This is a genomic window from Herbaspirillum aquaticum (assembly GCF_002213425.1).
GTDB classification, from domain to species: Bacteria; Pseudomonadota; Gammaproteobacteria; order Burkholderiales; family Burkholderiaceae_D; genus Herbaspirillum; species Herbaspirillum aquaticum.
Window position 1 is genome coordinate 1 of record NZ_NJGV01000027.1, and the last position, 55,306, is coordinate 55,306.

The 55,306-nt window shown below is 62.3% G+C and carries 53 protein-coding genes; 27 read left to right on the forward strand and 26 right to left on the reverse strand.

The features are described 5' to 3' along the window. Positions 1-63 precede the first annotated feature (63 nt). The 6 genes from CEJ45_RS21665 to CEJ45_RS24860 form a co-directional block, all read right to left on the reverse strand. On the reverse strand, positions 64-840 hold the full coding sequence (locus CEJ45_RS21665) for a plasmid partitioning protein RepB C-terminal domain-containing protein (RefSeq protein ID WP_088757131.1): 777 nt from the start codon (positions 838-840) through the stop codon (positions 64-66). Further along, positions 837-1,733, reverse strand: a complete 897-nt coding sequence (locus CEJ45_RS21670) for a plasmid partitioning protein RepB C-terminal domain-containing protein (protein WP_088757200.1) — start codon at positions 1,731-1,733, stop codon at positions 837-839. Before CEJ45_RS21670 ends, CEJ45_RS21665 begins: the two co-directional genes overlap by 4 nt. A gap of 2 nt (positions 1,734-1,735) precedes the next feature. Further along, on the reverse strand, positions 1,736-3,319 hold the full coding sequence (locus CEJ45_RS21675) for a recombinase family protein (protein WP_088757132.1): 1,584 nt from the start codon (positions 3,317-3,319) through the stop codon (positions 1,736-1,738). A gap of 121 nt (positions 3,320-3,440) precedes the next feature. After that, positions 3,441-3,899, reverse strand: a complete 459-nt coding sequence (locus CEJ45_RS21680; RefSeq protein ID WP_241517403.1) for a hypothetical protein — start codon at positions 3,897-3,899, stop codon at positions 3,441-3,443. 937 nt (positions 3,900-4,836) lie between these two features. Then, positions 4,837-5,355: a hypothetical protein gene (locus CEJ45_RS21690; protein WP_088757134.1), complete on the reverse strand. Its 519-nt coding sequence runs from the start codon at positions 5,353-5,355 to the stop codon at positions 4,837-4,839. Between the two features lie 27 nt (positions 5,356-5,382). Continuing rightward, a complete protein-coding gene (locus CEJ45_RS24860) occupies positions 5,383-5,559 on the reverse strand; it encodes a hypothetical protein (protein ID WP_158214938.1) in 177 nt (58 codons plus the stop codon). Positions 5,560-5,961: 402 nt separating this feature from the next. On the opposite strand from CEJ45_RS24860, the gene CEJ45_RS21700 reads away from it, so the two are divergent. Both CEJ45_RS21700 and CEJ45_RS21705 read left to right on the forward strand, forming a co-directional pair. Next, on the forward strand, positions 5,962-6,822 hold the full coding sequence (locus CEJ45_RS21700) for a hypothetical protein (protein WP_241517404.1): 861 nt from the start codon (positions 5,962-5,964) through the stop codon (positions 6,820-6,822). Positions 6,823-6,867: 45 nt separating this feature from the next. Continuing rightward, positions 6,868-9,201, forward strand: a complete 2,334-nt coding sequence (locus tag CEJ45_RS21705; RefSeq protein WP_088757137.1) for a putative bifunctional diguanylate cyclase/phosphodiesterase — start codon at positions 6,868-6,870, stop codon at positions 9,199-9,201. 5 nt (positions 9,202-9,206) lie between these two features. Here CEJ45_RS21705 and CEJ45_RS21710 read toward each other — a convergent pair whose 3' ends face one another. After that, positions 9,207-9,497, reverse strand: coding sequence for a DUF4148 domain-containing protein (locus CEJ45_RS21710; protein WP_088757138.1), 291 nt, complete (start codon positions 9,495-9,497; stop codon positions 9,207-9,209). A 218-nt stretch (positions 9,498-9,715) separates the two neighbouring features. Between CEJ45_RS21710 and CEJ45_RS21715 the strand changes: the two genes are divergently transcribed. Together CEJ45_RS21715 and CEJ45_RS21720 are read left to right on the forward strand one after the other, a co-directional pair. Beyond that, complete coding sequence (locus CEJ45_RS21715; RefSeq protein ID WP_088757139.1) at positions 9,716-10,387, forward strand: heavy metal response regulator transcription factor; 672 nt, start codon at positions 9,716-9,718, stop codon at positions 10,385-10,387. Continuing rightward, a complete protein-coding gene (locus CEJ45_RS21720) occupies positions 10,384-11,799 on the forward strand; it encodes a heavy metal sensor histidine kinase (protein WP_088757140.1) in 1,416 nt (471 codons plus the stop codon). The genes CEJ45_RS21715 and CEJ45_RS21720 overlap by 4 nt, the downstream gene beginning before the upstream one ends. 267 nt (positions 11,800-12,066) lie before the next feature. Here the strand turns inward: CEJ45_RS21720 and CEJ45_RS21725 are convergent, their stop codons facing one another. Next, on the reverse strand, positions 12,067-12,327 hold the full coding sequence (locus CEJ45_RS21725; protein WP_088757141.1) for a helix-turn-helix domain-containing protein: 261 nt from the start codon (positions 12,325-12,327) through the stop codon (positions 12,067-12,069). Positions 12,328-12,585: 258 nt separating this feature from the next. Between CEJ45_RS21725 and CEJ45_RS21730 the strand changes: the two genes are divergently transcribed. Further along, positions 12,586-13,863 carry a DUF445 domain-containing protein gene (locus CEJ45_RS21730; RefSeq protein WP_088757142.1) on the forward strand — a complete coding sequence of 426 codons (1,278 nt, stop codon included), beginning with the start codon at positions 12,586-12,588 and terminating at the stop codon, positions 13,861-13,863. Positions 13,864-13,872: 9 nt separating this feature from the next. Here CEJ45_RS21730 and CEJ45_RS21735 read toward each other — a convergent pair whose 3' ends face one another. Next, positions 13,873-15,501 carry an acyl-CoA synthetase gene (locus tag CEJ45_RS21735; RefSeq protein WP_162292105.1) on the reverse strand — a complete coding sequence of 543 codons (1,629 nt, stop codon included), beginning with the start codon at positions 15,499-15,501 and terminating at the stop codon, positions 13,873-13,875. 337 nt (positions 15,502-15,838) lie between these two features. Between CEJ45_RS21735 and CEJ45_RS21740 the strand changes: the two genes are divergently transcribed. From CEJ45_RS21740 to CEJ45_RS21760, 6 genes are all read left to right on the forward strand, one after another. After that, the gene (locus tag CEJ45_RS21740; protein ID WP_088757144.1) at positions 15,839-16,735 is read left to right on the forward strand and encodes a type VI secretion system Vgr family protein; all 897 of its coding nucleotides are present in this window, start codon (positions 15,839-15,841) and stop codon (positions 16,733-16,735) included. 130 nt (positions 16,736-16,865) lie between these two features. Further along, positions 16,866-17,933 carry a T6SS immunity protein Tli4 family protein gene (locus tag CEJ45_RS21745; RefSeq protein ID WP_229296999.1) on the forward strand — a complete coding sequence of 356 codons (1,068 nt, stop codon included), beginning with the start codon at positions 16,866-16,868 and terminating at the stop codon, positions 17,931-17,933. Further along, positions 17,930-18,268 carry a hypothetical protein gene (locus CEJ45_RS25205; RefSeq protein WP_241517405.1) on the forward strand — a complete coding sequence of 113 codons (339 nt, stop codon included), beginning with the start codon at positions 17,930-17,932 and terminating at the stop codon, positions 18,266-18,268. Before CEJ45_RS21745 ends, CEJ45_RS25205 begins: the two co-directional genes overlap by 4 nt. Then, entirely contained in the window at positions 18,180-19,103 is a 924-nt protein-coding gene (locus tag CEJ45_RS21750) for a hypothetical protein (RefSeq protein ID WP_241517406.1), read from the forward strand. Before CEJ45_RS25205 ends, CEJ45_RS21750 begins: the two co-directional genes overlap by 89 nt. Further along, complete coding sequence (locus tag CEJ45_RS21755) at positions 19,100-20,173, forward strand: T6SS immunity protein Tli4 family protein (protein ID WP_420913317.1); 1,074 nt, start codon at positions 19,100-19,102, stop codon at positions 20,171-20,173. Before CEJ45_RS21750 ends, CEJ45_RS21755 begins: the two co-directional genes overlap by 4 nt. A gap of 59 nt (positions 20,174-20,232) precedes the next feature. After that, complete coding sequence (locus tag CEJ45_RS21760) at positions 20,233-20,499, forward strand: PAAR domain-containing protein (protein ID WP_088757147.1); 267 nt, start codon at positions 20,233-20,235, stop codon at positions 20,497-20,499. Between the two features lie 38 nt (positions 20,500-20,537). Here the strand turns inward: CEJ45_RS21760 and CEJ45_RS21765 are convergent, their stop codons facing one another. Further along, positions 20,538-22,142, reverse strand: coding sequence for a methyl-accepting chemotaxis protein (locus tag CEJ45_RS21765; protein WP_088757148.1), 1,605 nt, complete (start codon positions 22,140-22,142; stop codon positions 20,538-20,540). A 251-nt stretch (positions 22,143-22,393) separates the two neighbouring features. Between CEJ45_RS21765 and CEJ45_RS21770 the strand changes: the two genes are divergently transcribed. Next, a complete protein-coding gene (locus CEJ45_RS21770) occupies positions 22,394-22,912 on the forward strand; it encodes a GNAT family N-acetyltransferase (RefSeq protein WP_229296997.1) in 519 nt (172 codons plus the stop codon). Positions 22,913-22,948: 36 nt separating this feature from the next. Here the strand turns inward: CEJ45_RS21770 and CEJ45_RS21775 are convergent, their stop codons facing one another. The 4 genes from CEJ45_RS21775 to CEJ45_RS21790 form a co-directional block, all read right to left on the reverse strand. Next, on the reverse strand, positions 22,949-23,779 hold the full coding sequence (locus CEJ45_RS21775; RefSeq protein WP_088757203.1) for a nucleotidyltransferase domain-containing protein: 831 nt from the start codon (positions 23,777-23,779) through the stop codon (positions 22,949-22,951). 31 nt (positions 23,780-23,810) lie between these two features. Continuing rightward, complete coding sequence (locus CEJ45_RS21780; RefSeq protein ID WP_088757149.1) at positions 23,811-24,449, reverse strand: ABC transporter ATP-binding protein; 639 nt, start codon at positions 24,447-24,449, stop codon at positions 23,811-23,813. Positions 24,450-24,492: 43 nt separating this feature from the next. Beyond that, entirely contained in the window at positions 24,493-24,744 is a 252-nt protein-coding gene (locus tag CEJ45_RS21785; protein ID WP_088757150.1) for a hypothetical protein, read from the reverse strand. A gap of 255 nt (positions 24,745-24,999) precedes the next feature. Further along, complete coding sequence (locus tag CEJ45_RS21790) at positions 25,000-26,241, reverse strand: MFS transporter (protein ID WP_088757151.1); 1,242 nt, start codon at positions 26,239-26,241, stop codon at positions 25,000-25,002. Positions 26,242-26,375: 134 nt separating this feature from the next. Here CEJ45_RS21790 and CEJ45_RS21795 point away from each other — a divergent pair, with 134 nt between their 5' ends. Continuing rightward, positions 26,376-27,365 carry a LysR family transcriptional regulator gene (locus CEJ45_RS21795; RefSeq protein WP_088757152.1) on the forward strand — a complete coding sequence of 330 codons (990 nt, stop codon included), beginning with the start codon at positions 26,376-26,378 and terminating at the stop codon, positions 27,363-27,365. Between the two features lie 4 nt (positions 27,366-27,369). On the opposite strand, the gene CEJ45_RS21800 is transcribed toward CEJ45_RS21795, so the two are convergent. Next, the gene (locus tag CEJ45_RS21800; RefSeq protein ID WP_088757153.1) at positions 27,370-28,860 is read right to left on the reverse strand and encodes an acetyl-CoA hydrolase/transferase family protein; all 1,491 of its coding nucleotides are present in this window, start codon (positions 28,858-28,860) and stop codon (positions 27,370-27,372) included. 183 nt (positions 28,861-29,043) lie between these two features. Between CEJ45_RS21800 and CEJ45_RS21805 the strand changes: the two genes are divergently transcribed. The 3 genes from CEJ45_RS21805 (at position 29,044) to CEJ45_RS21815 (ending at position 33,564) form a co-directional block, all read left to right on the forward strand. Then, on the forward strand, positions 29,044-29,943 hold the full coding sequence (locus tag CEJ45_RS21805) for a LysR substrate-binding domain-containing protein (RefSeq protein WP_088757154.1): 900 nt from the start codon (positions 29,044-29,046) through the stop codon (positions 29,941-29,943). A 247-nt stretch (positions 29,944-30,190) separates the two neighbouring features. Continuing rightward, a complete protein-coding gene (locus tag CEJ45_RS21810) occupies positions 30,191-32,350 on the forward strand; it encodes an FUSC family protein (protein WP_088757155.1) in 2,160 nt (719 codons plus the stop codon). 86 nt (positions 32,351-32,436) lie between these two features. Then, entirely contained in the window at positions 32,437-33,564 is a 1,128-nt protein-coding gene (locus tag CEJ45_RS21815; RefSeq protein ID WP_088757156.1) for a mechanosensitive ion channel family protein, read from the forward strand. Between the two features lie 92 nt (positions 33,565-33,656). Here the strand turns inward: CEJ45_RS21815 and CEJ45_RS21820 are convergent, their stop codons facing one another. From CEJ45_RS21820 to CEJ45_RS21830, 3 genes are all read right to left on the reverse strand, one after another. Beyond that, the gene (locus CEJ45_RS21820) at positions 33,657-33,947 is read right to left on the reverse strand and encodes a DUF4148 domain-containing protein (protein WP_088757157.1); all 291 of its coding nucleotides are present in this window, start codon (positions 33,945-33,947) and stop codon (positions 33,657-33,659) included. A gap of 486 nt (positions 33,948-34,433) precedes the next feature. Beyond that, the gene (locus tag CEJ45_RS21825) at positions 34,434-34,724 is read right to left on the reverse strand and encodes a DUF4148 domain-containing protein (RefSeq protein WP_088757158.1); all 291 of its coding nucleotides are present in this window, start codon (positions 34,722-34,724) and stop codon (positions 34,434-34,436) included. A 559-nt stretch (positions 34,725-35,283) separates the two neighbouring features. After that, positions 35,284-35,688 (reverse strand): DUF4148 domain-containing protein, encoded by a 405-nt coding sequence (locus CEJ45_RS21830; RefSeq protein ID WP_088757159.1) that lies wholly within the window; start codon positions 35,686-35,688, stop codon positions 35,284-35,286. A 797-nt stretch (positions 35,689-36,485) separates the two neighbouring features. On the opposite strand from CEJ45_RS21830, the gene CEJ45_RS21835 reads away from it, so the two are divergent. Next, a complete protein-coding gene (locus CEJ45_RS21835; RefSeq protein ID WP_088757160.1) occupies positions 36,486-36,842 on the forward strand; it encodes a flagellar biosynthesis protein FlhF in 357 nt (118 codons plus the stop codon). A gap of 65 nt (positions 36,843-36,907) precedes the next feature. Here CEJ45_RS21835 and CEJ45_RS21840 read toward each other — a convergent pair whose 3' ends face one another. Beyond that, complete coding sequence (locus tag CEJ45_RS21840) at positions 36,908-37,855, reverse strand: LysR family transcriptional regulator (protein WP_088757161.1); 948 nt, start codon at positions 37,853-37,855, stop codon at positions 36,908-36,910. 209 nt (positions 37,856-38,064) lie between these two features. Between CEJ45_RS21840 and CEJ45_RS21845 the strand changes: the two genes are divergently transcribed. Further along, entirely contained in the window at positions 38,065-38,814 is a 750-nt protein-coding gene (locus CEJ45_RS21845; protein ID WP_088757162.1) for a glucose 1-dehydrogenase, read from the forward strand. 57 nt (positions 38,815-38,871) lie between these two features. On the opposite strand, the gene CEJ45_RS21850 is transcribed toward CEJ45_RS21845, so the two are convergent. Further along, positions 38,872-40,146: an MFS transporter gene (locus CEJ45_RS21850; protein ID WP_088757163.1), complete on the reverse strand. Its 1,275-nt coding sequence runs from the start codon at positions 40,144-40,146 to the stop codon at positions 38,872-38,874. A gap of 148 nt (positions 40,147-40,294) precedes the next feature. Between CEJ45_RS21850 and CEJ45_RS21855 the strand changes: the two genes are divergently transcribed. Next, positions 40,295-41,194: a LysR family transcriptional regulator gene (locus CEJ45_RS21855; protein WP_088757164.1), complete on the forward strand. Its 900-nt coding sequence runs from the start codon at positions 40,295-40,297 to the stop codon at positions 41,192-41,194. 14 nt (positions 41,195-41,208) lie between these two features. Here CEJ45_RS21855 and CEJ45_RS21860 read toward each other — a convergent pair whose 3' ends face one another. Next, positions 41,209-41,679 carry a hypothetical protein gene (locus tag CEJ45_RS21860; RefSeq protein WP_088757165.1) on the reverse strand — a complete coding sequence of 157 codons (471 nt, stop codon included), beginning with the start codon at positions 41,677-41,679 and terminating at the stop codon, positions 41,209-41,211. A 492-nt stretch (positions 41,680-42,171) separates the two neighbouring features. Here CEJ45_RS21860 and CEJ45_RS21865 point away from each other — a divergent pair, with 492 nt between their 5' ends. From CEJ45_RS21865 to CEJ45_RS21875, 3 genes are read left to right on the forward strand one after another with little or no spacing between them, the layout of a single operon-like run. Continuing rightward, positions 42,172-42,417: a FeoA family protein gene (locus CEJ45_RS21865; RefSeq protein ID WP_088757166.1), complete on the forward strand. Its 246-nt coding sequence runs from the start codon at positions 42,172-42,174 to the stop codon at positions 42,415-42,417. Continuing rightward, entirely contained in the window at positions 42,414-44,240 is a 1,827-nt protein-coding gene (feoB, locus tag CEJ45_RS21870) for a ferrous iron transporter B (protein WP_088757167.1), read from the forward strand. The genes CEJ45_RS21865 and feoB overlap by 4 nt, the downstream gene beginning before the upstream one ends. Next, positions 44,237-44,524: a DUF6587 family protein gene (locus CEJ45_RS21875; protein ID WP_088757168.1), complete on the forward strand. Its 288-nt coding sequence runs from the start codon at positions 44,237-44,239 to the stop codon at positions 44,522-44,524. Before feoB ends, CEJ45_RS21875 begins: the two co-directional genes overlap by 4 nt. 33 nt (positions 44,525-44,557) lie before the next feature. On the opposite strand, the gene CEJ45_RS21880 is transcribed toward CEJ45_RS21875, so the two are convergent. After that, a complete protein-coding gene (locus CEJ45_RS21880) occupies positions 44,558-45,763 on the reverse strand; it encodes a threonine ammonia-lyase (RefSeq protein ID WP_088757169.1) in 1,206 nt (401 codons plus the stop codon). 360 nt (positions 45,764-46,123) lie between these two features. Between CEJ45_RS21880 and CEJ45_RS21885 the strand changes: the two genes are divergently transcribed. Further along, positions 46,124-46,480 carry a hypothetical protein gene (locus CEJ45_RS21885; RefSeq protein WP_088757170.1) on the forward strand — a complete coding sequence of 119 codons (357 nt, stop codon included), beginning with the start codon at positions 46,124-46,126 and terminating at the stop codon, positions 46,478-46,480. Between the two features lie 316 nt (positions 46,481-46,796). Beyond that, positions 46,797-47,369 (forward strand): methylated-DNA--[protein]-cysteine S-methyltransferase, encoded by a 573-nt coding sequence (locus CEJ45_RS21890; RefSeq protein WP_088757171.1) that lies wholly within the window; start codon positions 46,797-46,799, stop codon positions 47,367-47,369. A gap of 54 nt (positions 47,370-47,423) precedes the next feature. Here the strand turns inward: CEJ45_RS21890 and CEJ45_RS21895 are convergent, their stop codons facing one another. The 3 genes from CEJ45_RS21895 to CEJ45_RS21905 are packed head-to-tail and all read right to left on the reverse strand — an operon-like array spanning position 47,424 to position 50,184. Continuing rightward, positions 47,424-48,290, reverse strand: a complete 867-nt coding sequence (locus CEJ45_RS21895) for an ABC transporter permease (RefSeq protein ID WP_088757172.1) — start codon at positions 48,288-48,290, stop codon at positions 47,424-47,426. A 15-nt stretch (positions 48,291-48,305) separates the two neighbouring features. Beyond that, positions 48,306-49,178, reverse strand: coding sequence for an ABC transporter ATP-binding protein (locus CEJ45_RS21900; RefSeq protein WP_088757173.1), 873 nt, complete (start codon positions 49,176-49,178; stop codon positions 48,306-48,308). Then, positions 49,159-50,184 (reverse strand): ABC transporter substrate-binding protein, encoded by a 1,026-nt coding sequence (locus CEJ45_RS21905; protein ID WP_088757174.1) that lies wholly within the window; start codon positions 50,182-50,184, stop codon positions 49,159-49,161. The genes CEJ45_RS21900 and CEJ45_RS21905 overlap by 20 nt, the downstream gene beginning before the upstream one ends. A gap of 460 nt (positions 50,185-50,644) precedes the next feature. Between CEJ45_RS21905 and CEJ45_RS21910 the strand changes: the two genes are divergently transcribed. Further along, on the forward strand, positions 50,645-52,546 hold the full coding sequence (locus CEJ45_RS21910) for a potassium transporter Kup (protein ID WP_088757175.1): 1,902 nt from the start codon (positions 50,645-50,647) through the stop codon (positions 52,544-52,546). Between the two features lie 82 nt (positions 52,547-52,628). Here the strand turns inward: CEJ45_RS21910 and CEJ45_RS21915 are convergent, their stop codons facing one another. Then, entirely contained in the window at positions 52,629-53,096 is a 468-nt protein-coding gene (locus CEJ45_RS21915; protein ID WP_083859554.1) for an Lrp/AsnC family transcriptional regulator, read from the reverse strand. 139 nt (positions 53,097-53,235) lie between these two features. On the opposite strand from CEJ45_RS21915, the gene CEJ45_RS21920 reads away from it, so the two are divergent. Beyond that, entirely contained in the window at positions 53,236-54,279 is a 1,044-nt protein-coding gene (locus CEJ45_RS21920; protein WP_088757176.1) for an ornithine cyclodeaminase, read from the forward strand. Continuing rightward, positions 54,276-55,184: an arginase gene (gene rocF / locus CEJ45_RS21925; protein ID WP_088757177.1), complete on the forward strand. Its 909-nt coding sequence runs from the start codon at positions 54,276-54,278 to the stop codon at positions 55,182-55,184. Before CEJ45_RS21920 ends, rocF begins: the two co-directional genes overlap by 4 nt. Positions 55,185-55,306: the final 122 nt, after the last annotated feature.

The following is a 55,306-nucleotide window of genomic DNA, read 5'->3' on the forward strand; positions in this document are numbered from 1 at the left end:
AGCTATTTCGCTTCTTCTTTGCTTCACTCATTCTCGTCATCCCTTCCAGGACGACAGCTTAAATCAGTGTCTCAAATTCGGGGTCCACTTTAGTAGGACATCTTGGCCATACGTTTGCTCGACGGTCTTGTACTGCACCTGCAAATTGCTCATCTCGCGCTCCATCTTTGCAATCTGCTCTTGCGAGACGCCTCCCATACGCTGTGGTTTCTTCCCCTCAACGAGCATAGCCGCCGGCGTGGCGACAAGCATTGCCTCTGCATATGCTATCGTGACGTTGTTAGCCGCCACCATAAGTTCGACGCATTCGACCTGCCGCGTCGGCTTCATCCGGCGCAGCACAGGTGAAATCGCTGATGAGAACTGCCGATCCGCCAGTAGTTCGACAGCCTCCGGGCATATTCCGTCCAATAGTGTTAGCTTTTTTGTGATCTGGCTGATATCCACGCTGAGAGCTTTGGCCAGGCGTTGTGCTGTGACGCCGCGCTCAATCGCACGGCGCATCATGAAATGCTCTTGGATTGTCGAAAGCCGGTTGATGCGGCTGTTATATGTATAACTCTCGTCGTCCGTTGCCAATAGGCAAAGTGCCTCTGTGCAGTTCAGTTGTCGCAAAGCGATGAGCCGGATATGTCCATCCAACAAAATGTACTGATTTGAGTCTTTGCCAGTGGGAATTACCGATAGGGGTTCAATTAAACCAATTTCTTCGATTGATGACAGGATCTGGATGAATTTTCGCAAAGATTGCGTCTCGGGCGGAATCTTACGCGACGGCAGGATCTGTTCGATTGGAAGACTCATCGGCTCTGGAATGAAGCCCAGTGTTATGTTGCTCATGCCGCATGACCTAAAGACCAGACCCGTTCGGCAAGATACTTTGGCAGCGTATCAAGCCCCTCTGCTCGTAGCAGTGTCGTAAAATGCTCGTCTCCTAGCAATTGACGAAGAGCACCGGTCACAAACAGTAAGCGCTGTTGGGAAAATTCAGCCTTCTTGACCATCATCTTCTGCCTTGCCACCTCCTTCTGATAAGTCCGGATCAAACTCGACGAAGTCACGTCGCTTCGCTTACGTCGAGGGCCAGCGGCCATCGAGCGCCCCATCGACTGTCGGCTTTCAATTATGCGTCGCGCCTGTAACAATTGTTGACCGCGCAGATCGCCGGATTCATAGGCATCTTGCAGAGCGACTTGGACAGCCTTATTGTCGTCCCCAGCATTGGCAATCATGATCGCTGCGGTGATCGGGATGCGTCCTTTTGAAACTGCAACTAGCAGTCGCTCTTCACCATCCCGCAGCAAGTTCAAAATGGCCTGGACATACTCTGCGCGGAGGCCGGTTTTGGCTGCAATGATCTTCTTGTCATATCCCTGTTTGTGTAGGCGTTCGATCCCTTGCAATACTTCCAGCGGTTGATATTGACGACGTGCGATGTTTTCAGTGAGATTCATGAGGAGAGCATCTTCATCGCTGACGGTCACGACAAGCGCCGGAATAGTCGCCTCTCCCAAAAAGCGGAAGGCCTTTACCCGTCCCTCACCACATATCAGTAAATAATGCTCGGTTCCATCTTGTTTCTTCCGTGGAGTCACAGTAATCGGCTTTTTCAATCCTATCGTTTTGATGTTTGCGACAATTTCTTCGAAAATACGGTTGTTGCGCTCCCTAGGATTGAGTATTTCGATTTGGTCGATCGGAATCATCCGCATCTCGCTCAGCCTTTGTTCCATGATCAAGCGGCCCTCCTCACGCGAATTCGTTCAGCCATGCCGTATAGATAGTCCAACGTATCGTACCTAAAGGTATCGAACTCAATCGGATTGTGCTCCCGTAAATTGACCCGGGTGTGGCTGAAATCGAGCCGCGGTAGAAGATAGTAGTCGAGCGGGCTTTGGTTGAGCCGATCGAGTCGGACCGCGACCGTGATGTCCGGTGCTAGGCTGGTATCGAAACGCACCTTCCAAGAGTACCTTCCTGCACCGTTTTTCTGGCAGCGTGCAAGCACCAAGGAGACGTTGAACTCCCCGTTCAACAGCAGCATGTCCGTAGCCGGGTCGCGTTGAACTGAACCTCCGAGCCCGGCAATTGCCTTTTCCGTCTGGGAGACTATTGTTGGATGGTAGCGCCGCAGGAAGCGGTTTGCCTCGAGATAGAGGTAATCCCGATCCGGAGAAAAACCCACCGTCTGGTACGCTTGCAGCAAGCTGCCAAATCGGTGCGAGTACACGGCAGTGGACGGCATTCCTTCGGTTTCATTTATTATCAGGCCTGACAAGAAGCCGCGATGCTCATACAGGTTGCGTAGCCGCTCGATTAATTCCGCATTGGTATAGCGCCTGGCACGCGCATGCATGATACCCCGCACCGTATAAAACATTTCGGCCGCGACGATGGGATCGAACGCGCCATCTTTTCGCACCCACATCTCAGGTGTGTTGATTACGTGCACCTTCTTGAGTTTGAAGGAGGTCCGGTTGTATAGGTTGTTGCCGATGTATTTTTCGTTTGTGAGTACCTCGTGTACTGTGGCGCGAGTCCATTGTCGCCCCAGATCGGTCTTGACCAACATGGCGTTAAGGCGTGCGGCAATGTCGGATTCGACTAAACCGTCGTCTATGAACCAGCGGTAGATTTGATTGACGATTCGTATTTCATCGTCCGTTCCGGGAGCCAAGATAACGCGGTCGGTCTGCAAGCTCTTGTGCTCGCCACGCTGGAGCTCGGCTTTTATGTTGCCGTTCTGGTCAATTAGGATACGGCGCAACCCGTAGCCGGCCGGGCCGCCCTGGCGAAATCCCAATTCGATCAGACGGCACTGGCCAGCGAACACCTTGGCCGACAGCTCACGGCTATATTCCCCTGCCATGGCTCGCTTGACGCCTTTGACGATGGTAGAGACCGGCGAACCGTCGTTTTCGAACTGCTCAGCGCAGTACACTACCTGGATACCGGCACGGCGGCAGCGGTACTCGTAGTATGCGCTTTCGTCGGCGTCCTGGAAACGGCCCCAGCGGCTAACGTCGTATACCAGGATCATCTCGAAGTCCCGCTCGTCGCTCTCGACGTCCCGCAACAGTTGCTGTAACGCTTCGCGCCCATCAATACGTAAGCCGCTTTTGCCGGCATCGGTGTAGGTCCGGATGATTTCGATATGTCGTCTGCTGGCGTATTCTCGGATCTTATCAGCTTGGTTTTCGGTGGAGTATTGCTGGTGTTCGGTCGACATTCGAACGTACTCCACGGCGCGCCTAACAGAAGGTGACAGCGAGTCGCCCTGTGATGAAGTGTCGAAGTCAGAGAATTGGTCGTGCAGCATAGACGTCAACCCCCAAGTTGTTAAATCAGGAGTTCCGAAGCAAGGATCCAAGTTCGATGTCGCCGGGGAACATGTCTTATACGATAACAGTGTCGGCCGCAGCTTCGAACAAGTCCTCTCTTTACAACGACGGATGCGGCATCGATGCGCGTGACAGCACTCTGATTTCGACGATCCAGAGGTCCATCTTTGCAATCATGGACACGGGTACAGGACTGATCTGGTAGAGGCCGGACCGCAGCTCAGGCATGTTATTTTGGCTATTTGGCACGTCCATCGTTGCAATCAACTTGCCACGTTTCTTGGCATTACGGCTACGTTGTTTTTCGCGGTTCTGTTCTACATAATCCGGATGCTCGCCCCGGTAGTTGCGCCAGTAGTCGACGTTTCGGCTGCACCACGCCTGCTGTGCACGGGCTTGATTGTCAACGTAGTCTGGATCATGCAAGAGCTTCTCTTTGTGCCACCGGCGCTTGCGGGTACGTTGGCAGGTGGGGTTGGAGCAATAGGCCTGGCGTGGCGAGTGGGGGTTCGGTTCGAACTTTTGCCCGCAGGCAGCACAGCACTTTGTGTTCATCATCGTTCTCCATGCCGATGGCAAGAACGAATAATAGTGCTATCTGTTACGCGCTAGTTTTCTGACGAGCATTACTCAATGCGATTAGATATTCCAATGGGGCAATGAAGAGATCAGGTTTTTAGTATCTTGTTCTCCATCATGGGGCAGGCCGGGCTTGCTGAAGTTTCCTTCTTCTCCCCGACTCTAAGTTCCAGTGATTTTTCAGGGCCAAATTTGAACCATTCTGGAACTCCTACCTTTAGCAGGTGAAGCGTTGCTCATACTGCGCCGGTCGAGGGTGATGGGAGAACTTTGTAGAGGGCTTCTTCTGTCCTTATCTTGGCCTGGCTGCAAAAGAAAAGTCTCACTAGATGCTTACCAAAATTTCATTTGATGCTTCCCACACCCCGCAGAGCCTTATCCGACGAGGTAGCAAATCTCACTTTATGAGTCTCGCTACATCGCTGTGTTGTAGGGAGTCACAGTAAGTGAAAAAATCGTCACTCCCGTGAAAACGAATAGTCATAGTAAATGAAAAAAGAGAGCCGATATGGCTCTCTTTTTTTTGTCATGCGATCTTGCGTCTCAAATATAACGCCTTGATGCGAGGTTGTTGATTTGCTCGCAGAATTGACCCTCTCCATCTGACCCACCTTCCACCGCCTTCCGAAGGCTGCGACGCGGTCGTACGACCCCTTATAGCCTAACTCCTTAAGGTCCAGGAACATCTGTTTAAGGGTTCGTCTTTGCTTGCGAGATTTGACTGCCTCAGCGCTCAACCAGGCGGTGAGTTGGGGCGCGAATTCGTCCAGCGAACTCGATGATTTCCTGCAGGGATAACTACCAACCTCCAGCTACGGTCCGTCGAACTTCGCTGGAATCGAATATGATCGACAACCGACTCACTGCCTGACTGGCTACAAATTACCGACGCAGGTCAGCTCTCCCTCGTGTTACGTCAGGAGTCTTTCATCACTATCGTTTCCAGATCTTTCATGATGCTTTCGGCACGAGTCCTAAATAGGGTTGGATCAGCCAATTCCGGCATGATCGTAGGATTGCTCATATAAACAATGAGCTTGTTATTGTTGACTTGCGTGGCGTCCATGACGGTATCGGGCAAGTTCCGAATCTTGTTCAGATAGCTGGGTAGGTGGTAACACATCCAGGCGGACGATTGCAGTTCCTTGGGATCGGTTTTCGCCATATAGGTCAGCAGGTAGCCGCGTGCCAGCATCAGATAGCGTTGGCGCAACTGAAGGGAAACATTTTTCAATCCCTGCAATTGCGGACGTACGGCGTCATACCATTGACGCGCGATCATGATGGATTCATTGCGATTGGCGCAGCGTGCGCTGTCGATCTGCAACGAGAAATAACCGATGATGGCGAACAGGTTGATGGCATCAATCGCACCGGGATCATTCGTCCGGCGCAGCATGAAAGAATAAAACACTGCGTAACGCGCATCCGGCATATCGGGGCCCTCTGCGCGACTCCTGAGTCAGTTCAGCACGTCAATCAGTTCCGCTGGCGTTTTGGCATCGCCCGCTGTGGAGAACACAAAGCCCTTATGCCATTTCGCTTCTTCCAGATTGAGTTTCTCCACGATGGGAGATGTCGCGGCGAAGACCGACGTGTTGAGCAGGAGCGTTACCAAAAATATCAGAATTTTATTCATTATCGTTTTTTGTGAGATGGGGAAATGTTCGCTCAACCCCCCTTGGTCGAGCCGATGCATCGAGTGAAATTGTAATGCTCAAGAAGCCTCTGCACATGACATGGAAATACCGATACACCCACTTCAGCTCAAAAAACGCGCATCCCACGACGTTCACGTCCCCTCATTACATCCCCCCAAAAATCCCACATCCTCACGCCGAAAACCCGCGCCCACCCTGCTTCCCTGCCCATTCAACAACTTCTGTGCAAGCTCGCCACAAAAACTGATATCCCCACCACAAATCCTTGCGATTCCCTCCCCGCTTGCATAACATCACCTGAACAATTCGAGCTCCCCACCGGCATGAGTAGAGACAAGTCGAGCGCCCGAAGCGTAGTCGCGGTCTTGCTCGTCCTGGCGATGAGTCTGCTCTGCGCCGCCTCCACCCGCGCCCAATCGCCCGCCGCCAATGCGCAAGTCATCGAGATCAAACTCGCCGATCTCAATGACGACAATCCCCTGATCAACTACCGCAAGGCCGTCCTCGAACTGGCCATGCGCGCCAGCGGCCGGCCCTTCTCCATCAAGGGCTGCCAAGTCGCCAATGTCGCCACCTCCGACCAGCGCTACGTGCAGCTGGTCCAGGCCGGCCAGTATTGCAACCTCATAGCGACCTCCGCCGGCAGCGGCATGACCCGTACCCTCGAAGCCATCCCCTTCCCCATCTATCTCGGTGGCGGCGGCTACCGCGTGCTGCTGGCCAACCGCGAGAGCCTGGAACGCGCCCGCACCATCCGCACCCTGGATGACCTGCGCACCTTCACCATCGGCTCCGGCATCGGCTGGGTCGATACCAGCATCATGCAGGCCAACCAGCTCAAGGTGGCGCAAAGCAACTACCTGAACCTGTTCGACATGCTCAAGGCCGGACGCTTCGACTTCTACAACCGCTCCATCTTCGAAGCCACCAGCGAACTGGAAACCTATGATCCCACGCACCAGCTGGCCATCGTCCCGGACCTGGTGCTGTACTACCCGACCGATCTCTTCTTCTACACCTCCCCGGGCCGCGACGATATCCGCGATGCCCTGCTGGACGGTCTCAAAAAAATCCATCGCAACGCTGCCCTGCTGGACCTGATCCAGAAACACGGTTCCACCCGACAGGTGCGCCAGGCCATGCGCGGCACGCGCCCGCGCGTGATCGAGCTGCAGAACGACAGGCTGACCCCCATCGAACGACAGGCCATCGAAACTTACAAAATGGATTGGTTCAAATAAGTCCACGCCATCCTCCCATCCACCTCCTGACCCGCACGGCGCGCCATGATCAAGAAAACCACCAGCCTCGGCCTCTACATCGCCTGTGCCATGCTGGTGGCCATGAGCCTGCCGGTGGTGGTGGCGCTGACCATCCTCAACGACACGCGCGAGCAGCAGATCAGCAAGGAAATGACCGCCCTGGTCGATGAAAAAAGCCAGACCCTCGCGCACAGCCTGGTGCTGCCGGTGTGGAGCCTCGACCAGAACGACATGTTGGCCCTGCTGCAGGCAAGCATGCTCGATACCCAGGTGGTCTCGGTGGAAGTGCGGGACCCCGAGGAGAGAGTCCTGGCGCGCAAGGAGGAGCCCCTGCGCCGCGCCGGCAGCCTGCTCACCCGCACGTTGCCGCTGACCATGCAGCAGCCGGACCGCAAGCTCACGCTGGGCAGCGTCCAGGTGGTGGTATCCGATGCCCAGCTGCAACGCAAGCTCGCCGCAGACAAGCGCTTCCAGACACGCGTGCTGCTGGCGCAGGCGGTGGTGGCGCTGCTCATCATCGGCCTCTTGGTCTATCGCCGTATCCTCGCGCCCATCAGCAAGCTGACCGTCGCTGCCGGCCGCATTGAACGCGGACAATTCGATACCCGCATCGCCCTCACGCAGAAAGATGAGATCGGTCTCCTGGCCCATCGCATGGATGCCATGCAGACCAGCCTCAAGACCCTCTTCGACGAACAGGCGGCGATCCTGGGCAATATCCCGGCGGGCGTGCTGTTCGTGCGCGACGGACGCATCGCCTTCGCCAACGATGCCGCGCAGTCCATGCTCGCGATCAATGGCGCTGGGCTCACCACGCTGGCCAGCGCGCAGATCTTCGAGGACGCGCAGCAGCAAAGCCTCTACGTCAACCAGACCCTGCTGCGCCCGCATGGCGCGACCGGCGAGATCGTGCTGCTCAAGCGCGCCGATGGCCGCAGCTTTCCGGCAGAGTTGCATACCGCGCTGATTGACGGCACGCGCCAGGGCGACCAGATCTGGGTCATCATCGATGTCTCCGAACGGCTGGAAGCAGAAAGCCGCATCGACCGCCTGGCCTTCTATGATCCCGTCACCGACCTGCCCAACAAGAAGCTGTTCCTTGATCGCCTGCGGCGTGGCCTGGGGCGGCAACAGGCACACGGCTTGCCGCTGGTGGTCTTCTATATGGAAATGCATCGCGCCGACCTGTCGCACGGCCTGGTCAAGGCTGACGATGCGGATCTGCTCTTCAAGGAATGCGCGCGACGGCTGGGCGCCTGTGTCGCCCCCGACCAGACGCTGGCGCGGCTCGATGGCGAGCGCTTTGCGCTGGGTTGCGACCTGCCGATGAGCGAACTGGCCGAAGGCATCCGCTTCTGCGAGGCGCTGGCCAACCGCCTCATCGCCGCACTGGCCGAGCCGCACGGGTCCACCGTGAGCTTCCCCTACTCCCTCAACATCGGCATCAACATCCTGCGCGGTGAAGTGCAATCAGCCGAGGAAGCGGTGATGCAGGCCAAGCTGGCCATGGTGCAGTCGCTGGCTGCGGGCCGCAATGTCTTCCGCTTCTTCGATCCGGCCATGCAGGCCCTGGCCAGCCAGCGCAGCGCGCTGGAAGTGGAATTGCGGTCGGCGGTCGCGCAGCGCCAGTTCGTGGTCCATTACCAGCCGCAGGTCACCTTTGAAGGTGATGTGGTGGGGGCTGAAGCGCTGGTGCGCTGGCAGCATCCGGTCAAGGGCATGGTGTCGCCGGCGCTGTTCATTCCTGTGGCGGAAGAATTGGGCTTGATGGAAGAGATCGGCCACCAGGTGCTGGAAGCCATCTGCCGCGATCTCGAAGAGTGGCAGCGCGGGGGATTGGGTAGTGAACTGGTGGTGGCCGTCAATGTGTCGGCGCAGGAATTCAAGGTGGACCACTTCGTGGCGCGCTTCCACGAGACCATCCGCCAGCACCGCATCAGCTCCAAGGCGGTGAAGGTGGAACTGACCGAAAGCATGATGATCGACAGAATCGATGAGGTCATCGAAAAAATGAATGAGCTCAAATCGCATGATGTAGCGATTTCGCTCGATGATTTCGGGACCGGCTATTCGTCCCTGTCCTACCTGGGACGCTTTCCCATCGACCAGCTCAAGATCGACCAGAGCTTCGTGCGCAGGATGCAGGACGATGCGGCCACGGCCAGCATCATCCGCAGCATCATCATGCTGGGCCAGAGCCTGGGACTGTCCATCATCGCCGAAGGCGTGGAGACGATGGAACAGCGTGACCTGCTGCATGCGCAGGGCTGCACGCTGTATCAAGGCTATTGGTACGGCCGGCCCATGAGCGGTGAACAGTTCACCGCCCTGCTGGAAGGCCGGCAGCGCGTGGCCTGAGGACTTCAGGCACCGTTGTAGAGCGAGGAATCGAGCGCCTGGCCCTGGGTGCTGCTGTCGGAAACCGAAGGCTTGGCACCGGTGTTCTGCAGCGGTTCGCCCAGGCGTGCGGCTTGCAGCTCGGCCACCACATCAGCGCGCGTCTTGCTGGCCTGGAATTGCACCACCGGATAGTTGTTGCGGGCGTTCAGGTTGGCCTGGTCACGTGCGGCCTGGGTGGTCACCGTGGTTTGGGCGAAGGCCGACAGGGAGAAGGCGGTAGCCAGTGCGCCGAGGACGAGATGCGAGGTTTTCATGAGGGGACTCCTTTGGGTTCGGTTTCACAAGACCACTGGCGCGACACGCAAGGTGCGCCGCCAGGGATGGCGCGATCGCCGTGCTGCGTTGGCGATTCGTTGGATGGGATTCTAGGGAGCGGGTCCGTACAGAAACATTGCCCAGTCATTACACATTTGTAATGAATGCCGCATGCGGCTGGGTCACAATACGGGCTTGTCCGTCAGGAATTCCGATCATGCACATCTTGTTGGTAGAGGACGAGCCCAAATCGGGCGAATACCTGCGTCGCGGCCTGACCGAGTCCGGCTTCGTGGTGGACTGGGTACAGACCGGCGTGGATGGCCTGCACAACGCGCGCACGCTGGATTACAAGCTGATCATCCTGGACGTGATGCTGCCCGGCATGAACGGCTGGGACATCCTGCGCGAACTGCGCCGCACGCATGACACGCCGGTGCTCTTCCTCACCGCCCGTGACGAAGTGGAAGACCGCGTCAAGGGCCTGGAGCTGGGTGCCGATGATTACCTGGTTAAGCCCTTTGCCTTCACCGAACTGCTGGCACGCGTACGCACGCTGCTGCGGCGCGGCCCCAGCCGTGAAGCGGACCTGATCGAATACGAGGATGTGGTGGTCGATGTCATTCGCCGCAAGGTCACCCGCGCCGGACAGCGCATCGACCTGACCGCCAAGGAATTCGCCTTGCTGCACATGCTGATCCGTCGTCCGGGCGAGGTGCTGTCGCGGCCCCAGATTGCCTCGCAGGTGTGGGATATGAATTTCGACAGCGATACCAACGTGGTGGACGTGGCCGTACGCCGCCTGCGCGCCAAGCTCGATGAAGGATTTGACCAGAAGCTGCTGCACACCGTGTGGGGCATGGGCTACGTGTTCGAGGTGCGGCAGTGAAACGTGCCACGGCCTCGATGAGCCTGCGGCTGGTGGTGCTTTTCGGGCTGCTGGCGCTGGTGCTCTTCACGGCGGTAGGCAGTTATCTGTCGCACTCGCTGCACATGCAGCTGGAGGCGCGCGACGACGAAGAGCTGGCCGGCAAGTGCCGCTCCATCAATCACCTGGTCGAGCATGCGGCCTCACTGGAGGACATCCTCACGCGCCGCCACCTGGTATTGGACACCCTCTCCGGCCATGACCAGCTGCTGGTGCGCATCGCCCGCGCCGATGGCAGCACCCTGATGGAAAGTCATGATCCGACGCGCACGGCGCCCGGTGTGGACCTGTCCACCATCAAGATCCGCAGCTGGGATCACATCGAAGCCTTGCGCATGGGTGACCTGCGTGCGCGCTACATGGCCAGCATGCCGGTCACGCGCTCGGGCGAAAAGGCCATCGTGCTGGTGGTCCGTACGGCCTCGGATCGCATGCTGCTGCTGGCCGACTATCGCGCCGATGTGTGGTGGGCGGCCTCCATCGGCACGGTGCTGGCCACGCTCCTGAGTTACTTCCTGGTGCGCAGCGGCTTGCGTCCCTTGCGCATGATGGCCGCACAGACGCGCGCCATCTCGGCCAACAAGCTCGATACCCGGCTCGATCTGCAGGCTGCCCCGCGCGAACTGCACGAGATCGTCCAATCCTTCAACGACATGCTGGACCGCCTGCATCGCAGCTTCCAGCAACTGAGCCAGTTCTCCGCCGATCTTGCCCATGATGTGCGCACGCCCTTGAACAACCTGATGGTGCAGACCCAGGTCGCCCTGGGCAAGCCGCGCAGCCTGGATGAATACCAGGCCCTGCTCAGTTCCAACATCGAGGAATACGAGCGCCTCTCGCGCATGATGGAGAGCATGCTGTTCCTGGCCCGCGCCGACAACGCCCACGTGGTCCTGCAGATACAGCCGCTGGATGTGGCCGAGGAGCTCAACCGCATCGCCGAGTATTTCGAGGGCATCGCCGAAGAGGCGCAGGTGCGCATTGCAGTGGCCGGCAGCGGCGTGCTGCATGCCGATGCCACCCTGCTGCGCCGTGCGGTGGGCAACCTGGTCGCCAACGCGATCCGCTATACGCCACCGCAGGGCAGCATCAGCCTGGAGGCAACCGTAGTGGCGGGCGCGACCCTGATCGGGGTGGCCAATCCCGGGCCGGGCATCCCGCCGGATCAGATCGAGCGCATCTTCGACCGCTTCTACCGCGCCGACCCCTCGCGCAGCAGCGCCAGCGGTTCCAGTGGTCTGGGCTTGGCCATCGTGCGCACCATCATGGCCTTGCACGGGGGCGCTGCCAGCGCATCCAGTGAACCGGGGAAGCGCACGGTCTTCACGCTGCGATTTCCCGAGGTACCGGTGAGCTTGCCGGGCAAGGGCTGAGGCAAGCCTTGCACGAAGCCAGGGCCTGCGTGCTGGCCCCGAAACCCGGCCCTGAACCCTGACACTGGCTGTCGGCCTTGGGCGGCGCCAGGGCGGGGTGTCATCGAGCGAAAGAACTGTACGAGACAAGAGACGTACAGGAAAACGTAAAACAGGAAGTACAAATGACCGTACGTAAAAACGGTCGAGAACAAGGTTAAAAAAAGCCGCAAGGCGGCGCCGTGAAGCAGCCGCGCGTGCAACGCGCCCTCAAGGGGAACAAGGCCCTCAGCGCGATTCCTCGCTGGGCAGCGACAACAGCCGCAGGCGCATCAGGTCGGGCAGTTCCATCTCCAGCGCGAAGGCCAGGGCCTCCATGTTGTCGACGGAAATATTCCTTTCCCCGCGCTCGACTTCGCTCAGGTAGGTGCGACTGATGTCAGCACGGAAGGCTAGTTCTTCTTGTGACATCTCTTTCAGCCGGCGGACCCTGCGGACGTTTTGTCCGAAGATGACGCGGGCGCTCGGTGGAGTCTCTGGATTTTTCATGAGCGCAAGGATCAGGCGGCTAGGGGTGACGGTCGATTAGCTACAATTACAAACGCACAAACTATCGGTGACAATGCACTTATACCCTCGAATCTCTTGCTAAATAATCGAAATTTATCGAGATTGCGGCCGATATTTGAGTGCGCATTTTTCGAAGATCTACTAGTGATCTTTCGAAAATCTTTAGAACTTTGCCTTTAGTTTGCACTCCTGTCTCATGCCGCGAGTTCACCGCCGGATTCCTTCTCATGAGCTGCCATGGATAAGTCACTCGCTTTGCATCGTGCCAAACGTTTCGCCCTGGCTTGCCTGCTGGGTTCTGCCGTGTTGTTCGTCGCGGCGTCACTGGCACCGCCCTCGCTCTGGACCGCTTTGCTGCGCGCCATGGCCGAGGCCGCGATGGTCGGCGCGCTGGCGGACTGGTTTGCGGTCACCGCGCTGTTTCGCCGCATTCCCCTGCCCTTCCTGGCGCGCCATACGGCCATCATCCCGCGCAACAAGGATCGCATCGCCGACAACCTTGCCGTCTTCGTGGAAGAAAAATTCCTGAGTCCGCAGTCGCTGGCCGGGCTGGTACGCCGCCATGATCCGGCGCAGCGGCTCTCAGCCTGGATGGCTGCGCCCGAGAATGCGGCGCGCCTGGGCGGCTACATGGCGCAGGCGGTCGCAGGGGTGCTCACGCTCACCGATGACCGCCGCATCCAGGCCTTCGTGCGTGAGGCCTTGCAGGCCGCGCTGGGCAAGCTGGACCTGTCGCGCTCGCTGGCCAGCATCCTCGACACGCTCACCCTGGACGGCCGCCACCAGCAATTGCTGGATCGCGCCATCGTGGCCCTGGCCGAGCTGCTCAATCGCGAACAGACGCGCGCTTTCATCGCCGAGCGGATGGTGGAATGGCTGCAGCGCGAATATCCCAAGATCGAGAAACTGCTGCCGTCGAACTGGATCGGCGAGAAGTCCGCCGACACGCTCGCCGACATCCTCGACAAGCTCCTCACCGGCATCGCCGAAGATCCGCAGCACTCCCTGCGCCAGGCTTTCGATCGCCAGCTGGCCGGCTTCGTGGCGCGGTTGAAGGAGGACCCGGCCCTGCGCACACGGGCTGAAGAGATCAAGCGCGAGATCCTGCAGGGAGAGGCCGTCAACGCCTATGTGGGCAGCCTCTGGGAGAGCCTGCGCCAGTGGCTGCGGCAGGACCTGGCGCGCCCCGATTCGGCCCTGCACGCCCAGGCCAGCGCGGCCACCCAATGGATAGGCCGCGCCCTGCAGGAAGATGCCCAATTGCGCAGCTCGCTCAACGCGCACCTGGAGCAGGCCATCGCCAGCCTCAGCCCGGACGTGGCACAACTGCTCACGCGCCACATCAGCGACACCATCAAGCAGTGGGACACGGCCGAACTGTCACGCCAGATCGAACTCAACATCGGGCGCGACCTGCAGTACATCCGCATCAACGGCACGCTGGTGGGCGGCTTGATCGGTGCCCTGCTGTTCGGCCTGTCGTGGCTGATGCAATGGCTGGTGCACGGGGGTTGAGCACGGGCCTCAGGAGGACTGCCCGGCACTTTCCTTCAAGGCCTTGCGCATGATCTTGCCGGTGGCTGTGGTGGGCAGCGCATCGACGAAGGCAATTTCGCGCGGATATTCATGCGCCGCCAGCTGTGAACGCACATGCTGCTGCAGGGCCGCCACCAGTGCGGGTTCCGGGGTATGTCCCTCTTGCAGGACGACAAAAGCCTTCACCACCTCCGTACGCAGCGCATCCTTGATGCCGACCACGGCGGCGATGCGCACCGCCGGGTGGCGCATCAGGCATTCCTCGATCGGCGCCGGGCCGATGCGGTAACCGGCGCTGGTGATGACGTCATCATTGCGGCCCAGGTAGCGGATATAGCCGGCCTCATCCATGTTGCCCAGGTCCCCGGTGAGCAGGAACTGGCCCGCAAATTTTTCGCGGGTGGCCTCCTCATTGCGCCAGTAGCGCAGGAACATGACCGGATCCGGTGCGCGGATGCCGATATGACCGACCTCGCCGCGCGGCAGGATGGCGCCCTCTTCATCGACGATCTGCACGTCGTGCCCTGGCACGGCGCGTCCCATGCTGCCTGATGCGCTGGGATAGAGTTGGGCGGACGAAGACACCACCAGGTTGCATTCGGTCTGGCCGTAGAACTCGTTGATGGTCACGCCCAGTGCGCTGTGGCCCCAGGCGATGAGGTCGTCCCCGAGCGTCTCGCCGCCGCTGGCGACGCTGCGCAAGCTGAAATCCCATTGCGCGCGCGGATCGGGAGTGCCGCGCAGCATCTTCAGTGCGGTGGGCGGGAAGAACACGTTGCGAATGCCATGCCGCGCCAGCAGACCGAAGACGGTCGCCGCATCGAATTTTTCCAGGCGGCGCGCCACCACGGCCACGCCGTGATACAGCGAAGGCAGCAGCACATCGAGCAAGCCACCGATCCAGGCCCAGTCGGCTGGCGTCCAGAAGCGGTCCCCAGGCTGCGGGAAGCTGTCGTGCGAGACCTCCACGCCCGGCAGGTGGCCCAGCAGGACGCGCTGCGCATGCAGCGCGCCCTTGGCCTTGCCGGTGGTACCGGAGGTGTAGATGATCATGGCCGGATCATCGGCCAGGGTGTTGACCGTCTCGAAGACGGGCGAAGCCGCGCGCAGGCGATCCCAGAAGTCGGTGGTCTGCGGCAGCACGATGTCGGACTGCTCCACGCAGAACACCACCTTCAGCGCCGGCAGCGCACCGGCCAGGTGGACCTTGTCCATGCCGGCTGCATCGGTCACCAGCGCGGCGGCTTCGCTGTTGTCGAGGCGATAGGCGATGGCTTCCGGCCCGAACAGGTAGAACAGCGGCACCGTCACCGCGCCCAGCTTGTAGGCGGCGATGTGGGTGATGACCGTTTCGATGCGCTGTGACAGGTAGATGCCGATGCGGTCGCCGCGCCGGATGCCGGCCTCGGCCAGCACGTTGGCGAACTGGTCGCTCAGGACCTTGAGCTGGTCGAAGCTCCAGGTGATGACGTTGCTGTCGCCATCCTCGGCGATGATGGCTGCCCGGCCGCTGCCATCGGCCCAGCGGTCACAGGCGGCCAGGCCGATGTTGAAGTGCTCGGGGATCTGCCAGTCATGGGCAACGGGGGCGTCGGCGCGGTAATGGGCCGCGGTAATGGGGGCGCGTGGCGCGTTGTCGGGGGGCACGTCTTGTCTCCTATGGGGTGGGCGTTGGGCCTGCCTGCATCGGGCGGGGCTCCGGATGGGTCGGTCGTTACCGGCATGCCGTCTATCATAGCGCCCCTGCCGGGGATCGTCAGGGCACAACACAATGCCATGCACGCAATGGGCAGCATCGAACTCGGACGAGTTTGTGGCAAAAGCTTTTTCCATTCGCACCACTGCTCGCCGGCCTCTTCTAGCATGGCCCCTCCTCTCGCCATTTGCCGTTCAGCGCGCATCGTCCTGGCATCACGGATGCGGCCTCGACGGAATCTCCAGCAAGGATATCCGCATGCCCTACCGCACGCTCTCCGACGCATTTGCCCTCTGGACCCAACAGGTCCGCGCCATTCGGCTGCGCTTGCCGCAATCGCACGCCGCCCTGCAGGAGGCGCTGCTGGTGCAGCAGGTCATGGGGAGCGAATCGCTATGCGGTGCCTGCGAATATGAGCTGCTGTGCCTTTCACCACGCGAGGATCTGGTGCTCAAGGACTTCATGGCCTTGCCGGTGGAAGTCCAGCTGGTGACCGATCAAGGTGGCCTGCGGTCGGTATGCGGTCTCGTTGCCGAAGTGCATGCAGGGCAGATCGATGGCGACTTGAGCACTTATCGGCTGGTGCTGCGCGATGCACTCAGTCTGTTGGGCCAGCGCATCAATACGCGTGTCTTCCTGCATGCCAGCGAGGCCGATGTCACCCAGATACTCACCAGCGAATGGCGACAGGGCAATCCACTGCTGGCCAGCTGTCTGGAGGTGGATTGGTCGCTCCTGGCGGAGCGTTATCCGGTCCGTGAATTCATCATGCAGCACAACGAATCCGATGCCGACTTCCTGCGGCGCCTGTGGAAGCGGCGCGGCATCGGCTGGCACATCCGCCCGGCAGAGCCGCCGACACCCGGCCACGCCGCGTGCCCACGCCATACCCTGGTGCTCTTCAACGATGGCATGCAACTGCCGCGCAATGCGGCAGGAGCTGTCCCCTACCGACGCGACCATGCGCCCGGCACGCAGGATGCCATCCTGCGCTGGCAGGCCACGCGCCGCCTGTGTGCGGGCAGCCTCAGCCGCCATACCTGGGACCATGTACAGGACGCGCCGCTGCGCAGCCAGGTGGCACTGTTCCGGCGGAGTCGGGTGCTGCACCAAAGCCCCACGTTGTTCAGATATTCAAACATGAAGGAAAGCTGAAATCTCATGACAGTTATGACCATCAGTTTTCCTACAACGCCAAGATTGCACAAGCGGTCACCTTCTATTCCATCATTAGGATCGTCAACTCATCGGCGAAGTTGAAAACACCCTCGGGTGAAAAATGCTCATGAAGAATCCTGTTCGCTTTATCGCTGCTATGGCCTTCACAGTCTGGTTATTTTTATCTGGAGGCATCTCACATCAACAAGGATCGCAAATGATGAACACTGCCCGAGCAAGTGAGCCTAGTCCTGCCGTTTCAACCTTCTGTGCCGGTCATTTTCTTATCGATATGCCTGCGGGTTCAGTCCTCAGTGGCGGCAATTATCGCTACGATTTCGCACGGCTGGAGAAACCCAAAGCGATGAGCCTGGAAGAGTTCGAGGCGGAAATGACGGCTAAAGAGAAGCTTCTCAGCTCTACGAAGCATAAGGTCGAGCCTAGTCTATTGCGCTTGTTGGTGAAACCAGATCCGTACTCATGGATTTTCGTTTATTGGGAAGAGGAATTTATTACCAGTGTAGTAGAGGTGTACGGATACCGCTGGATCGACGGAACACGCTATCTTTTCAAGAAGGAGGCAGGCATGAGCAAGCCTCGCACCGGCACGATGAGTCGTCAGGATCACGCTATCGAGCGCATGCGCAAAATTCTCTTCAACCTGAAAAAGCGGTCAAACCACGAGATTCCGACAGAGCCCGGCTATTGCTTCGAAGAGGGCTTCATCGCCAACCCCGAATGGGAAATGGAAGAAGCAGCCATCGACATCGATATCGCAGGCCACCCGGACGCGTTCGTTTCCGTCTGGTTTTATCCACTATCCCGCGGGGCCCACAGTGCTCCCTTGCTGGACCGCGTCGGCGGCGTATTGCAAGCGCTGGGCCGGATGGCCACATCGGTACACGTGCTAAGACGAGGTGACCGCCAGGTCGGCCCCTACAAAGGCCAGGAATTCCTGGTCACAGCCCCCAGCAGCGGAGGGCTGCGCGGCCACAGTTTCATCTGGGAGACCGAAGGGGATGGCACACTCGATACGCCTGCGCTGAAGATCGAACTCACCACGGGCCATCGCGACAAAAACGGCAATCCTCAACAGACCAAACTGACCGACGAACAGGCCATGAACCTATGGGACGAGGTGCTCAGTAGTTTCCGCCTGCGACCTGTTGTCGCTACCCAAAGAAACCAGCCATGACTAGTCCAGCTATTCCTGTTGAGCCGACCCGTCTGGTCGGCACGCGCTGGGATGAGGATGGCAATGATGTGGCGCAATCCGTACTGACCGGGGAGAACATGAAGGTCAGGGCCTTGTGCCTGACCACGCCGGAGGTGGTGGTGCCGTTGCTGTTCGTGCCGGGCATCATGGGGACGCGGCTCAAGGTCAGCGGGCGCGACAAGGGAGCGGCATGGTTTCCCCCGGGCTTGTGCGCAATTGCCGGGGATGGCTCAACGCATTCTGGGCGTGGTGCATGGCGTGATGCCGGCCATTGGCGCCCCCGCCACCTACAAGCGCATGCGGGCAGGGTTTGAAGGGGCAGCGCAAGTCATCCTGGGACGCAATGCGGCCGACTGTACTGCGGTGATGGCCAATGCGCCTGGCGCATTGGAGCTGCTGCCGACGGCGCAATACAGGACCTGGAGCAATCGCGGGGAGCGGCATTGGCTGCGGGCCAGTTATCGGGCTATCGGACGGAGTGACATGGCTGAGGAGATGGACAGTTTTCTGGGCGAGGACGATCCCTACGGGAAGATCTATCTGAACAACTCGCAGGATTGGTGGAAGTTGGTGCGGGAGGATTTGATTGATCCGGCGGGGAAGGAGGATAAAGAACGCGCTGAGAGAGAGGGAAAAGTCTGCGCTTCGAAAAAGCCACCAATACAGGACTTCAATCAGTTTGCAGAGAATATGAAATTTGCTCGGACTCTGCATAAGCAGATTGAAGACCGGTATCACCCCAATACCTACGCGTATTACGCCGCCGACCCACAACAGCCTGCTTGGAACGAGATCTGCTGGAAGTGTGGCCCGATGGTGCCTGGTGATCCTGCTAAAGCACGACTACAAAAAGATGATCTGAACGGGATGTTAGAGCTTCGCTTCGGCGAGCGTCACCTCCATTACTTCACGCTTGAGAACGGAACCGGTCCAGGGGATGGCACGGTGCCAGCGGAGTCAGGTGGTGCGCCGAAGGCTCACGTTGTGCAGATATTCAAGCACGAAGGAAAGCTGAAATCTCATGACAGCTACGACCATCAGTTCTCCTACAACGCCAAGATTGCCCAGTCGGTGACCCTCTATTCCATCATCAGGATCGTCAACTCATCGGCCAATTCGAAATCAATGCCGAGAAAAAAATGCGCATGAAGAATTCGGCCCGCTTAATCGCCACGTCTGCCCTCACGGGCTGGTTGTTTGTCGCGGGCGACATCTCGTATCAACAAGGATTGCACATCATGAATTCTGCCCAGGCAAGTGAGTCAATTTCGTCTGTTTCCACCTTATGTACTGGTCATTTTTTAATTGATATGCCCGTAGGCTCGGTCGTCAGCGGCGGCAATTATCGCTACGACTACGCACGGCTGGACAAACCTAAGCCAATGAGCAGGGAAGACTTTGAGACAGAGATGTCCGCCAAGGAAAAGACCCTAAGGTCCACCAAGCATGAGGTCGAGCCCAGTTTATTGCGCTTGTTAATCAAACCGGATCCATATTCATGGATATTCGCCCATTGGGAGTACAACTTTAGCGAGAACATTGTGTTGGTAGACGGTTATCGCTGGATTGATGGCACAAGGTTTCTTTTCAGAAGCAAGGCAGGCATGAGCAAACCGCCCTCCGGCACAAAGGACTATCAGGAAGACGCCATCGACCGCATGAAAGCCATACTCGCTGGCCTGCGCAAACGAGCAACGCATGAGATTCCCACTGAGCCCGGCTATTGTTTTGAGGGCGGCTTCATCGCCAACCCAGAATGGGAAATGGAAGAAGCAGCCATCGACATCGATATCGCAGGCCACCCGGACGCGTTCGTTTCCGTCTGGTTTTATCCACTCTCTCGCCGGGCGCACAGTGCCCCCTTGCTGGACCGCGTCGGCGGCGTATTGCAAGCGCTGGGCCGAATGGCCACATCGGTACACGTGCTAAGACGAGGTGACCGCCAGGTCGGCCCCTACAAAGGCCAGGAATTCCTGGTCACGGCCCCGAGCAGCGGGGGGCTGCGCGGCCACAGTTTCATCTGGGAGACCGAAGGGGATGGCACGCTCGACACCCCCGCACTCAAGATCGAATTGACCACAGCCTATCGCGACAAGAACGGCAATCCCCAACAGACCAAGCTGACCGATGAACAGGCCATGAAGCTATGGGACGAAGTGCTGAACAGCTTCCGCCTGCGCCCGACCATGGCGCCTCAAGCCTCCAGCCCGTCACCATAGCGCGCACAGGCCCCCTTCCCCTGCATTTCCCCTGCCCTTCCCCTTTGAAAGGAATCCGCATGCCCAACATCATCCGCCTCGGTGACGCCACCTCCCACGGAGGCAAGGTCACGCAGGTGAGCGCACCCCATTTCAAGGTCGGTGGATTACCGGTCGCACGGGTCGGCGACGCCTGCAGCTGTCCGCAGCAGGGACACGACAACTGCACCATCGCCGAAGGACATCCCCATCACAAGGTCGATGGCGTCGCCGTCGCCTACGAAGGCCACAAGACCAGCTGCGGTGCCACACTCATCGCCAGCACCGCCACCTTCAGCGCTTCATAGCGGACCCGCCTGCACTCCACCACGGCGAACTGCCCACCTCAGGCGTAGGCCAGTCGCGCCGCCGATGGTGCTGCCACGCGCTTGAGTTCCGGCGTGCCACCTTCCAGCTTGAATACCGACACCAGCCGCGCCAGCTGTGCCGCCTGGTCCTGCAGGGATTGCGCTGCCGCGGCTGCCTGCTCGACCAGCGCGGCGTTCTGCTGGGTCACCTGATCCATTTGCACGATGGCCAGGTTGACCTGCTCGATGCCGGCGCTCTGCTCCTGGCCGGCGGCACTGATCTCGCTGACCACCTCCCCTACGCGCTGCACGCTCTGGACCACCTGCTGCATGGTCTGCCCCGCCTGCTCCACCAACTTGCTGCCATTGCCCACGCGCTCCACCGAGTCGGCAATGAGCGCCTTGATTTCATGCGCGGCCGTGGCAGAGCGCTGGGCCAGTGCCCGTACTTCCGAGGCCACCACCGCGAAGCCGCGGCCCTGCTCCCCAGCGCGCGCCGCTTCCACGGCGGCATTCAGGGCCAGGATGTTGGTCTGGAAAGCGATGCCATCGATCACCCCGATGATGTCGACGATCTTCTTGGAGGAGGCATCGATGGCGCCCATGGTGTCGACCACCTGGCTCACCACGGTTCCACCCTGGCGCGCGATGTCGGAGGCCGATCCGGCCAGCTGGTTGGCCTGGCCCGCATGGCTGGCGTTCTGCCTGACGGTCGCGGTGAGCTGTTCCATGGAGGAAGCTGTCTCCTCCAGCGAGGCTGCCTGTTGCTCCGTGCGCGAAGAAAGGTCCAGGTTGCCGCGCGCGATCTCGCTGCTGGCCGTGGCGATGGTCTCGGTGGAGACGCGTACCTGGCTGACGATGTCCAGCAAGCGGTCATTCATCTTCTTGAGCGCGCGCAGCAACATGCTGGTCTCGTCACGGCCATGCGCCTCGATGGCCGAGGTCAGGTCGCCGGCGGCCACCGTTTCGGCCACGCGCACGGCGCGGTCCAGCGGCGTGGTGATGCTGCGCGTGATCATCCACGCGATCAGGGCCGCAGCGATCAACCCTGCGGCGGCCAGCGCCAGCAGCAGTGCGCGGGCCTCGCCGTAGGTGCTTTCGACTTCGTCACCGGCGCTTTTCATCATTTCGTGCTGCTGCTTGATGAGGGCATCGGCCGCATTCATGGTGGCGCTCTGGACCGGCCGCACTTCGTCGATGAGCATGTCGATGGCACTCTCCTTGCCACCCTGCTGCACCATCGCCAGCACTTTGTCGCGCTTCTCGAAATAGGCGCTCTGAGCCGTGACCAGCTTGCCCAGGGCGCTGCGGCTGTCATCGTCGGTGAGCAGCTTCTCCAGCTGTGCCAGGTCCTCGCGGATGGCGCGGTCTGCTCCGGTGATGCGGTCGTATTCGCTCTTGATCTGCGGCTCGCGCTTCAACAGCAGAATGTTTCGTACCGAGCGCGCGATCAGGTTGAGCTGGTCGACGATATCGCCCGCTACCACGGTCTTGGGATACTTGTCATGGATCACATCCTTCATCTGCCCGTTGAGCTGCCCCAGGCGGGCGATGCCGCTGGCCGCCATGGCCAGCATCAGGACCATCAGCAGGCCGAAGCCCAGCCACAGGCGAGCACGAATGCTTACGTTGGAAAGTTGCATGAATTCCCCCTTGTTATCCTTGGTTGTCGGCAGGCAAGCCGATGGTGCGGCGTAACCGGAAAGCAACAAATGCGTGGCAACAAGTTGCGGCCGGCCTGATTCAGCTTAGGTGACGGGTGGCAGGAAGCCAAGCGCGACAAAGATATGTTGGATGGGAGGCCGCGCGGTCTCTTCATGCCGATACGATGGGGCTAGTGCTGCTTGGTATTGAGGCTATGATGAGGTCTCGCGAACAGCGCCCGGGAGAGAACTTGACTGCCGCATCCACCCTTCGGATCAGACCTGCCGTGGAGGGCGATGCCGCACTCCTTTTCCAGGCTGAGTACCAGACCAGCTTGATCCCCGGCCGGCTTATATCATTTCCGGACGAACTTGACCCGGCCGGCTTTGTGGCCAAGATCGTCTGGCTGCGTGAGCACGGCTGCTATCTGGTCGCGGAAGCCTTGGGCCAGCCCGTCGGCCATGCCAGTCTGGAGCCAATGCCCTTGCGCGCGATGGCGCATGTGTTCTCGCTGACCATCGTGGTTCATCCTGGCCAGACCGGCAGGGGGATCGGCCGCGCCTTGATGGCCGCGCTGTTGCATTGGGCAGAGGAGCAGCCGCACGTGGAAAAGCTGGAATTGCGCGTACGGGAGGGGAACACGGAGGCGCTCCGTCTGTACCAGCAATTCGGCTTCGTCGAGGAAGGCCGATTCGAGAAGCGCATCAAGCTGGCCGACGGCAGTTGTCTGGCCGATATTTCCATGGCGAAAATACTGCACTTCCCATGAATCTGGACGGGCAATGGGACAAACGTTTCGCTTGATTCACTGCCCCTGCATCACCACATCCCGCAACAAGCGATCCAGCACCGAATATTCGCCCCGCTCCGCCTTCTGGGGCGTCGGCACGTGCTCCAGCCGCTGCAATTCCAGTTCGATGAAACGATTGATCTCGGGGATGGCCGCGCCCTCTTCGGCCTCACCTGCGCGTCGTTTGATGACCAGGAGGGCATCGATGGCCGCGCGCAATGCCGTATCGCTCACCATGGCCTCGACCAGGTCGAGGAAACGCATCGGCACCGGGCCGCGCTGCTGCTCCACCCACAGCGCCGCCATCAGCGGCCGCAGCACGTAGAGATATTTCTTCAGGCGGACACGCTCGCCGTGCAGGTACTCGCGGTAATTCTTGCGCGCCATCTGCAGGTAGTGGTGGAACACGCGATCCGGACGATGTACCAGGTCGGCCGCGGCATTGATCTTGTCGACGAAGCTGACATCAGCCCGGTAGACCACCGGCGACGACAGCCATTCCACCACCGTGGCGTTGCCGTTGTGCAGGAGGGCCAGCGTCTTGCGCAGGTCCCAGCCGCTCACGTCATAGGTCGCATTGACGGGCAGTTCGATCACGTCGCGCCCGGGGAAGACCGTGAGATACCAGTCGGGCCGGTGCACGTAGATGAAGCGCACGTCGTAGTCACTGTCCGGGGAGGCAAATCCCCAGCCCCGGCTGTCTGACTCGCAGGCGAACAGCACGCGCACTTGGTGCTCGGATTCGATGCGCGCAAGCGTCTTGTCGATCTCGGCACGGATCTGCGGATCAATCGGATGTTCGTGGTGCTGCCAGTCGGCGGCAGCGGTGGGTGAGGTAGCGTCCATGCCGGGGATCATAGCAGGCAGGACCAGGTTTTCAGTCACCCAGATCGATCGTCCCCGCCAGCCGCACCGCCTCCGGCGTCTCATACATGGCCACCACCCAGGCCCGGTCGGCATCGCCGGCACGTTCGTTGAGCATGGCCGCCACGAAGTTGATCGAAGCACGATCCAGGCTGGCATAGGGATCGTCCAGCAGCGTGAGCGTGGCACGCGCGGCGAAGGCCGCTGCCAGGTAGACCTTGCGCTTGCTGCCGGTGGAGAGCATGAAGAGCTTCTTCTCCAGATGCGGCGTCAAGGACAAGCCTTCGGTCAGCGCCGGCAACAGCGCTTGATCGAACTGCGGATAGCGTTCGGCCAATGCCGCAAACACTTCCGGCGGAGTCATCTGGTCATAGGCCTCGCTGCGCGGATCGATGAAGAACACCTGGCGGCGATAATTCTCGGGCTCGCTGTCGAGCCGCAGGCCGTTCAGCTCCAGCACCCCGTCGCGCGCCGGCATGAGACCGGCCAGCAAGTTGAGCAGCGTGGTCTTGCCACGGCCATCGCCGCCGCGGACCAAGGTCACGCCGGGCGCGATACGGGCCGAGAAATCCTGGAACAGGTCCAGGCCGGGATAGGAAAAATTCAGGAGCGATACCAGCAGCAGCGCTGCGCGGTCGGAAGCTTGGGTCATCGGTGGGATCGAGGGATGCGGTAGAGGGGTGGCGCAGTGGCCATCAGTTGCGTTGGCGGCGGGCTGCCTGGCGCTTGGCTTCTTCAGCGGCCTGCTTCTCCTTGCGGGCATCGGCCAGCATGGCCAGCGCAAAGGCCAGCGGTGGATACAGCAGGATCAGGCCGCTCCAGTCATGGTCCGACAAAAACATCAGCGCAGCAATGCACAGGTCAACCGCCATCAGGAACATCAATGGCCACCCCACGGGCGCACCCAGGAAGGTCTTCTGCCGCTTGTTCTTGAAATACAGTGCCATGCCGTTCACCCTGCTTTGTGTCTCGCTGCATGGCCGCCGGGTAGCGCCGCTGGGCGCGTGGATGGGCGGGCAACATGCTGGCGAGGGGTTGTCTCCTGTCCCGGATTATAAAAGATGTGGGCACCGGGAGGGAGCCAGCCGCAGATCTTCCCATCCGGCAAAAATGGTCGAGCCTGTGGAAAAATATATAAAAAAAAACGGTCCCGGCAGATGCCGGGACCGTTGTTCTTGGCACGACCGTAGCGAGGCGACGGATCAACGTGCCTTGGCTGCCCCCGGCCACATGCGCACCACCAGGGCCAGCACCGCTGCCACCACGGCCAGGGCCACCACGCCAATCCAGCCCCATTGCGCCAGGGCCAGGCTGCCCAGGGCGGCACCGGACGCCATGCCGACGAAGACGCCGACGAACAGCACCGCATTGAGGCGGCTGCGGGCACCCGGCTCGATACCGTAGACGATGGTCTGGTGCGACACCAGCGTAGCCTGCACACCCAGGTCGAAACCGATTGCTGCCAAGGCCAGCAACACCAGTTGGCCTTGCGTGGAGAACCAGGGCGAAAGCGCCAACGCTGCGAAGGACAGTGCAGCCAGGCTGATCCCCAGGCGGGTCACCAGTTCCGGACCCTTCTTGTCCGAGATGCGGCCGGCCAGGGGCGCAGCCAGGGCACCGGCAGCACCGGCCAGGCCGAAGGCACCGGCGGCCGCGCTGCCCAGGTGGAAGGGCGCGCCATGCAGCATGATGGCCAGGGTCGACCAGAAGGCCGAGAAACCGACCGACAGCAAGCCCTGGGCCAGCGCGGCGCGGCGCAGGGCGCCATGCTTCTTGATGAGGGACCCCAGCGAACCCAGCAGCGCGCCATACGACAGGTGCGAGGTCGGATGGAAGCGCGGCAGGCCACGCCATGCCGCCACGCCGATCAGGGCGATGCTGGCCGAGGCGCCGACGAACATGGCGCGCCAGCCGAAGTGTTCGGCCACGAAGCCGCTGACCACCCGCGAGAGCAGGATGCCCAGCAGCAAGCCGGTCATGACGGTGCCGACGATGCGGCCGCGATGCTGTTCCGGCGCCAGGGTGGCGGCTGCCGGGATGATGTCCTGCGCCATCGTGGCGGTCAGGCCGATGGCCAGGCTGGCTGCCAGCAAGGTTGCCACGCCCGAGGCGGCACCTGCCAGCAGCAGCGCCACCGTCAGGATGGCGGCCTTGATGAGGATGATGCGGCGGCGGTCGTAGCGGTCGCCCAGCGGCGCCAGCAGCAGGATGCCCAGCGCATAGCCGAGCTGGGTCGACATCGGCACCATGCCCACGGCGCGTTCGGAGGCGCCGATGTCATCGGCCAGCACGCCCAGCATGGGCTGCGAGTAGTAGAGCGAGGCCACGGCCAGGCCGGCGCCGGTGGCCAAGAGGCCGATGAGGCCGGTCGATAGCCCATGGGAATGGGGATGGGAAGAAGCCGCAGCAGGTGCAGCTGTATGCGTCTTGGGAATGCTGTTCATGATGGAACCTCGATAAGGTGGGTGTGGGGCCGGCCCGGGAAATCCCTCTCTTTGCCAGCGTTGGAACGGATTGTCCGCCTCCCGGCTCGCATCTGGTAGTAGCGCCCACGGCAGAATTGTTATACGTTAGCCGTATGACCAAGCCTGCCGCCCCCGCCCCGAGCTTTTCCGCTACCGGCCTCACTGACCGCATCGAGCTGATCCAGACTTTCGTGCGCATCGTCGAGGCCGGCAGCCTGTCTGCCGCTGCGGCCCAGCTCGCGACCACCCAGCCGACCATCAGCCGCCGCCTGCAGGCGCTGGAGCGCTCGCTGGGCGTGCGCCTGCTGCAGCGCTCCACCCACGCCATGAAGATGACCGAGGATGGCGAGCGCTGCTACGAGCGCGCCAAGGAGCTGCTGGCAGGCTGGGATGAGTTCGAAAGCGAATTGCGCGGCGCCCGCCAGCACGCCGAAGGCACCCTGCGGGTGGTGGTGCCGCACGCCTTTGGCCAGAAGCAGCTGATCGCGCCCTTGTTGCAGTTCATGCAACGCCATCCGCGCATCACGGTGGAGTGGCTGCTGCATGACCGGGCGGCCGATTTCATCAGCCAGGGCATCGATTGCGCCATCCAGGTCGGAGAAGTCAACGATCCTTCGGTGGTCGCCATCCACCTGGCCGAGGTGCCGCGCATGACGGTGGTGGCACCTTCCGTGCTGCAGGGGCGCGCCCTGCCCCGCCAGCCGGAAGACCTGGCCGACTTCCCGTGGATCGCCATTCCCGCCTTCTACCGCCGCGAGATCACGCTCACCCATGCCGGCACCGGTGAGCAGCGCCAGGTGGGCTTCCGCCCGCAGCTGGTCACCGACAGCCTGTATGCGCTGCGCAACATCGCCATCGAAGGCATGGGGGTGGCCGTCGGGTCATCGTGGGTGCTGGCCGAGGATGTGGCCGCCGGGCGCCTGGTGCAATTGCTGCCCGAGTGGGAGCCGGCGCCGCTGCCGGTGTCGCTGATGTACCCGTATGCACGTTTTTACCCGGCCCGGCTGCGCCATTTCATCGACACCATGAAGGAAGCGATGCCCTCCGTGGTGCACCAGGCCGTGGGACGGGGTGCGCCCGGCGTCGAGCCAGGCGCGATGTGAACTATCAGTCCAGCCGCATGGTCTTGTGGCTGGCGTAGTGCTGATGCCATGTGAAGGCTTCTGCCAGCAGATGCGGTGTATGGCCACCGGCCTGGCAGGCACGTTCGAAGTAGTCGCGCAGTTGCGGCCGGTAATCCGGATGGCAGCACTGTTCGATCACCTTCACCGCCCGTTCGCGCGGTGCCAGGCCGCGCAGGTCGGCCAGGCCCCATTCGGTCACCAGCACGTCCACGTCATGTTCGCTGTGGTCCACATGCGAGACCATGGGTACCACGCTGGAGACCGCCCCATCCTTGGCCACGGACTTCGACACGAAGATCGACAGCTGCCCGTTGCGCGCAAAGTCGCCCGAGCCGCCGATGCCGTTCATCATGTGGGTACCGCCCACGTGGGTGGAATTGACGTTGCCGTAGATGTCGAACTCCAGCGCCGTATTGAGCCCGATGATGCCCAGCCGGCGCACCAGTTCCGGATGATTGCTGATCTCCTGCGGACGCAGTACCAGCTTGTCGCGATAGCGATCCAGGTTGGCCAGGAAATGCGCATACTTGGCCTGCGACAGCGTGATCGAGGAGGCCGAGGCAAAGGCCAGCTGGCCCGAATCGAGCAGGTCGATGGCGCTGTCCTGCAGCACTTCCGAATACATCACCAAATTGCGGAACGGCGAATCCACCAGTCCGTGCAGCACCGCGTTGGCAATCGTGCCGATGCCGGCCTGCAGCGGCGCCAGCGTATGCGGCAGGCGGCCCGCTTCCACTTCGCATTCGAGGAAATGGATCACGTGGCGCGCAATGGCGCGGGTCTCATCGTCCGGCGGCAGCACCGATGAAGGGCTGTCGGGCGTTTCTGTGAGCACGATGGCCACCACCTTCTCGGGATCGAAGGGAATGGTCGGATGGCCGATGCGGGCGACCGCTGCCGTCAGCGGAATCGGCTTGCGCTCGGGGCGTGCGGCCGGCAGGTAGATGTCGTGCAGGCCTTCCAGCGCCAGCGGCATGCTGGTGTTGAGTTCGATGACGATGTAGCGCGCCTGCTCCACGAAGCTGGCCGAATTGCCCACCGACATGGTGGGCACGATCCCTTCTTCGGTGATGGCGGCGGCCTCGATGACGGCGATGTCGATGCGCGAGGGCGTGCCGCTGCGCAATTGCTCGGCCGTCTCCGAAAGATGCTGGTCGATGAACATGACCTCGCCCGCATTGATCTTCTTGCGCAGCGTCGGATCGACCTGGAACGGCAGGCGCCGCGCCAGCAGGCCCGCTTCGGCCATGAGGCCATCGCTGCCATTGCCCAGCGAGGCACCGGTGATGACGGTGAAATGCAGTTCTTCGTGCGCGGCGCGATCGGCCAGCGCGCGCGGCATGGCCTTGGCATCGCCGGCGCGGGTAAAGCCGCTCAGGCCGATGGTCATGCCGTTGTGGAAGAAGGTGGCCGCCTGGGCGGCGGACATGACTTTGCCGGCCAAGGCGGGCTGGCGAATGCGCTGGCTATCCATGAGAGTGTGCTCCTGCTCGGGTTCTTTAGGGGGTGAGAAGTGCATCCTTGACGGACTTCTTGCATCTTGTTTGGTCCAAGTATAGGAGCCGGCAGGTATGCACTGTATGATTAAAATTCCGCCGTTCCAGTCGGAAAATGCATACTTCCCCGCCACCCGAAAACACCGCCGAAAGCCGCTGCCATGGACATCCGCGCCCTGCGCTACTTCACCGAGACGGTTCGCCAGGCCAGCTTCAGCCGGGCGGCCGATGCCCTGCACGTGACCCAGTCCACCGTCAGCAAGATGGTGCGCCAGCTCGAAGACGAGGTCGACGCCCCGCTGCTGGTGCGTGATGGCCGCCGCCTGCAGCTCACCGATACCGGGCGCGTGGTGTATGAACAGGGCCAGCAGATCCTGGCATCCATGCAGCGGCTGGATGCCGAGGTGCGCGATACCAAGGCGCTGCGCTGCGGCCGCCTGGAGATCGGCATCCCGCCCATGATCAACATCCTCTGCACACCGGTGCTGAAGGCCTTTCGCGAACGCCATCCCGAGATCGCCATCGTGCTCAAGGAAGACACCGGCCCGCAGATCGAAGAGCGCGTAGCCAATGGCGAACTGGAAATCGGCATGACGGTGCTGCCCGCCGATCCCGAACTGGATCTGCAGACCCTGCCGGTGGCGCGCTACCCCATGTGGGCGGTGGCCCAGGCCGGACGCTTCCAGAAAAACCGCGCCACCCTGCGCTGCCGGCAGCTCGACGGCATGCCGCTGGTGCTGCTCAACAACGAGTTCGGCCTCACCCGCAGCCTGCGCGGCATGTTCGGGGAATTGGGGATACAGCCGGAGATCGTGGCCCAGAGCGCCCAGTGGGACTGGCTGGTGGCCATGGCCCTGGCCGGCATGGGGGCGGCGCTGCTGCCGGAACCCTTCATCCACCGCCTGGCCACCGACCAGCTGCAGGCGGTGCGGCTGGTGGAGCCGGAAGTGCAATGGCAGGTGGCCTACGTCACGCGCGGCGGTGGTTATCTCTCGCATGCGGCGAGGGCATGGATGGCCTTGAGCGAGGAATTGTTTGCCGGTGGCCGTGTGCGCAGGTAAAGGCGAGATGGCGCAGCAAAGCGCCTCGGTGCAAAAAGCGTCAGCATTCCATTTTGGAATGGAATCGGTGAATTTAAGTCATGCCATGAATACTTCGGATTCCTATACTGGACTTGCCGATACCTGCCGCCCCTCCTCACTCGTCAATTCGGAACCGGAATGACGTCTTGACGCAGTGAGTGCGCAGGTGTCGGTACTCTCCACAAGTGCTCCACCCTCCTCCACCTGCCCGCTCCCCAGCACGATCATGCCGCCGCTCTTGTCGTCGCGATTTTCCGTCCGCTTCTCCGTCCGTTTTTCCCTCTATCGTTTCCTCCTGCTGCACTACTGCCGCCGCTGCCGCACCCGGGTCGAGCGCTGGCGCCTGCAGTTCCCGCTACGCCACGCCAACCTCTCCGAGGGCCTGCGCGCGGCCTGCGGGGCGGCCGCCATGCTGCTGCTGGGCGAGTGGCTGGGCAATCCCCTGTTCTCGTGGGCGGCCATCGGTGCCTTCCTCACCAGCCTGGCCGACAGTGCCGGTTCCAATCGCGCGCGACTGGCCTCGATGGGCGGGTTTGCCCTGGCCTCGACGCTCGGTGGCATGGTCGCTGCCACCGCCGCCGGCTGGCGCGTGGAGGCGGGTTTGCTGGCCATCATGGCCTGCGCCGGCGTGGCCGGGTTCTCCCGTATCTACGGCGCCGCCGCCGGCCTGGTACTGATGCTGGCCGCAGGCGTGTCGGCCATCATGGCCGATGCCCCGGTAGTGCTGTGGCCGCTGGCACAAAGCCACGTCCTGATCTATTTCGCCGGCTGCCTGTGGGCGCTGCTGCTGGGGCTGACGGTCTGGCGCATCCACCCCTTCGCCCCGGCGCGCCAGGCGGTGGCGCGGGCCTATGGCACGCTGGCCGAGCTGGCCGGCCTGGCCGCGGCCACTGACCTGGACGATGCCGCCTATGCCGTCCACGCCGCCGAACTGGCCGCGCACACCCGCCGCCATGCGCGCTTCGACCTGGCCGCCGCCCATCGCGCGCTGGAAGCCGTGGCCATCGAACGCACCGAGTCGCGCCGCCTGTATGAAAACCTGCTGGTGCGCCTGGCGCGGGCCGATGCCCTGCTCGATGGCATCACCGTACTGGCCGACCTGCAGCTGACCCATTACCAGCCGCTGCGCGCACGCCAGCGCAGTGCCCGCGTGCTGGGCGCGATCGCCCGCCAGCTGCAGGCCATGCAGCGCGAGATGCAGCGCGGCGAGGCCATCGCCGCCGATGAAGATGCGCGCATCATGCTGCGCTTGCGCCAACTGGTGGCCCGCCTGCCCAGCGGTACCGGGCGGCTGCTGCAGCAGCTCGATACCCCGCTGGCGCTGGGCGCCGATGACCCGGCGCGCCTGAAGCAGGCCGCCCGCACCGCACGCGAAGAGCGCCGTGGCCTGGCGGCCCTGCTGCACCGGCTGCGTGCACTGGCCCGCAAGGCCGCGCTGCACGTGCGGGCCGGGTCGGCCGAGTGGCACCACGCCTGGCGTTGCGCGGCCGCAGCGGGCGCGACCTACCTCATCGTGCATCTGCTGGAATTGCCCTTCGGCTACTGGGCCACCATGGCCACCATGCTGGTCATGCAGCCCAGCATTGCCGAGAGCTGGTCGCGCAGCATGGAGCGCGCCATCGGCAGCGTGGTCGGCGGTGCGCTGGCCGTGGCCGTCTGCCTGGTGGTGCATTCGCCGCTGGGGCTGGCGCTGCTGGTGTTCCCGTTGACGGTGCTGACCATGGCGCTGCGCCCGGTCAGCTATGGCCTGTACGCGACCTTCCTCACCCCGGTGTTCGTGCTGGTGGCCGATGTGGGCGGCGATCCGGCGCATGAGCTGGCCAATGCCGCGCTGCGCGCCGGCAACAATGTCATCGGCGCGCTGGTGGCGGTGGCCGCCAGCTATCTGTTCTGGCCGCGCCGCCAGCAGGCGGACCCGCAGCAGCAATTGCGGACCATGGCCCAGCTCAACCTTGCCTACCTGACGGAGGCGCTGGCCGGACGCGATGCGCTGCACGACAAGGCCCGCCTGGCGCAACTGCACGCGCATCGGCGTGCGGCGTGCGTGGCCAATGTGGAAGCCGGCCTGCTGCTGCAGCGCCAGGCGCGCGAACGCGGCTGGCTGGAGCGCGACCAGGGGCGCGGACGTACCGCCGTGGCCCTGTCGCGCCGGCTGGCCGCTGCCGCCAGCCACCTGTGGGCGCATCCGCAACCGGCCGAAGCGGTCTTGCTGGAGTGGCTGCGCGCCCTGGCCCAGGCCCTGCAGGACCAGGACACGGCCACCCTGCACGCCCTCACGCGCAGCCGCCCGGCGCCGGTACAGCTGGCCCAGGCAGCGGCGGTGGAGACGGCCTGCCTGCTGGTGGCGGCGCTGGAGGCCGGTGCTGCGCCCTCTCCGTCCAATTAGCGGAAACAAAATCCCCCTTCCCTGTTCGAACCGGAAAAGCGCCCCGCACGTAGCGGATCGACAACACTCTGGATGGAAGGGAACGGATGAGCCTGGATCTCGATTTTCTGTACAACATGAACGAGGGGCCATTGCGCTCCGGCCTGATCGTGCTGGGCGTGGCCCTGGTTTCGGTGCTGGTGGCCATTCTCCTGCACCGCATGGGGGTGGCGCTGGTGCGGCGCCTGGCACGCGGGCGGCCCTTCACCACGACGGCCACCCAGGTCACCTTCAATGCCAGCCGTACCTGCGTGATTCTCTTCATGCTGCGCCTGGTGCTGGCCGGGGCGCCGGACAACACGCCGGGCATCACCCGCATCTCCTACCTGACTTCGGTGGCCTTCATCCTGGCGCTGACCTGGTTCCTCATGCGCTGCGTGAAGTCGGTCAGCACCACGGTCATCAACCTCAATCCCTATGATGTGGCCGACAACCTCAAGGCCCGCCGCATCCTGACCCAGACCCGCGTGCTCTCGCGCAGCGCCTATTTCATCATCGCCTTGCTGGGCCTGGCCTTCGTGCTGCTGACCCTGCCCGGCGCGCGCCAGTTCGGCGCCAGCCTGCTGGCCTCGGCCGGGGTGGCCGGCATCGTCGCCGGTATCGCGGCCAAGCCGGTGCTGGGCAATTTCTTTGCGGGCCTGCAGATTGCGTTTTCGCAACCGATCCGCATCGATGACGTGCTCATCGTCAAGGGCGAATGGGGACGCGTGGAAGAGATCACCGGCACCTTCGTCGTGGTCAGGATCTGGGATGAGCGGCGCATGATCGTGCCGCTGCAATGGTTCATCGAAAATCCCTTCGAGAACTGGACCCACACCTCCTCCACCATCCTGGGCACGGTGTTCCTGTGGCTGGATTTCACGGTGCCGACGGCGGCCATCCGCGCCGAGTTCGAGCGTGTCTGCCAGACCCTGCCGCTGTGGGACAAACGGGTCTGCGTGATGCACGTGACCGATACCAGTGAGCGCAACATGCAGGTGCGCCTGCTGGTCTCGGCCAGGGATTCGGGCTCGGCCTTCGACCTGCGCTGCCAGATCCGTGAACACATGATCGGCTTCATCGCCAGCAACTATCCGGATGCCCTGCCCCGCTTGCGTGCCGAGGTGTCGCCGCGCAACCAGCCGGAGGCGCTCGACACCATCATCGATGGCGCGCCGGGAGAGAAAAGCAGCTGAACAAAACAAAGCGGGCCGCACTTTCGTGGGGCCCGCCTGGAGGGGAATCTGGCGCGCCGGCTGGTCCGGGGCGCCTTTTTTGCGACCGCAACTTATTGATTCGAGATGGAGAGCTCGCCATTGGCGCGGGCTTGGGCCAGTTCGGCGCGCACTTCGTCACGGCTCTTGGTGGAGGCCACGACCTTGACGTTCTGGTCGCGATCGCTCACCAGCAGCTGGCCATTGGCGCGGGCTTGTTGCAGCTCGGCGACGACATCGGCGCGGGTCTTGGTGGAGACGAAGCGGGTTTCAGCGGGGTACTGGGCTTCAGCCATGGCAGCGCCAACGGCGGTGGTCAGCAGCAGGCCGGCAAACAGGTTCTTGGCAATGTTCTTGGTGTTCATGATGGGTTCCTTTTCAGTGAGAGAGGATGCGCACGTCAACCCGTTCCGGAGGTGTTGGATCAGTCATCGCGTGCTGTCATCGTGAAACCAAGTTTAGAGAGTCCCACCTCAAAGAAAAAGCCGCAAAACCGGAATTCATTGTTCCGTAAAACACTAACAATTCAGGATTGCCGGATGCCGCCGCCGACCGGCCTCGCCGTGAGGAGATGCGCAGCTTCCTCCGCGCAGAGATCACGCAGAAAAAACTTAGAACGTCTATCGATCGTTTCTAAGATTGAAGGAACACAAAAACTTAGGAAAATGCGATCGGCAGGTTTGCCGCAGGGATGGTCGCAATACAGGAGACATCATCCTGCATCGCGTCCAAATGGCAGGCGGGCCACACTACCGGCGACAGAGGGAGAGAGTGTCGCTTTCGTGGGCCCGCCTGGGGAGAAACGCTGTCGCCGGCCGTGCCGGCGCGGTGTGACGCTGGTGCGTCAGCAATTACTGGTTGGAGATGGCCAGTTCGCCATTGTTGCGTGCCTGGACCAGTTCGGCGCGCACTTCCTCGCGGGACTTGGTGGAGGCCACGGCCTTGACGTCCTGGTCACGGTCGCTCACCAGGAGCTGGCCGGTGGCGCGGGCTTGCTGGAGTTCAGCGATGACTTCGGCGCGGGTCTTGGTGGAGACAAACTTGGTTTCCGGCACGTAGGAGGCTTCAGCCATGGCGGCGCCAACAGCGGTAGTCAACAGCAGGCCAGCGAAGAGGTTCTTTGCAATGTTCTTGGTATTCATGATCGTTCCTTTGTGAGTGAGGAGATGAGCACGTCAACCTGGGCCGACGTTGGTGGTTCAGTCGTTGTGTGCTGTCATCTTGGGTTCAAGTGTAGAGTTACACGGCGTCCGGATAAAGAAGCCAAACCGGAATTCATCATTCCGGAATTCAGAACAAGCTCATCGCCAAAAACTTATAACTCGATATCACCAAAACTAATAAACGTGAAATTCGAAATTTAAGGTTTTAAGTGTGGAAGGAGCACAGCCATTTCCTCTCTCCACAGAGGAGAAACGAGATGAAAATGGACAGCACTTGTCCTTCAAAAAACTTAGAAAATGGGAGGGATGAAATGCATCGATCTGCAGGGGGTGGAAGCGGCTGGATGCAGCTGTGCCGATACACGCAGGACGCAGGAAAGGCAGGCGGGCCACACTACCGGCGACCGAGGGGAGAGAACGTCGCTTTCATGGGGCCCGCCTGGGGAGAGACTGTCGCAGCGGGGTCGCCGCTACGCTTGCTGCTGCCTGGACCGGGTGGGTGTGCCCGGCCGGGGCGATAGGGTCCAGCAGTTGCCGATTACAGCGAGGGTGCCTGGGTGTTGCTGATGGCGCTGCCGTCGCGGCGGGCTTGTTGCAGTTCCTGCTGCACTTGGGCGCGGGTCAGGGTCGAGTGGAAGGTCTTGTCCACGGGATACTGTTCGCTCACCAGCAGTTCGCCATTGGCGCGGGCTTCCTTCAATTCGGCACGCACGTCGGCGCGGGTCTTGGTGGAGACGAAAGGCTTGTCGGCCGGATACTGGTCGGTGACCAGGACTTCGCCGTTGGCGCGGGCCTGTTGCAGGTCGGCGATCACTTCGGCGCGGGTCTTGGTCGAGACGATACGGGTTTCGGCGGGATACGGTGCTTCGGCCATGGCGGCGCCAACGGCGGAGGTGAGCAGCAGACCGGCAAACAGGTTCTTCGCAATATTCTTGGTGTTCATGATCGTTCCTTTGTGAGTAAGAGGATGAGCACTTCAACCTGTGACTACCCTTGTGGTTCAGTCGTTGTGTGCTGTCATCGTGGAACCAAGTTTAGGGATTCAAGCCGTCCGGAAAAAGCGGACAAAGCGGAATACATCATTCCAGATATGCGAACAATCAGTTTTTTCGAGGCTGTATCGGGGATTTTGTCTTGCAGCTGCACATGGCGTTCTGACAATAAATTGCATATCGACCAACCGAAGGGAATAGATAACTTATTGATTTATATGGGATAAGTCCCGAAAGCACTCATATCGGCCCGATTGAAACCATTTCCAGTATTGCGCTGCCACATAGATTTTTCTATCGAGGGGATAGTGAACGCCAATGACTTGTTCAAGAAATTTGAGCAAGTTTTTCAGGCAGATGAGGAGCCAACGCGCAGCCCGGCGTGCAGGCCTTTTCACCCTTGTTCATTCGGGGCTGATGATGAAAAACGGCAGTCCCGGGGCGTTTGCCGGGCTGGCAGTTCCCGCTTGTTACGAATGCTTGCATCGCTCACCGACGCTTGCACTTTCGCCCGAACCTTGCGGCGCAGGGCGTGCTCAGAGCTTCACGCATGACGCAAATGGAGCTGTGCGGTGGTACGCGAAACCGCTCATCAATTTGCGGTATCGGGGAAGCTGAGAATCAGGCCTTGTCCGACATAGCGCAACAGCAAGCTTGCCTATAGTGATGGACATGGGTCAACGATCCAGCGCCCCGACCTTACTGAAAGCCTCGGGCTTTTTGATAAACACAACGCAAGGAGGTAAGCATGAAGACTCGTCACATCCTGATTTCGTCCCTGTTCATGGCCCTGGCCGGTAGCGCCATGGCCCAGAATGCACCGACCAGCGGCAACGTTGTTGGTGCGGCACCGGCCGCTCCCATGAGCGCGACTGCGACCACGCCTTCGGCAGTGCCGTCCAACGACCCGTTCGTCCAGAAGCGCCAGGCTGATGCCGACGCCAAGGCCGAGTACAAGGCACAGAAGAAGGCTGCGAAGCAAGAATACAAGGCCGACAAGAAGGCTGCCAAGGCGCAGCTGAAGCAGGAAAAGAAGGACTCCACTGCCCAGCGCAATGAAGCCCTGGCCGCATCCCCGGCCCCCCCGACTGACAAGACTCCCTGATTTGACCATCTGAGGTCTTGAGGATTATCCCCGGCTGCGGCCGGGGATTTTTTTGTCCGCGCGTCTCAGCTGCGGCGCTTGCGCGTGTGGCCGACCGACACCTCCGGCTCGGCCGCGATGCGGGCGGGCAGGGTTTCCATCAACCAGTCGATGAAGACCCGCAGGCGCTGGCTCACATGCCGGTTCTGCGGATAGACCACATGGAAAGGATAAGCCGGTGGTCGCCAGGCTCGCAGGATCTCCACCAGCGCCCCGCTCTCCAGCGCCGCACGTGCGGCATAACCGAAGGTCTGCACGATCCCCAGCCCGGCCACGGCTGCGGCCAGGTGGGCGTTGCTCTCATTGACGCCCACGCGGTGTTCCACCTTGATCTCCAGTTTTTCCGCGCCGCGCTCGAAGCGGAAGGGAAACGCGCGCCCGTTCTGCGGCGACAGGTAGCTCACCAGCCGGTGGCCGTTCTTCAATTCCTCCGGGTAGGCAGGTGTGCCGAACTGCTTCAGGTAAGCCGGCGCGGCACAGGTCAACAGCGCGGCATCGCCGATGTGGCGCGCCACCAGCGAGGAACTGTCCGGCGCACCGCCACGGATGACGCAGTCGATGTTGTCGCTGATGAGATCGGCGGAGCGGTCCGACACGCCCAGGTCGATGCGGATATCCGGATAGCGTGCCGTGAAGCCGGGCAGCGCCGGGACCAGCACGTCACGCGCAGTGGAGCCGCCCACGTCAACGCGGAGGTGGCCGCGCGGCTTGCTGCGGGCGACGTTGAAGGATGTGTCGATATCCTCCAGGTCGCGCAGGATGCGGGTGGTCTTTTCGTAGTAGTCGCGGCCTTCCGGGGTGACGGTCACGCGGCGGGTGGTCCGCTGCAGCAGGCGCACCCCAAGGTGCGCCTCCAGCTCCTGCACCTGTTTGCTCAAGGTTGCATTGGGCATGTCCAGCGAATCAGCGGCGCGCGTGAAGCTGCCCGCCTCCACCACGCGCACGAAGCCACGAATGGCCATCAGTTGATCCATGTTGCCCGGGTCCTTTCAGCTTGGCTGTGGGGAAAGAGTCGAATTGATTATCCACCGATGTAGATAGTCATTTCGATTTTACACACTTTATCCACAAGGCCCGCCTCGCTAAAGTGCAGCCATGCCTTCACCGCAAGACGGCCCGGCCGAAGCGGCACAGGCATCAACCCTCTTCCCAATGGCAGCAAACATTTTCAAGGAGCATCACCATGAACAAGCAACTCGACGGCAAGATCGCACTCGTCACCGGCGGCACCACCGGCATCGGCCTGGCCACGGCCCAGGAACTGGCCGCCCAAGGGGCGCGCGTCTTCATCACCGGCCGCCGCCAGGCCGAACTCGATGCGGCCGTGGCCAGTATCGGCGCAGCTGCTACCGGCATCCGGGCCGACGCCTCGGTGCTGTCCGACCTCGACCAGGTCTATGCGCAAATCGCCCAAAGCGCCGGCAAGCTCGACATCCTCTTCGCCAATGCCGGCGGTGGCGACATGATGCCGCTGGGTGCGATTACCGAGGAGCACTTCGATCGTATCTTCGGTACCAATGTGCGCGGCGTGCTCTTTACCGTGCAGAAGGCCTTGCCATTGCTGGTCGATGGCGCTTCGGTGGTGTTGACGGCGTCCACCGTATCGATCCAGGGCACCGCCAATTTCAGCGTCTACAGCGCCAGCAAGGCCGCCGTGCGCAACTTCGCCCGCTCCTGGGCGCTGGACCTGAAGGACCGTGGCATCCGCGTCAACGTCGTCAGCCCGGGTCCGGTACGTACGCCTGGCCTCGGTGGGCTGGTGCCCGATGAAGCGCGCCAGGGCCTGTTCGATTTCCTCGCCGCACAGGTACCGCTGGGCCGCTTGGGTGAGCCGCAGGAAATCGGCAAGGCGGTGGCCTTCCTGGCGTCGGACGCAGCCAGCTTCGTCAATGGCATCGAGCTGTTCGTGGATGGCGGCATGGCACAGGTGTGAGGCCTTGAGACGAAAAAAATGCCGGCGATGTGCCGGCATTTTTTCTTGCGTCCTGCGTCAATTGCGCCCCTGCCGCCACAAGCACCGCGCCAGCCAGGCCGCCGTCGCCACCTGCAACAGCATGAAGGCCGCCACCGCATTCCAGCCGGAATGTTCCCAGAACCAGCCGCCGGCTGAACCGAGGACGCTGCCGCCCAGGTAGTAGGACAGCAGGTAGAGCGAGGCCGCATGGCCGCGGCCACTGCTGGCCATGCGCCCGACCCAGCTGCTGGCGGCCGAATGGGTGGTGAAGAAGCCGATGGTCAGCAGCACGATGCCCGCGATCACCAGCGCCAGCGAGGAGGTGCAGGTCAGGAACAGTCCGGCGCACGAGGTGGCGATGCCGGCGGCCACCAGCGGTGCGCGTCCATAACGGTCGGCCAGCGAGCCGGCCCATGAAGAAGACACGATGCCGAAGATGTAGGCGCTGAAGATCAGCCCGGTGAGCGTGGCCGAGAGCGAGAACGGCGGGCTCATCAAACGGAAGCCCGCATAGTTGTACGAGGTGGCGAAGATGCCCATGTTCAGCGCGGCGATGCCAAAGGTCAGCGGCAGGCGCGCATGGGCCAGATGGCGCCTCCACAGGGCCAGGTGATCGCGCAGCTGCATCGTGCCGTTGCGCACGAAGTTGCGCGAGGCCGGCAGCATCATCACGAAGGCCACCGCCAGCGCGAGATCGAGCGCACCGATGGCCAGCATGGCGTGACGCCAGCCGATGTGCTCGGAAAGCGTACTCATCGCCACCCGCCCGACCATCCCGCCAAAGGCATTGCCGCCCACGTAGAGACCCATCGCATAACCCAGTCCCTCGGCATCGATTTCCTCAGCGAGGTAGGCCATGGCCACCGCCGGCACGCCGCCCAGGGCCATGCCTTCGAGGGCACGGGCCACCAGGATCATTTCCCAGTTCGGGGCCACGCCGGCCAGCAGGTTGCAGCAGGCGGCCGTGGCCAGCGAGGCGAACATCAGTTCCTTGCGGCCATAACGTTCCGAGACCATGCCCGCCAACAGGATCGACACCGCCAGGAAACCGGTCGACAGCGACAGCGCCAGCGAAGCGCTGGCCGCTCCGATATGGAATTCACGGGCAAAGGCCGGCAGCAGCGGTTGTACGCAATACAGCAGCGAGAAGGTCGCGAATCCTGAGCAGAACAGTGCCAGCACGATGTTGCGATAGGCGGCCGAGCCGCGCACGGCCCCGCGCGGCAGGCTGGCTGCAGGTTTCCTGGCGGGAGCGGCGGCGCTGTGGCCGGCAGCGGCGCCGGCCTTGGGGGAATCCGAGAGGGATTGCATGGCAATGTGCGCACCGGGAAGGTGGACGGTGCACGGGGTGTGTTGTGGAGGAAGGCAGTCTGGAATAAATCCGCTATATTGTCCAATATATGGCAGACACCCTGCCCATCTATGAAACAGATATCACACGACCTGGCCTCTCATCATCATGGAACTCCGACACCTTCGCTATTTCCTCGCCGTGGCCGAACAGCGCAGCTTCACCCGCGCAGCCGAGAAGGTCGGCATCGGCCAGCCTCCCCTGTCGATGCAGATCAAGGACCTGGAAGCCGAGATCGGTGGCGCCCTGTTCCTGCGTACCTCGCACGGGGTCGAGTTGTCGGAGGTGGGCCGCGTTTTCCTGCCGCACGCGCAGAAGGCGGTCGACGACGCCGAGCAGGCGCTGCGCGCGGCCCAGCAGGCTGCCAGCGGTGAAGTGGGTTTGTTGCGGATGGGATTTACTTCATCGGCGGTGTTTCATCCGGTGGTGTCGCATGCCCTGCAGCAGTTTCGCGAGCGTCACCGCAAGCTGGAGATCTCCCTGAGCGAAGGCATCACCGAACAGTTGCTGGCCGATATCGCCGCCTCCCAGCTGGACGCGGCCTTCGTGCGCATCGTCACCACGCCTTCGGCGGAGCTGGGCGTGGTCGAACTGCCGGCGGAAAAACTGAAGGTGGCGCTGCCGCGCTCGCACCCGCTGGCGCGGCGCAAGTCGCTGCACCTGCAGGACCTGGCCGGGGAGAATTTCATCATGGTCCCGCGCGGCAAGGGGTCGGCGCTCTATGACAATATCTTCAGCGCCTGCCAGGCCGCCGGCTTCGATCCGCAGGTGATCCAGCTGGCCCCGCAGCTGACCTCGGCCATCAACCTGGTCGCGGCCGGCCTGGGCATTTCCATCGTGCCCGAGGCGATTGAACAGGTGCAGCTGGCCCAGGTACGCTACATCGACATCCGCGAGCCGGCACCGCGCGCGCAACTGTCGCTGGCCTATCACCGGCAGTCGATCGCAGCCTCGCGCTTTGCGGCGCACTTGCAGCGTTCGCTCAAGCGCAGCGCGCCTGACAAGTGAATGGAATACAAGCCTTAGTTGGACTTGAAACGCCCCAGGACCGAGTTGGCCTGCCGAAGGAAGGCGCGCGGATGCGCTTCCACCAGCAGTTCCAGCGCGGGCAGCATGCGCTCCAGGGCGATGGTCAGGGCAATGTCGCTGATCTCCTCGCCCCACAGCACCTTCTGCACGAAGGCCGCCGGGCCGATCTCGGCGATCAGGCTCATGCTCATCTGGCGTTCCAGGGTATCGGTGCGCGGACCGAAGGTCTCGTCGAAGATGCGCAGGATGGCCTCTTCCAGCTCCACCCACTGCGCGCGCTGATCCGCTTCTGCTTCGGCTTCGTGGCGCTGCTTCTCCAAGAGTGCGGGATCGATCGGCGCCGGCATCTGGCTGTTCTCAATGAGTGCGCTGGCTTCCCCGGCCATGCGGCTTAGTTGCTGCACGTGCAGCGTCAGTGCGCTGATCTCCGCGAGCAAGGTGCGCAGCGGCATCTGCTGCGGCATGTCTGCTCCGGCTGGCCCTGCTGGATGTGGAATCATCTTGTTGTTGTCACTCAGGCCACAGGCCCGGTCCCGTGCAAGCTGCTTGAATCGATCGCGCCAACCTGGCCACCCCCACGCGGCCCTGCTGGCTCCCAGTCATCCGGCCTGCGCAGCCGGTCATTCATTTCCATGCGGAAACAAAAATAAGTATAGTGCGCTGCAAAAATTTACGCATGGAAATTTCAACGGAATTCGGCGAAGAAGCGACACCAATGCCGTGAATATTGCTTGAATGATAAAAGAAAATGACGGAGTTGCGTTTCTTTCATTATCTGTAATCCAACACTTTGATGCGGATTGCACCGGTTCTGCTGCGGCATATCGCCGCAGCAGAACCGGCAAGCCCGCAGGATGCGGCTTGGCGGGCTGACCCGCGTCACCGTTCGTCAGGCGTTTCTCAGGGTGAAGCAATATAATGAGAATCGTTCCTGAATCCCGATCAGAAGAAAATCCATGCGTCTTACTGAATTAGCCAAGGGGGTCGGCGCCATCGTCGACCAAGTGACCGACCTGCACGCCGCCGACGCGGTCGCCGCCCGCCTGCGCGATCTTGGCTTCGTGCGCGGTGAGCCGGTACGGGTGGTGGCCAGCGCCCCCTTTGGCGGTGACCCCATCGTGGTGCAGATTGGTTCGACGCGCTTTGCCCTGCGCCGCGCCGAAGCCGAGCGCGTCAGGCTCGCAGCGGGAGCCGCAGCATGAGCAGCGGCTCCCTCAACATCGCCCTGGTGGGCAATCCCAACTGCGGCAAGACCGCCCTCTTCAACCAGCTGACCGGGGCGCGCCAGAAGGTCGCCAACTATGCCGGCGTGACGGTGGAACGCAAGTCCGGTGCCTTCACCGCCCCTTCCGGTCGCCACGTGCGGGTGGTCGACCTGCCCGGCGCCTACAGCCTGCAATCGGTGAGCCCCGATGAACGCGTGACGCAGGCGGTGCTGCAGGGACGCTATCCTGGCGAAGCCGTTCCGGACCTGATCGTCTGTGTGGCCGATGCCACCAATTTGCGCCTGCACCTGCGCTTCGTGCTGGAAGTGCGCCGCCTGGGCCGGCCCATGGTGCTGGCGCTGAACATGATGGATGCGGCCGCCCGGCGCGGCATCCGCATCGACGTGGCGGCGCTGTCGCAGCGCCTGGGCATGCCGGTCATCGAGACCATTGCCGTCAAGCGCGGGGGCACGCGCGCGCTGGTGGCGGCCATCGATACGCAGGCGCCGGTCCCCTCGGCGGCGGTCCAAGAGCCCGACGACCTCCACGCGGAAGTGCGCGCGCTGCTGGCCGACACCGTGGTGATGCCGGCCCCGACCGATCGCCGTGATGATGCGATCGACCGCATCGCCCTGCATCCGGTCTTCGGGGTGCTGTTGCTGGCGCTGACCATGTTCCTGGTGTTCCAGGCGGTGTATGCCATCGGCAAGCCGATGACCGATGCCATCGCCGATGGCTTCGGCACGCTCGGCGGCGTGGTCGGTGAGTGGCTGCCGGAGGGCCCTTTGCGCGGGCTGGTCACCGATGGCCTGCTGGCCGGGCTGGGCACGGTGCTGGGCTTCCTGCCGCAGATCCTGGTGCTGTTTTTCTTCATCCTGCTGCTGGAGGAATCCGGCTACCTGCCCCGCGCGGCCTTCGTGCTGGACAAGCTCATGGTCTCGGTGGGCCTGTCGGGCCGATCCTTCATCCCCCTGCTTTCCAGCTTCGCCTGTGCCATTCCCGGCATCATGGGCACGCGCAGCATCACCGATCCGCGTGACCGCCTGGCCACCATCCTGGTCGCCCCGCTGATGACCTGTTCGGCGCGCCTGCCGGTGTATGCCCTGCTCATTGGCGCTTTCATCCCGCATCGTCCGGTGCTGGGCATCTTCAACCTGCAAGGGCTGGCGCTGTTCTGTCTCTATGTGGCGGGCATTGCCGCCGCCATGCTGGTGGCCTGGGTGGCCAAGCGCATCGGCCGCTCGCGCCAGGAACGGGCGCTGTTGATGGAGCTGCCCTCCTATCGTCTGCCGCACTGGCGCGATATCGCGCTGGGCCTGTGGGAACGCGGTGCCATCTTCCTCAAGCGCTTGACCGGCGTGATGCTGGCGCTGACGGTGCTGATGTGGGCCATCTGCACCTTCCCCTCGGCACCGGAGGGCGCAACCCGCGCCGCCATCGACTATTCCATCGCCGGTTATATCGGCCACAGCCTGCAAATGCTGTTCGCTCCGCTCGGCTTCAACTGGCAGATCAGCCTGTCGCTGATCCCCGCCTTCGCCGCGCGGGAGACCGCCGTGGCCACGCTGGCGACCGTCTATGCGGTGGGCGGTGAAGAAGGCGCGGCGCTGCAAAGCGCGCTGGCTGCGCACATCTCGCTGGCCAGTGCGCTGTCGCTGATGGTGTGGTTCGCCTTTGCGCCGCAGTGCATGTCCACGCTGGCCATCATCCGCCGCGAGACGCAGTCCTGGCGCATGGTGGCGCTGTCCTTCGGCTACATGTTCGTGCTGGCGTATGCCGCTTCCTTCCTGACCTACAACATCGCAAGGTGGCTGGCATGAATCACGCGCTGTGGTGGCAATACGCGGTCATTGCCGTGCTGGTGATGGCCAGTGCGCTCTACATGCTGCGCAAGCTGGCGCCTTCGATGAGCTGGCGCTGGCAGGCGCGGCTGGCGAGCTGGTTGATTCGTCGTCGTGCGGGGATGTGGCAGGCCCTGGGCCGGCGCTGGTTGCCGCCCGCCAAAAGCGGTGGCTGTGGTGGCGGTGCGTGTGATGGCTGTGGCGATAGCGGTGATGCCCTGCCGCCGCTGGAACAGAAGATCCAGTTCCATCGCCGCCGCTGAATCCCGGATCCGGCGCGGCGGCGAGGCTTGTGCTCAGTGCAGCTCTTCGGCTTCGAACCCGGCCGCGCGCAAGGCCTGCAGCACCTGGGCCAGGTGCGGGCGACCACGGGTTTGCAGCACCAGTTCGATATCCACGTTCTGCGCGGCCAGGAGCGTAAAGGCGCGCTGGTGGTGCACTTCATCGATGTTGGCACCGGCTTCGGCGACGATGCCGGTGATGCGCGCCAGCGTGCCGGGCACGTCGCGTGAACTGACCTTGACGCGGGCCAGGCGTCCGGCACGTACCATGCCGCGTTCGATGATGGCGGTGAGCAACAGCGGATCGATGTTGCCGCCCGACAGCACCAGTCCCACGCGCTTGCCGCGGAAGCGGTCCGGATAGCGCACCAGCGCAGCCAGTCCCGCCGCACCAGCCCCTTCCACCAGCGTCTTTTCGATTTCCAGCAGCATCAGCACGGCCTGTTCGATATCGCCTTCATCGACCAGCAGCAGCTCGTCGGCTTCGCGCGCGATGATGGCGCGGGTCAGCGTGCCGGGCGTGCCCACGGCGATACCTTCGGCGATGGTGCTGGCGCCGACCGGGTGTTCGGTCCCCTTGACGGCATTGACCATGGTCGGGAAGCGGCGTGTCTGCACGCCCACGATCTCGATCTCCGGCTTGATGGCGCGTGCGGCCACGGCCATGCCGGCCAGCAGGCCGCCGCCGCCGATGGAGACCACCAGGCAATCGAGGTCTGGCACGGCCTTCATCATCTCCAGCGCGACCGTCCCCTGGCCGGCGATGATGGCTTCGTCGTCATAGGGATGGACGAAGGTCAGGCCCTCTTTCTCGGCCAGTTCATAGGCATGGGTGCGGGCCGCTTCCAGGGTGTCGCCATGCAGCACCACGTTGGCGCCGAAGCCGCGGGTGCGTTCGATCTTCACGCCGGGCGTGAAGCGCGGCATGACGATGGTGGCCGGCAAGCCCAGGCGTTGCGCGTGATAAGCCACACCCTGTGCATGGTTGCCGGCCGACATGGCCACCACGCCGCGCGCACCGCCTTCGCTGGCGGCGACGTCGACCATCTTGTTGCAGGCGCCGCGCTCCTTGAAGGAGGCGGTGAATTGCAGGTTTTCGAATTTCAGGAAGACCTGGGCGCCGACGATCTGGGACAGCGTGCGCGATTCCACACAGGGTGTCTCCAGGATCTGGCCTTGCAGCCGCTGGGCGGCGGCTTCGATGTCGTTGAGCGTTGTCATGCCGAGATTGTAGAGCCAATGGGGTGATTTGTAGCAGTTCGGGCATACCGCCGCCAAGGATGCGGCGAAAGCAAAGTCATGGGCCGTTCCGCTTGCAAATTCGAAAATCCATCGCGTAACTTTTTGCCTGCTCGGTGATAACCAGTACCTGGGCAATTGCAGTCCAGACAACACAAAATTTCTTTGCAAGTGGCCATTGAAGTCCGCCGCAGTGCCGACTACAGTAAAGACTCGTCGCGCCGCCAGCTGCTTCCACCAGGAGACAACAGCCAGCCCGGATGCGGCACCCGGAAGTGGCGCGCGCCCTTCCTTCTCACGCAGATCCGAACAGTCTCAGCAGTTCTCACCCAGGAGATACCCATGAGCATGGCCACCCGGCAACCGGATGTCCGATCGTCCCCGCCCCTGCCCTTCAGTCCCCTCGTTCCCCCGCGCGAACGCGCGCGCTACCACCAGCGCACCACACCGCTGCTGTTGAAACTGGTGGAACTGGATCCGCGCGAAGTCGTGGACGGCATCATGACCCCCAACGGCTTCCTGGCCGCTGACGTGACGCCGGTGGGCCCGATGCGCGAGGCTTGCCCGCATTGTGAAGGCGTGGCGCTGCAGCTGGTGTTGCGGCATCACCATGTCAAGCGCAGCCATCTGTTCTGCCGCGTATGCACGCGCGTGTATGACGCGTTCAACGAGAGCGGGCATTCGGTGTTGACGGTGTGAAGCCGTTCAATAGCGTGAAGCAAGCGTCGATGTTATCGGCGCTTTTTTTTTGCTTGCAGCAAGCTCCGGTCATCCCATTCCCTGCGTAGGGTTTGTTGATAATCGCCATTTTCGGTTGGAAGCAATTTCCATATGCCGAACGGGTCGGGCACGGGCCTGTGGGGTTTGTCCATGAGCGTAGTGTCGATTGCGATATGAGGATGCGATGTTCCCCTGCCAGCATCCATTTCGCCATCGAAGTTTCTGGAACATTCTTGACGACCTCAAGCGGTAACACAGTAGAATCAGCCCCCTCAACGCAACAAAAGAGATGCCAATGGAATATGCGTACAAGCTGATGGCCTCCCCGGCCGGTTTGCTCAAGCTGGTGGCCAAGGGGGATCACCTGGCGGCCATCCTGTGGGAGGACGATGACGCCCTGCGCGTGCGCCTGGGTGAGATGGTGGAAGATGAAGACCGTCCGGTCCTGATCGAAACCGAACATCAGCTGCGCGAATATTTTGCCGGCGAACGCGACAGCTTCGACATCCCGCTGCATTTCGAAGGCACCGAGTTCCAGCGCCAGGTGTGGTCGGCCCTGCTCGACATCCCTTATGGCCAGACCCGCACCTATCTCGATATCGCACGCCAGCTCGGCAACGAGAAGGCGGTGCGCGCCGTGGGGGCGGCCAATGGCCGCAATCCCATTTCCATCATCGCGCCCTGCCATCGCGTCATCGGCGCCGGTGGCGAACTCACCGGCTTTGCCGGCGGGCTGCACGTCAAGAAACTGCTGCTGGCCATCGAGGGCATTTCCACCGAGGGCCGCGATATCGGCCAGGTCATCGATCCCCGCCGCAAGGCGCAATCGCGGCGACGCGAAGATCCCAACCAGCTGTCGCTGCTGTAAGTCCGAAAACGCAACTAACTTCCCTGCAACAGCCAGCCTGGCCGTGCAGCGTGCTCAGCGCTGCATGCCCCACCTCTTCACGGTCACGCGTTCCAGCGTATTGAAGACCAGGTTCTCTACCAGCAGACCGATGAGGATCACCATGGCCAGGCCGGCGAAGACCTTGTCGGTATAGAGTTCGTTGCGATTCTGGAAGATGTACCAGCCCAGTCCGCCTTTGCCGCTGGTGGCACCGAAGACCAGTTCGGCGGCAATGAGCGTACGCCATGCAAACGCCCAGCCGATGCGCAATCCCGCCAGGATGGAGGGCAGGGCGGCCGGCACCAGTACCTGCAGCACGAAGCCCAGGCCGCGCAGGCCATAGTTGCGGCCGGCCATGCGCAGGGTCTCCGAGACCCCCAGGAAGCCCGCATAGGTATTGACCGCCAGCGCCCACAGCACCGAATGCACCAGCACGAAGATCAGGCTGCCTTGGCCCAGCCCGAACCACAGCAGGGCGATGGGCAGCAGCGCAATGGCCGGCAGCGGATTGAACATCGAGGTGAGGGTGCCCAGCAGGTCGCGCCCGAATTGCGTCGACACCGCCAGCGTGGTCAGCACGAAGGCCGCCACGATGCCCAGCAGATAGGCCTTCAGCAGCACCTGCAGCGACAGCCAGGTCTTGCCGAACAGCTCGCCCGTCTTGAGACCGTCGAGGAAGGCCTGCGCCGTCTGCAGGAAGGTCGGCAGCAGCAGGTCATTGTTCTGCCAGCGCGCGATGCCTTCCCACACCAGCGCCAGCAGCAGCAGGATGGCGCCCTTGCGCACCCAGCCCTGTTGCCAGATGCGCTGGGGCAGCGAGAACTGGCGCTGCAGCACCAGGCCGGGCAGGGGAGTCAGCGGCAGTTCGTATTCGTCGCGGATCGGGGGAGTCTGGGGCATGGCGTATTTCGGTCTTTAGTAAGAAAAGCGGACATCGCTGAAATTGATGACCGGTGCCGCTGCGCTGGCCGCGCCGGTCTCGCCGCCTTCATCGAAGAGCAGACGATGGATGCGCTGCGCGGTCTGCTGGAAGCCCACGCCACCCAGGCTGGACAGATCGTACTGGTGGCTGTTGATCTCGGCGCGTACGCGGCCCGGATGCGGCGAGAGCAGCAGGATGCGGTTGCCCACCACCAGTGCCTCTTCGATGGAGTGCGTCACGAAGAGCAGGGTGAAGCGCACCTCATCCCACAGCGCCAGCAATTCTTCCTGCATCTTGCGGCGGGTCAGCGCATCGAGGGCGGCGAAGGGCTCATCCATCAACAGCATCTTGGGTTGCATCGCCAGTGCGCGGGCAATCGCCACGCGCGCCTTCATGCCGCCCGAGAGTGTATGCGGATAGGCATCGGCAAAGCGCGCCAGGCCGACCTTCTCCAGGTAATGGCGGGCGCGCTCGGCGGCTTCGCGCTTGCCCAGCGTGCGCGAGGCCAGCAGCGGAAACATCACGTTCTGCAGCACCGTCTTCCACGGCGGCAGCTGGTCGAATTCCTGGAAGACCACGATGCGGTCCGGCCCCGGCTGATGCACCACCTGGCCATCGAGACGGATCTCGCCACCGGCCGGCGGCAGGAAGCCCGCGACCGATTTGAGCAGGCTGGACTTGCCGCAGCCCGAGGGCCCCAGCAGCACGAAGCGATCCGCCGGATGCACGTCGAAACTGACTTCATGCGTGGCCTGCACCACGGCCGTGGCGCTGCGGTATTGCAGGCTCACGCGGTCCACCTGCAGCAGCGGCTGCAGGCTGGCGGCGGCGCTCACGCTGGCGGTTTCAGCTGCCGGGTTGTGCATACGCTTCCTCGAAGAAGTAATCCTTCCAGCTATTGGCGCGATTCTTCAGCACGCCCAGCGCATGCAGCTGCTCGGCATAGACGAAGGTGCGCTCGGGCGAGACGGTGAAGTTGATTTCCGGGTCTTCCACGATCCTGCGCACGAACTCCGGCGCGAGCTTGGACTTCTGCACGCGGATGAAGGTATCGGCTGCCTTGGCCTTGTTGTTGCGCACGAACTCGGCCGCTTCCACCAGCGCCTTGTAGAAGGCACGGGAGGTCTTGGGGTTTTCGTCGTGGAATTTCTGGGTGGTGTAGAGCACGTTGAAGGTCGCCGGTCCACCCATGATGTCGTAAGAGCTGATGACCTTGTGCACCTTCTTGTTTTCCAGCGCCTGGTACTGGAAGGGCGGGCTGGAGAAGTGCGCATTGATTTCCGAGCCGCCCGCGATCAGGGCCGCCGTGGCATCCGGATGGGAGAGGCTCACGCTGATGCTGTCGAAGCGCTTGAAATCTTCCTTGCCGAATACCCTGGCGGTCTCGATCTGCAGCGTGCGCGACTGGAAGCCCACACCTGCCGCCGGGACGGCGATGCGATCCTTGTCGCTGAAATCCTTGATGGTCCTGACATTGGGATTGTTGCTCAGCAGGTAGTTGGGCATGGAGCCCAGCGAGGCAATCGCCTTGACGTTCTGGCGGCCGCGCGTGCGGTCCCACAGCACCAGGGCCGGCGGCGCACCGGCCGAGACCACGTCCAGGGCCCCGGCCAGCAGGGCTTCGTTCATGCCGGTGGCGCCCGACAGGCTGGTCCACTCGACCTTGATGTCCACGCCTTCCTGCTTGCCGTATTTTTCGATCAGCTTCTGGTCCTGCACCACGTCGAGGATCAGGTAGCCGATACCGAATTGCTGGGCGATGCGGATGCTGCCTTCGGCGCGCGCCATCAACGGCGCACCCAGCAGCGACAGCGCCAGGGTGGTGGTGAACAGACGCCGCAGGCGCCCCTTGGAAGAGAGTCGTGTAGTCATGGTGTCCTGTACTGTGGAGGCAGGCCGGCTTCGGTGGAGAATCCGGCAGTGGATGTGCGGTGTCGGCTTAGAACCGTCATGGTGGTAAAACGCGGTTCTTTATTCGTTCGGAGTATATAAAGGGCAGGGGAGAAAGAAAAACTCGATTACCGCATATCGATATGCGGCCGGGGTATAGGCCGCAAGCCCTTGTCCGGCGCGGCTTGCGGGCGATATGAAGGTTTTTGCGGCAGTGCAATTCCGGAACCGCGTCCGTGCGCGGCTGTCAAGTTCCGCAAGCCAGGCGAGAGGCGCGCGCGCAACGCCAGGAGGTCGTCAGCGGCATTTTGAGCGCACCACGGGTAGAGTGCGCTAAAGTACGCGTCCTGCCCGGACAGTGGCCAGCCCTCCCCGCCGAGGGTGGCGTCTGCCCCCAGAACCTGTCCGCCGGCACTCTATTTGAAGAAGCAAAGGGAGCAAGATGGGTTCATCTCATACCAATTCAGGCCTTTCCCTCCGGTCGACCAAATTCCACCTGATTACCCTGGCGGCGCTGGGTGTGGTGTTCGGCGATATCGGTACCAGCCCGCTGTACGCATTGAAGGAATGTTTCAGCCCCGACCATGGCATCGCCTTTTCCCCGGGCGCGGTGCTGGGCATCATCTCGATGCTGTTCTGGTCGATCTCCATCGTGGTCACCATCAAGTACGTCATGTTCGTGCTGCGCGCCGACAACAACGGCGAAGGCGGCGTGCTGGCGCTGATGGCGCTGTCGCTGCGTTCAGCCATCTCAGGATCGCCGCGCGCCAAGCTCTTGATGATGCTGGGTGTCTTCGGTGCCTGCATGTTCTATGGCGACGTCGTCATCACGCCGGCCATCTCCGTGCTCTCGGCGGTGGAAGGGCTGGAGATCGCCGCGCCGAGTACGGCGCATGCGGTCATACCGCTCACCTTGGCGATCGTGGTGGTCCTGTTCCTGATCCAGCGGCATGGCACCAGCGTGGTGGGCCGCTTCTTCGGGCCGGTGATGTTCCTGTGGTTCTTGTCGCTGGCGCTGCTGGGCCTCTACAACATCGTCAAGGCGCCGGAAGTGCTGGTGGCGATCAACCCGTATTACGCCGTGCACTTCATGGCCGAGCACTCGCTGCAGGCCTTCATCGTGCTGGGTTCGGTGGTGCTGGTGCTGACCGGGGCCGAGGCGCTGTATGCCGACATGGGCCACTTCGGCATCAAGCCGATCCGCTACGCGTGGCTGTTTACGGTCATGCCCTCGCTGCTGATCAATTATTTCGGCCAGGGGGCCAACCTGATCGCCAATCCCAAGGCCATCACCAACCCCTTCTACCTGATGATCCCCGAGCCGCTGGTGCTGCCCATGGTGGTGCTGGCCACCTGCGCCACCGTGATTGCGTCGCAGGCGGTGATCTCGGGCGCCTTCTCGCTGACCAGCCAGGCCATCCTGCTGGGCTTCGTGCCGCGCATGCGCATCCTGCATACCTCCGAGGATGAACAGGGCCAGATCTACATTCCCCTGATCAACTGGATGCTGCTGGTGGTGGTGGTGGCGGTGGTGCTGGCCTTCAAGAAATCCGACAACCTGGCTGCCGCCTACGGGGTGGCCGTGACCACCACCATGGTGATCACCACCATGCTGCTGGGCGTGGTGATGCGCCACATCTGGAAGTGGCGCATGCCGGCCGTGGTCGTGGCCATCGGCTGCTTCCTGGTGGTCGACGTGGCCTTCTTCGCGGCCAACCTGCTCAAACTCACCGAGGGTGGCTGGTTCCCGCTGGTCATCGGCGGCGCGGCCTTCTTCCTGTTGATGACCTGGTACTCGGGCCGCATGCTGCTGCGCATGCGCATCAAGGATGACGGCATTCCCATCGAGCCCTTCATCGAAGGCCTGCTGGCGCATCCGCCGCATCGCGTGGGCGGTACCGCCGTCTTCATGACCGGCAACATCGCCACCGTCCCGGTCGCCCTGCTGCACAACCTGAAGCACAACCGCATCCTGCATGAGCGCGTGTTCTTCCTGAAGATCAGCATCTGGGACGTGCCCTACGTGGCCGACAGCGAGCGCCTGACCATGAAGGAGCTGGGCGGCGACGTCTACCTGCTGCGCGCGGCCTTCGGTTTCAAGGAAGCGCCGGAAGTGCAGAAGGTCATGACGCTGACCGAACAGCAGTTCGGCCATCACTTCGACCTGATGGATACTTCCTTCTTCCTGGCGCGCGACACGGTGGTGCCGAGCAAGCTGCTGGGCATGTCGCTGTGGCGCGAGCGCCTGTTCGCATGGATGTACCAGAACGGCGCCAAGCCTTCGGACTTCTTCCACATCCCGGCCAACCGCGTGGTGGAGCTGGGCACCAAGGTGGAAATCTGAGCGGCACAGCACTGGCCGCGTGAGGCAAAGGCAGGGCCGTCCTTCGGGGCGGCCCTGTTTTTTTTTGCGGAGGCGCCGGGAATTATCGTGGCGGCAGCGTGATGGGCAGCGGTGAGGTTGGCTTGACCTCTTCCAGGCAGATCATGGAGCGCAGCCCGGCCACGCCGGGGACCTGCATCAGCCGGTCGGTGAGGAAGTGCGACAGGCTCTTGAGATCCTGCGAGACCACCTTGAGCAGGTAATCGAAGTCACCCGAGATGGTGTAGCACTCGACGATTTCGGGAAAGGCCTTGATCACCTTTTCCACTGCGCGCACCTGCTTGAATTGCGCCCGGTCCAGCGAGAGCGACACGAAGGCCGTGACATTGAGCCCGACCTCAGCCGGCGCTACCAGGGCGGCATAGCGGCGGATCACGCCCTGCTCCTCCAGCGCACGCACGCGTCGCATGCACTGCGGCGGCGAGAGGTGGATGCGCTCGGCCAGGTCGACGTTGCTGATCTGGCCGTCGGCTTGCAGCAGTTCCAGGATCTTGATGTCGATCTTGTCCATATGATTCATCGCGGCGAAATAATATTTCGTCATCATGGCAAATCATGACGAAAAACGAAAGCCTGTTTCGCTCCGTTGTAGATAAGATTTCATCCATCGCCACTGCCGAGGCAGCCCCTGCACAAGAGGCTGATGCATCATGGTCAAGTACATCGGAACGTCAGACCTGCAAGCCCATCTGGCCACGTATCCCTTGCCGGAGGTGATCGGCGGCATGGTGCAATACCTGCGCGAGGACTTCCTGCGCTGGCCGCAATTCGACAAGAGCGCACGCGTGGCCAGCCACTCGGCGCGCGGGGTGATCGAGCTGATGCCCATTTCGGATGGACGCTGGTATGCCTTCAAGTACGTCAACGGCCATCCCGCCAATACGGCGCAGGGTTTGCTGACGGTCACCGCCTTCGGCGTGCTGGCCGAGGTGGCCAGCGGCTATCCGCGCCTGCTGTCGGAACTGACCCTGACCACGGCCTTGCGCACGGCGGCGACCTCGGTGCTGGCGGCGCAGCACATGGCGCGCCCGAACAGCCGCAGCATGGCACTCATCGGCAATGGTGCGCAGGCGGACTTCCAGGCCATTGCTTTCCATACCCAGCTGGGTATCACGGAGTTGCGGCTCTTTGATGTCGACCCGGCTGCCACCGACAAGCTGGTACGCAACCTGCGGAACTGGCCTGCGCTGCGGCTGGTCCGCGCACGCAGCACGGCCGAGGCGGTGGCCGGGGCCGACATCGTCACGACGGTCACGGCCGACAAGCGCCGTGCCGTGATCGTGCATCCGGACATGATCGAAGCCGGCATGCACATCAATGCCGTCGGTGGCGATTGCCCCGGCAAGACCGAATTGCATCGGGGCGTGCTGGAGAAAGCGCGCGTGGTCGTGGAATTCGCACCGCAATCGCGTATCGAAGGGGAAGTGCAGCAGATGCCGCCGGACTTTGCCGTGACCGAACTGTGGGAAGTGCTGGCCGGCAAGGCAACCGGCCGCCGCGATGCCCATGAAGTGACGGTCTTCGATTCGGTCGGTTTCGCGCTGGAGGATTTCTCGGCGCTGCGCTACCTGGATGACCACATCGATGCGCATCAGGCGCAGCAGATCGATCTGGTCCCCGCACTGGACAACCCCAAGGACCTGGTTGGCTTGGCCATCCCCGTCCTTCCCTACAAGGAGCAGGCAAACGCATGAACAAGATCAGGATGATGGGCGCCCCCACCGACGTGGGCGCCAGCCGCCGTGGTGCCTCCATGGGCCCGGCCGCCCTGCGCGTGGCCGAACTGCAGCGCAGCCTGCAGCAGCATGGATTGGAAGTGATCGATGGCGGCGACCTGGGCGGTCCGGCCAATCCGCAGCAGCCACCGGTGCAGGGATTGCGCCATCTGGAACAGGTGGTGCAGTGGAACCAGGCCGTCTTCGATGCGGTATCGGGCAGCCTGGCCGAGGGCGAAGTGCCGCTGCTCATGGGCGGTGACCATGCCCTGGCAGTCGGGTCGATTGCCGCCGTGGCGCGTCACTGCCGCACCCACGGCAAGGACCTGCGCGTGCTGTGGCTGGATGCCCATGCCGATGCCAACACCAGCCAATCCACCCCGACCGGCAACATCCATGGCATGCCGGTAGCCTGTCTGCTGGGCGTGGGGCCCGACGCGCTGACCCGCATGGGCGGCCAGACGCCGGCCATGCAGCCGCAGCAGATCTGCCAGATCGGCATCCGCAGCGTGGACCGCGAAGAAAAGCGCCACCTGCGCGAACTGGGCGTGCGCGTCTTCGACATGCGCCACATCGATGAATACGGCATGCGCGCCACCATGCAGGAGGCGCTGGCCGGCATGGAGCCGGATACCCACCTGCACGTGAGTTTCGATGTGGATTTCCTCGATGCCGCGCTGGCTCCGGGTGTGGGCACGGCCGTCCTGGGCGGTCCGACCTATCGCGAGGCCCAGCTGTGCATGGAGATGATCGCCGATACCGGCCGTCTTGCTTCGCTGGACGTGATGGAACTGAACCCGGCCTGCGACGTGCGCAACCAGACCGCTGAGGTGGTGGTGGACCTGGTCGAAAGCTTGTTCGGGAAATCCACACTGATTCGCTGAGTTTGGCTGGCGCCTCTCATTGCATGCAATTGGAGGTTGAAGGATTGCGGGCAATGCCCGATCATTCAGGGTTTTGTCGCGTCCGGCGGGCAGGAGCAGGGTAGTCACCTGGCATTCCCGTG

Excerpts from the sequence above, each read along its gene's own strand:
- rocF (WP_088757177.1), top strand. The coding sequence starts at position 54,276 with ATGAACAAGATCAGGATGATGGGCGCCCCCACCGACGTGGGCGCCAGC.
- CEJ45_RS21850 (WP_088757163.1), bottom strand. The coding sequence starts at position 40,146 with ATGCAATCCCTCTCGGATTCCCCCAAGGCCGGCGCCGCTGCCGGCCAC.
- CEJ45_RS24860 (WP_158214938.1), bottom strand. The coding sequence starts at position 5,559 with ATGAATAAAATTCTGATATTTTTGGTAACGCTCCTGCTCAACACGTCG.
- CEJ45_RS21675 (WP_088757132.1), bottom strand. The coding sequence starts at position 3,319 with ATGCTGCACGACCAATTCTCTGACTTCGACACTTCATCACAGGGCGAC.
- CEJ45_RS21855 (WP_088757164.1), top strand. The coding sequence starts at position 40,295 with ATGGAACTCCGACACCTTCGCTATTTCCTCGCCGTGGCCGAACAGCGC.
- CEJ45_RS21700 (WP_241517404.1), top strand. The coding sequence starts at position 5,962 with ATGAGTCTGCTCTGCGCCGCCTCCACCCGCGCCCAATCGCCCGCCGCC.
- CEJ45_RS21860 (WP_088757165.1), bottom strand. The coding sequence starts at position 41,679 with ATGCCGCAGCAGATGCCGCTGCGCACCTTGCTCGCGGAGATCAGCGCA.
- CEJ45_RS21710 (WP_088757138.1), bottom strand. The coding sequence starts at position 9,497 with ATGAAAACCTCGCATCTCGTCCTCGGCGCACTGGCTACCGCCTTCTCC.
- CEJ45_RS21785 (WP_088757150.1), bottom strand. The coding sequence starts at position 24,744 with ATGGCACTGTATTTCAAGAACAAGCGGCAGAAGACCTTCCTGGGTGCG.
- CEJ45_RS21880 (WP_088757169.1), bottom strand. The coding sequence starts at position 45,763 with ATGACAACGCTCAACGACATCGAAGCCGCCGCCCAGCGGCTGCAAGGC.
- CEJ45_RS21915 (WP_083859554.1), bottom strand. The coding sequence starts at position 53,096 with ATGGACAAGATCGACATCAAGATCCTGGAACTGCTGCAAGCCGACGGC.
- CEJ45_RS21725 (WP_088757141.1), bottom strand. The coding sequence starts at position 12,327 with ATGAAAAATCCAGAGACTCCACCGAGCGCCCGCGTCATCTTCGGACAA.
- CEJ45_RS21865 (WP_088757166.1), top strand. The coding sequence starts at position 42,172 with ATGCGTCTTACTGAATTAGCCAAGGGGGTCGGCGCCATCGTCGACCAA.
- CEJ45_RS21775 (WP_088757203.1), bottom strand. The coding sequence starts at position 23,779 with ATGGACGCTACCTCACCCACCGCTGCCGCCGACTGGCAGCACCACGAA.
- CEJ45_RS21895 (WP_088757172.1), bottom strand. The coding sequence starts at position 48,290 with ATGCCCCAGACTCCCCCGATCCGCGACGAATACGAACTGCCGCTGACT.
- CEJ45_RS21920 (WP_088757176.1), top strand. The coding sequence starts at position 53,236 with ATGGTCAAGTACATCGGAACGTCAGACCTGCAAGCCCATCTGGCCACG.
- CEJ45_RS21810 (WP_088757155.1), top strand. The coding sequence starts at position 30,191 with ATGCCGCCGCTCTTGTCGTCGCGATTTTCCGTCCGCTTCTCCGTCCGT.
- CEJ45_RS21680 (WP_241517403.1), bottom strand. The coding sequence starts at position 3,899 with ATGATGAACACAAAGTGCTGTGCTGCCTGCGGGCAAAAGTTCGAACCG.
- CEJ45_RS21790 (WP_088757151.1), bottom strand. The coding sequence starts at position 26,241 with ATGAACAGCATTCCCAAGACGCATACAGCTGCACCTGCTGCGGCTTCT.
- CEJ45_RS21910 (WP_088757175.1), top strand. The coding sequence starts at position 50,645 with ATGGGTTCATCTCATACCAATTCAGGCCTTTCCCTCCGGTCGACCAAA.
- CEJ45_RS21705 (WP_088757137.1), top strand. The coding sequence starts at position 6,868 with ATGATCAAGAAAACCACCAGCCTCGGCCTCTACATCGCCTGTGCCATG.
- CEJ45_RS21905 (WP_088757174.1), bottom strand. The coding sequence starts at position 50,184 with ATGACTACACGACTCTCTTCCAAGGGGCGCCTGCGGCGTCTGTTCACC.
- CEJ45_RS21840 (WP_088757161.1), bottom strand. The coding sequence starts at position 37,855 with ATGGATCAACTGATGGCCATTCGTGGCTTCGTGCGCGTGGTGGAGGCG.
- CEJ45_RS21740 (WP_088757144.1), top strand. The coding sequence starts at position 15,839 with ATGCCCTACCGCACGCTCTCCGACGCATTTGCCCTCTGGACCCAACAG.
- CEJ45_RS21820 (WP_088757157.1), bottom strand. The coding sequence starts at position 33,947 with ATGAACACCAAGAACATTGCCAAGAACCTGTTTGCCGGCCTGCTGCTG.
- CEJ45_RS21755 (WP_420913317.1), top strand. The coding sequence starts at position 19,100 with ATGAAGAATTCGGCCCGCTTAATCGCCACGTCTGCCCTCACGGGCTGG.
- CEJ45_RS21800 (WP_088757153.1), bottom strand. The coding sequence starts at position 28,860 with ATGGATAGCCAGCGCATTCGCCAGCCCGCCTTGGCCGGCAAAGTCATG.
- CEJ45_RS21765 (WP_088757148.1), bottom strand. The coding sequence starts at position 22,142 with ATGCAACTTTCCAACGTAAGCATTCGTGCTCGCCTGTGGCTGGGCTTC.
- CEJ45_RS21750 (WP_241517406.1), top strand. The coding sequence starts at position 18,180 with ATGGCTCAACGCATTCTGGGCGTGGTGCATGGCGTGATGCCGGCCATT.
- CEJ45_RS21815 (WP_088757156.1), top strand. The coding sequence starts at position 32,437 with ATGAGCCTGGATCTCGATTTTCTGTACAACATGAACGAGGGGCCATTG.
- CEJ45_RS21780 (WP_088757149.1), bottom strand. The coding sequence starts at position 24,449 with ATGACCCAAGCTTCCGACCGCGCAGCGCTGCTGCTGGTATCGCTCCTG.
- CEJ45_RS21805 (WP_088757154.1), top strand. The coding sequence starts at position 29,044 with ATGGACATCCGCGCCCTGCGCTACTTCACCGAGACGGTTCGCCAGGCC.
- CEJ45_RS21835 (WP_088757160.1), top strand. The coding sequence starts at position 36,486 with ATGAAGACTCGTCACATCCTGATTTCGTCCCTGTTCATGGCCCTGGCC.
- CEJ45_RS21825 (WP_088757158.1), bottom strand. The coding sequence starts at position 34,724 with ATGAATACCAAGAACATTGCAAAGAACCTCTTCGCTGGCCTGCTGTTG.
- CEJ45_RS21670 (WP_088757200.1), bottom strand. The coding sequence starts at position 1,733 with ATGGAACAAAGGCTGAGCGAGATGCGGATGATTCCGATCGACCAAATC.
- CEJ45_RS21730 (WP_088757142.1), top strand. The coding sequence starts at position 12,586 with ATGGATAAGTCACTCGCTTTGCATCGTGCCAAACGTTTCGCCCTGGCT.
- CEJ45_RS21760 (WP_088757147.1), top strand. The coding sequence starts at position 20,233 with ATGCCCAACATCATCCGCCTCGGTGACGCCACCTCCCACGGAGGCAAG.
- CEJ45_RS21690 (WP_088757134.1), bottom strand. The coding sequence starts at position 5,355 with ATGCCGGATGCGCGTTACGCAGTGTTTTATTCTTTCATGCTGCGCCGG.
- CEJ45_RS21900 (WP_088757173.1), bottom strand. The coding sequence starts at position 49,178 with ATGCACAACCCGGCAGCTGAAACCGCCAGCGTGAGCGCCGCCGCCAGC.
- CEJ45_RS21665 (WP_088757131.1), bottom strand. The coding sequence starts at position 840 with ATGAGCAACATAACACTGGGCTTCATTCCAGAGCCGATGAGTCTTCCA.
- CEJ45_RS21715 (WP_088757139.1), top strand. The coding sequence starts at position 9,716 with ATGCACATCTTGTTGGTAGAGGACGAGCCCAAATCGGGCGAATACCTG.
- feoB (WP_088757167.1), top strand. The coding sequence starts at position 42,414 with ATGAGCAGCGGCTCCCTCAACATCGCCCTGGTGGGCAATCCCAACTGC.
- CEJ45_RS21875 (WP_088757168.1), top strand. The coding sequence starts at position 44,237 with ATGAATCACGCGCTGTGGTGGCAATACGCGGTCATTGCCGTGCTGGTG.
- CEJ45_RS25205 (WP_241517405.1), top strand. The coding sequence starts at position 17,930 with ATGACTAGTCCAGCTATTCCTGTTGAGCCGACCCGTCTGGTCGGCACG.
- CEJ45_RS21885 (WP_088757170.1), top strand. The coding sequence starts at position 46,124 with ATGAGCATGGCCACCCGGCAACCGGATGTCCGATCGTCCCCGCCCCTG.
- CEJ45_RS21795 (WP_088757152.1), top strand. The coding sequence starts at position 26,376 with ATGACCAAGCCTGCCGCCCCCGCCCCGAGCTTTTCCGCTACCGGCCTC.
- CEJ45_RS21745 (WP_229296999.1), top strand. The coding sequence starts at position 16,866 with ATGAAGAATCCTGTTCGCTTTATCGCTGCTATGGCCTTCACAGTCTGG.
- CEJ45_RS21890 (WP_088757171.1), top strand. The coding sequence starts at position 46,797 with ATGGAATATGCGTACAAGCTGATGGCCTCCCCGGCCGGTTTGCTCAAG.
- CEJ45_RS21845 (WP_088757162.1), top strand. The coding sequence starts at position 38,065 with ATGAACAAGCAACTCGACGGCAAGATCGCACTCGTCACCGGCGGCACC.
- CEJ45_RS21830 (WP_088757159.1), bottom strand. The coding sequence starts at position 35,688 with ATGAACACCAAGAATATTGCGAAGAACCTGTTTGCCGGTCTGCTGCTC.